Consider the following 57,671-nt stretch of genomic DNA (forward strand, 5'->3'; position numbering starts at 1 on the left):
CTTGGCGCTCGCCGCGGAGACGAACCCCTGGTTCGATCCGGCGATGGTCACGATCCTGCCGGGGGACGCTTTGGAATTGCCGGTCGCCGATAGCGAGTTCGACTACGTCGCCCAGAACTGCCTATTCAATATCTTCCGAGCCGACCATCTCGAACGAGCCCTGTCGGAGGCCCGCCGCGTGCTCAAGCTGCGCGGCCGGCTGGCGATGTCCGATCCAATCACCCCGACGCCGCTGCCCGAACACCTGACCGACGACCCGCGGCTACGGGCCGCCTGCTTGTCGGGCTGCCAGACGTTCGACGCCTATGTCCGGGCGATTACGGAGGTCGGCTTCGGCCAAGTCGAGGTCCGTTCGCGGCGGCCCTACCGGGCGCTCGACGCGGCCGGCTATGGGTTGCCAAGCGATGTGCTGCTCGAGTCGATCGATGTGGTGGCCGTCAACCAGCCGACACCCCAAGACGGCCCGTGCGTCTATACCGGCCGAACCGCCACCTACACCGGCGCCGACGAAGCTTTCGAAGACGGCAACGGCCGCACGTTCCCCAAAGGGACTCCGCAGGCGGTCTGCGACAAAACAGCGGCGGCGCTGGCGGCGTTGGGACGCGCCGACCTGCTGATCACCCCCCCGACGTGGCACTACTCGGGTGGCGGATGCTGCTAGGGATCGACAGAGAGCGGCCATGAGTGGATTCGTCGAACGTCTCGGGGTGCCGCTCCGCGCGCGGGCTGAAATCACGACGCTGCAGGTGAATGTGGGATTGGCGTGCAACCTGGCTTGCCGACACTGCCACGTCGATTCATCCCCCAAGCGGACCGCGGCCGACGAGAACCTCTCAGAAGAGACCGCCGAGCGGATCCTCGGCTGGTTGGCCAACGCCCCGTCGATCACCACGGTCGATCTGACGGGGGGCTCGCCCGAGATGAACCCTCACTTCCGGCGGCTAGTGACCGAGTCCCGGCGGCTCGGCAAACGGGTGATGGACCGCTGCAACCCGACGATTCTCGTCCACCGCGACACGACCGGCGCCGAGCCTTACGCCTGGGCGCCGGCGTTCCTGGCCGACCACGGGGTTCACGTCGTGGCGTCGCTGCCGTGCTATCTGGAGGAGAACGTCCGCAAGCAACGCGGCCTGACGGCCTTTCCCGACTCGGTGGCGGGGCTCCGCCGGCTCAACGACATTGGCTACGGCCGGCGCCCCGAGTTGCGGCTGACACTGGTCTACAACCCGGTCGGCCCGTCGCTGCCGCCACCCCAGCAACAGCTCGAGGCCGACTACCGCCGGGTGCTCCGCGACGAGTACGGCTTGGAGTTCACCGAGCTGTGGGCGATCACGAACATGCCAATCGCCCGCTGGCGTGACGACCTCGAGCGGCGTGGCGAACTGGCGGCGTACGAGCAGCGCCTGCTCGACGCCTTCAACCCCGCGACGTTCGAAGGCCTGATGTGCCGCGGCCAGATTCACGTCGACAGCCAAGGACGCGTCCACGACTGCGACTTCAACTACGCCCTCCGCCTACCGACGCCGTCCACGGCGGGGCGTTTTCTCTGGGAGATCGATCCGGCCGAACTCGGCGGGCGCGAGATCGCGACGGGTCCGCACTGTTTCGGCTGCACCGCGGGGGCGGGAAGCAGCTGCGGCGGTTCGCTCGCTAGTTAGCGACCCGCTTATACGCATCGCCACATAAACCTGCGCGCTTCCTATTGCGCTGCCTCATCTTGTCGATCATATTGCGTGCATGCATGTCGAGCCGCACGGGACGCAGGAGGAGCTCAAGGGGCTTGAGCGTGGTGAGAAGAACGCCACGCGTTCCAGACGCCTGCGGGTGCTGATCCTCGCCCTGGAGGGCTGGACGGCCCCGGCGGTCGCCACGGCGGTGGGCCTATCTCGCCGGGCGTGCCAAGACGTGGTGCGGCGTTACAACGAACGGGGCCTCGCGGGGCTGGACGAACGTCGGGGCCGGTCTCGCAGGCCGGTGCTCTCAAGCGAAGAAGAGGCGGCGTTGCGGGAACGGATCGAGGCGGGCCCCACCGACCCCGACCCCGACCGCGTCTGCACGCTGCGTGGCAAGGACTTCCAGCGGGTCCTCGCCTCGGAGTTCAATCTGCTGCGGAGCCTCACGGGCGTCTACCGGCTCCTGCACAAGCTGGGCTACAGCTGCCTGCGGCCGCGTCCGAAGCACCGCAAGGCGGACCCCGAGAAGATTGAGGCATTCATGCGTGAGTGGCCCGAGCGAATCGAGCAGATCGCCGCGGGGCGCCCCGGCAAGCGGCTGCGGGTCTACTTCCAGGACGAATCGCGATTTGGCCAGCAGGGGACCAACACCAACGTCTGGGCGAAGAGGGGCTCACGCCCGACGGCCGTGCGGCAGACCGAGTACGAGTACCTGTGGGTGCTGGGCGCGGTCTGCGCCGAGACGGGCCACGCTGAGGGCCTCTTGAGCCCGCAGCTGAACACGAAGATCGTCAACACGTTCCTGGAGCTGTTCTCGGCGACGGTCCCCGAAGGGGAGCACGCGGTGATGGTGTGGGACGGGGCCGGCTTCCACACCGCCAAGGCTCTCGCCGTGCCCGAGAACATCACCCTGGTGCGTCTGCCGCCCTACAGCCCGGAGCTCAACCCGATCGAGAACCTCTGGCACTACCTCAAGAGCCACTTCTGGAGCAACCGCGTCTACGACGACTACGAAGCGCTCGAACAAGCCGCTATGGACGCCTGAAAAGTCGCCGTCCTCGACGAGGAACTCATCAAAACCGTCTGCCACGCTCCCTACGCAACTACACCAAACGCGCAGCTATAAGCGGTGATGCGTATTATGCGACCCAGCTAAGCAACTTGGCGCGGCGGTTGAACTTGCAAAGGAGGCGCCGAGCGGCCCAGTTTGAGCCGCAGCGCCGTTTCTACTTCTGGGTGCAGAGCGGCCAGCTCCGCTCTCTTGTTGGCGGCGCGCCGGGCCTTGCCGAGCGAATGCATCCAATCGAACAGCCCCGGAGCGGCCGCCATCGTCCCCCGGATCCAGCGGCCGACCGGGTCGACGATCACTTGTCGACGGTTGCGTTCAATCCCCCTGACGGCCGCGTGGGCGACTCGATCGAGCGAGACACAGCATACTCCAGGCGGGCGCCGCATCGAGCGTCCGCTCGACGTGGCGTCTTCGATCAATGCGGTCCGGACAAAGCCGGGGCAGAGCGTCGTGACGCCGAGCCCCTGCCGGCCGTACTCGACACGGAGCGCCTTGCTATAGCCGATCAGGGCGTGCTTCGAAGCGCAGTAGACCGCCACCCGTGGCATGACCGCCAGGCCAAGCACGCTACAGACGTTGAGCACGTGCGACTCGGGCCGCGCGAGCAGCGCCGGCAACAAGGCGTGGGTCAGTTTGACCGGGGCGTGCAGGTTGGTCGCCAGTACTTCGTCGGCGTCTTCCGGCGCCATGGCATGGGTCGGCCCGTAATAGGCGATCCCGGCGTTGTTGACCAGAACGTCGACCCCCGCCCAGCAGTCGAGTAGCCCCTCGGCGAGTGCTTCGAGGTCATGGTTGTCGGTCAGGTCGCACGGTATCGACAACGCGGCGACGCCGAACTGCTCAGCGTCGCGCTGGGTCTGGGCGAGTCCTGGCGCGTCGCGATCGACGAGCGCCAGCCGCACCCCTTTGGCGGCGAGGCGCAGCGCAATCGCCCGGCCGATGCCGCGGGCGGCGCCGGTGACGAGAGCGGTTTTGCCGGCGAGCCGTCGCATCCGGTCAAGTTGTTAGGAGAAGGTGAGCGATCGGGGACGCCAAGGACCAAGCCGCGGTCGCCGGCCGATCAGGCGGCCCGCCGGATCGTGTCGGCGCCCCGTTCGAGCATCTCGGCGGGGATCGTGCGGCTGAGCTGGTGACGGTCCTCACCCCGCAGCACGGCGACGCCCCACTTGTCGAGGTGGTACTTGCCGCCGTTGTAAACGCTGCGGTAGTACTTCTTGCCCGGGTAGACGGCGACGTTCGTCGGGACGGTCCGCAGGTTGAAGGCGATCCGGTGCTTGTCGGTCTTGTTCGCCGCCGAGCCGTGGATGCAGCGCTCGGTGAAGAGAATCATCTGGCCGGCGCGGCAGGGGATCTCGACGATCTCTTGGTCCTCTTCGCGGAAATCGAGCTCGAAGGCCGCGTTGTAGAACCCTTCCTTGCCGCCGAAGTGGATCGTGCGGATGCGGTTGTGGGTCCCGGCGGCGAACTTCAGCGCGCCGTTCTCGTGCGTCGAGTCATCGACCGCGATCCAAGCGGTGATCTGGAACAGGTCGTTCCGGTCGGCGGGGAACAACGCCGGGTCTTGGTAATCCTCGACCATGAAGGTGCTCGCTTGGTGCCACTGGATGGCGGGCGAGCCGGGGCCCTTGTAGAAAATCTGCGAACGCCAGCAGAGCAGGTCGGGGCCGAGCAACTGGGCGATCCGGTCGGTCACCGCGGGCGACTTCATGTAGTACCACAGCCGCGGCATCTCGAAGTGGCGGTCGCGCGGCGTCTCGAAGCCGTAGGTCTGCGACTTGGTCTTCTCGATCGCGAGCAGGTCTTGCTTGAAGTCCCGCATCTGCTCGGGCGAGAAGACGTCCAGCGGCCCAACGAAGCCGCGCTCGTAGAACGAGGTGAGCTGTTCTTGGGTGAGCCGGTGCTCCGGCGCGACATCGGCCTTCGACTCGACGACGGCCGGCTGGCGGAACTCGCACGGCTGGTCGATGTACGCGCTGGTGAGGCCCGAGCGGATCAGCTGGTTGAACATCCGCGGGTCCCAATTGCGGACGATCGACTTGAGGTCACGCGGCAAGACGCGCCTCGGCAGACGCAGCGCCTGATAGCCGCGGAGCCCGGCGAGGGCGGCGCAGATCGGCATCCGTTGCCAGAGAGGGCGGACCTTGGGGGCCATATTCATAGCGGAACGAGCCTTCGGCGAGACCAGCGAGGACGGGGCGAACACCACGCGACGTGCCCCTTACGTATCGGCGCTGCCCGCTGCCGGGATTAAGCCGCCTGGCATCCCTCAAGGGTTGCTAGCGGCGGCGACGGCATCGGGGCGCGCGGTGGCGTATACTGGGAGGGCTCGGCGACCCGCCCCGAAAAGTCCGCATCCTCGTCCTTTGTCTAGCTAGCAAGGCGACTCTCGTCGCTCTCCGCCATGGTCCGTGTGCTTCCTTGGATTGTCCGCACGCTAGCCGCCGCTGCGCTCGGGCTGTCGGCCTTTCTCTGGTGGTCGAGCGCCACGACCGCGTCGGCTGTTGGCTGCGACGCCTTCGCCGGTTTCGACTGCGACGCGGCCCTCGGGAGCCCCTGGGCGAAGCTCGGAGGGGTGCCCGTCGCGGCCGGCGGAACCCTGTGCTACGCCGCCGCGCTGGTTGGTTCGGTGCTAGCATGGCGCCGCGGCGGGGCGGCCTCGCTCGGTTGGCGGCTCCTCGAACTGACGGCTCCGCTGGCCGTTGGCGCCGGCGTCTGGTTCACCGCGGTTCAGGCGGCGGCGCTCGACTCGTTCTGTTTCTATTGCTTGGCGACCCACGCCTGCGGCCTCGCGATGGCGGTCGCCGTGCTGCTATGGCGCCGCGCCGCGTCCGCGGGCGGAGGCGAGGCACCGGTCGTGGTCTCGCCGTTTGCGGCGATGGCGTCCGGTCCGGCCACGGAGACCGACGCACCCCCGTCACTCGGCGTGCCGACCCTCGTTGGCCTGCTCGGGGTGATCGCCTTGGCGGGGGGGCAAACGTTGCTAGCCGCCCCGGCGGTCTCGGAGTACGACGCAAACCTGACCGACCAATTCGTCTTCACCGCAGCCTCCGCCGACGCGTCGGCCGAAGCATCGCCTCGTTCGCCAGAGCCAACGACCGAGGACCCCTCGGAGCCAGCCGCGCAGCCGGAACCCGAGTCGACCCCCTCGTCGACCCCCTCGTCGACCAAAGCGAAGCGGCGTAGCGGGGGCTCCCGTCTGGCGGCCTTTCTTAACGGCAAGCTCCGCGTGGACGCCTACGAGCAAGCGGTGCTCGGCTCGCCCGACGCGCCCCACTTAGTCGTCGAAATGATGGACTACGCGTGCCCCCACTGCCGCGAGTTCCACGACAAGCTGACCAAGGCGCTGGAGCGTTTCGACGGTCAGATCGCGGTGCTGGTGATGCCGGTCCCCGGTGAGATCGCCTGCAACAAGCACGTCCGCAAGGCGCGGAAGCAATCGCTCGGCGCGTGCTTCGCCGCCAAGCTCTCGATGGCCGTGTCGGATCTCGACCCGGAGGAGTTCGAGGCGTTCCACGCCTGGATGCTCCATGACGACACGATCCCCAACCGCACGAGGTCGCTGATCGAGGCGCGTCGGCACGTTGATGGCGACGAGTTGAGCGCCGCCTTACGTGACACCGAAGGCGCCCTAGGGGCCCGGATCAAGAACTACGTCGAACTCGCCGCCGCGATCGGCAAGCAGGGCCGCTTCGGACTGCCGGCCCAGATCCTCGGCGACCGGGTGGTGGCGGGCCCCTCCGAGTCGGTCGACGCCCTTTGTAAGTTGTGGGCGGAAGCGTTCGGCCTCGAGACCCCCACCGCAACGATCCCGTTCTAGAGCGCATGAAGCCCCCCAGCGCGGCGCGCAGCCGGACGATGGCCGCGGTCAAGAGCCGCGACACGGGACCCGAGCTGCAGGTCGCCGCGCTGCTCGACGCGGCCCGGGTTGCCTATCGGCGCGACGTGAAGGAGCTGCCAGGCCGCCCCGACTTTGTCGTCAAGAAGCGCGGCCGCCAGCCGCTGGCGATCTTCGTCCACGGCTGCTGGTGGCACGGCCACGATTGCAAGCGAGGCGACAGGACGCCGAAAACGAATCGCGCCTACTGGCAAGCAAAGATCGACCGCAACCGCCGCCGCGACCGCCGGGTGACGCGACAGCTGCGCGCGAGTGGCTACTCGGTCTGGGTCGTCTGGGAGTGCCGGCTAAAAGAAGGCGCGCTGCCGCCGCGACTAGCGGCACGGCTCCACAACCAGTGAAGCCAACTCCCAAGCGACCAGCGAGCCGGGAAGTGATCAACCGAATCGCGTCCGCTCGTCTTTCACCACCACCTTGTCGACGCTCACCGCCTTGTCGGCGATGTCCTTGCGGCACCACGCGCCGCGCCAGCGGATCGCCTTTACCGCCGTGTAGGCCGAGAGTTTGGCGGCGGGGACCGTGTCGCCGATGGCCGTGACGCCCAGGACGCGGCCGCCGACGTTGACCACGTCGCCATCGATCGACGCGGTGCCGGCGTGGAAGACTTTGACGTTCGGGACGTTCGCGGCTTGGTCGAGACCGCTGATGACGTGGCCTTTCTCGTAGCTGCCCGGGTAGCCCTCGCTCGCCATGACGACGCAGACCGCGGGGCGGGGGTCCCATTCGAGCCGTGGCGCCTCGTCGAGCCGGCCGTCGGCCGTCGCTTCGAGCACGTCGAGCAGGTCGCTCTTGAGCCGCATCAGCACCGGTTGGCACTCGGGGTCGCCGAAGCGGACGTTGTACTCCAGCACCTTCGGGCCTTGCTTGGTGAGCATCAGCCCCGCGTAGAGCACGCCGCGGAACGGGCGCCGTTTGCGCTTCATGTGGTGGACCGTGGGGACGAGGATCTCTTCCTCGACGCGGCGCAGGAGGGCGTCGTCAACGATCGGCGCCGGGCAGTAGGCGCCCATGCCGCCCGTGTTGGGGCCTTGGTCGCCGTCGTAGGCCGGCTTGTGGTCCTGGGCGGCGGGCAGGGCGATGATCGACTTGCCGTCGGTGATGGCGAGGATCGAGACCTCCTGGCCGTGCAGCCGCTCTTCGATCAGCAGCCGATTGCCTGCCGCGCCGAACTCTTTGTCGCCCGCGATCCGCTGGACGGCGTCGAGCGCCTCGTCGCGGCTGCCGCAGACGATGACTCCCTTACCGGCGGCGAGGCCGTCGGCCTTGAGGACGAGCGGTTGGCTTTCGCGCTCGTTGAGGAAGGTGGTCGCTTCCTCACCGGTGCGGAAGGTGTGGAAATCGCCGGTGGGGATGTCGCCGTGACGGAGCAGTTCTTTGCAAAATACTTTGGAGCCTTCGAGCTCGGCGGCCGCCCGAGAGGGGCCGAAGGCCCGGAGGCCGGCGGCTTCGAGGGCGTCGACCAGGCCCGCCACGAGCGGCGCTTCGGGGCCGACGACGGTGAGGCCGATTTCGTTGTCCTTCGCAAACGCGACGAGCCGCGCCGTATCGGTGGCCGGGATATCGACGTTCTGGATCGGCAGGCCGGTCTCGGTCGCCGTGCCGGCGTTGCCGGGAGCGCAGAAGACGATATCGGCCCGCGGGCTCTGCGCGAGTTTCCAGCAGAGGGCGTGCTCGCGCCCGCCGTTGCCTACCACCAAGACCTTCATCGCAATTGCTCCACGCCGTCCGGACTGTCAAAGAACCGCGGCATTCTAACGCAGGCGGTTGCCGAGCGGTACGCGCCGGTAGAGTGTAGCGGTGTGCGGGGCGGGGATTGCCACGAGATTCTTCGAGAGAACCGATGTTCAAGCGTGCCGGAATCGTAATTTCGCTGCTCCTAGCGGCCGGAATCGTCGACGGGGCAGGGGGCCTATCCGGGCGGATTGTCGTCGTGGGCGCGGTCCCTCCCGCGGAGGCCCTGCCGCCGGGCCGCGACGCCTGCTGCCAAGCGGCCGGGCCGGTGGACCAGAGCGTCGTTGTCGGGCCCGAGGGGGGGCTGGCGAACGTGGTGGTCTCGGTCGAGCCCCGACGTGGTGAGCCGGCGCCCCCGGCGGACGACGCAGTCCCCGAAGAGCCAGCAACCCTCACGAACCGAGGCTGCGCGTTCATCCCCCGGGTGCTTGTGGTCCGAGTTGGCCAGCCGCTGGTGCTGGCGAACAACGATCCCACGATGCACAACGTCGACATCGAATTCGTCCGCAACCGCCCCGCCAACGTGGTCGTGCCGCCCGACGGGCGTCGGGAGTTTGACCTCGTGAAGCCCGAGCGGCGGCCGATCGGCGTGCGGTGCAACGTCCACCCGTTCATGCAGGCTTGGGTCGTCGTCCGGGACGACCCGTTCGCCGCGGTGACCGACGAGTCGGGCGAATTTGAGCTTGCCGAGCTTCCGTCCGGCGAGTGGCGGCTGCGGTTCTGGCGCGAAGGCAAGCCCTTCGTTGGCCTACAAATCGGCAGCAGCGCGACCGACGAGCGGGGCGAAGTGGTCCTCGCCATCCCCGCGGGGGGGCTGCAACTCGGCGATTTGCGGGTTGCAGCGACCGATCTCCGGTGACGCGACGAATCGACGCACACGTCAGACGGCCGTGACGGCGCCGCTCGGGGCCGCGGTTGGGTAGGCTGAGCGTTTCGCGCCGACCGACCTGCCCGTCCCGTATGCCCCCACCCCGTCCCCGCCGCCGCCACCGTCTGGCCGCGTTGCTCTGCGCCGCCGCCGGCGCGACGGGATGTGGCGAGCGAGCGGACTCGTTCCAGCCCAATGGCCTGTTGCGGGCCACCGGCGGGTTGACCGACGAGCAATCGTCCTCGATCGACGCGGCCTTGGCGGAGTTGTTTGGGTCGCCCGACGAACCGCGGCTGCCGCCCGAGCTGCCACGGATGGCGGAGCTTTGCGATCTCGCCGCTCTGCAGCAGGCCGCGGGGCCAGTCGCGAGCCATGAAGTGGGCGTCACCCAGGGGCTCTACCGGCGCCACTGCGCCCGGTGCCACGGCGTGACCGGCGACGGCCGCGGCCCGACGGCTCGTTACCAATCGCCCTACCCACGCGACTTCCGCCGCGGCGTCTTCAAATGGAAGAGCACCTACCGCGACGCTCCGCCGACCGTGGCCGACCTCGACCGCGTGCTTGAGCACGGCGTCCCCGGCACGGCGATGCCTTCGTTCCGGTTACTGAGTGAAGAGGAACGCGAAATCCTGCAGCAGTATGTGATTTATCTAGCGATCCGCGGACAGACGGAACGGGCGCTGGTGTCGCTCGTGGCCGACGAACTGCCGGCCGGTGAGCCGCTGCGGCTTGAAGGCGACCTGCGCGATGAAGTGATGTCCGAATCGCTCGCGCCAATCGTCGCTGCATGGGTCGACGCCGAGTCGGACGTCGTCTCGCCGCCGGATTCCAGCGAGGTTGACGACCGTCTCATCGCCCGCGGGCGTGACCTCTACCACAGCGAGAAGGCGGGCTGCTTCAAGTGCCACGGAGCCGCGGGGCAGGGGGGCGCCGTGGCGGGCAAAGATTATGAAATCGACTACGACCGCTGGACGCGCGAGCGCGTCGTCGCTCGGCCGTCCGACGCCGTCGCCCACCTGGTGAGGCAGGATCTGCCGATCCGCCCGTCGAGACCGCGGCAACTTATCGGCGCAACGCCACATGGCGGCGACGCGACGGCCGACCTCTACCGCCGTGTCCATCAAGGGATCGCCGGCACAACGATGCCTGCCGTCGGCGGCGCCTACCCCGGCCAGCCCGGTTCTCTGACCGACGAAGAGGTGCAATCGGTGGTCGTCTACTTACAGTCAATCAACCCCAAGGAGTCCCCCCTGTAGGAGGCGTCTCTGACGCCGATAACGCGCACCCTGACGAGACGGATCGCAGACCGTCACCGGGGTCGGAGACCCCTCCTACAGAAACGAATTCATTGTCAGAACCTTACGCCAACGCTGGAACCGTCTCTCCCTGGCCGCACCGCTGGGCGTGGGTGCTGTGCTGCGCGACGTATCCGTTGATTTGGATCGGCGGACTCATCACGACGACCGACGCCGGTATGGCCGTGCCCGATTGGCCCGGCACCTACGGCTACAACCTGTGGCTCTACCCGTGGAGCACTTGGTTTTTCGGGCCTTGGGACCTGTTCGTCGAACACGGGCACCGGTTGTTCGCGTCCGGGGTTGGTTTGTTGACGATCGGTCTGGTGGTCGTCGTCTTCCGCTGTGACCGGCGGGCGTGGCTGCGTTGGCTTGCGTTGGCGGCCCTTGCGCTGGTGATTTGGCAAGGCGTGCTCGGTGGCTTACGAGTCGTTCTCAACGAACGGCTCCTCGGTTTCGCCCACGGCTCGACCGGGCCGCTGTTCTTTGCGCTAACCGCCGTAATCGTCGCCCTGACCGCGCGTAACGACGAGCCACGACCGTCAGGGAGTGACCAAGCCGCTCCGCTCTGGCCGTGGCTGCTCGCCGGCTTGATCTATCTGCAAATCATCGCCGGCGCGGCGCTCCGACACGTCCCGGAAGCGAGCTCGTTCAACACGTTCGCGCTGCACGTGCAGGCCCACCTGTGGGGGGCGCTGCTCGTGACGCTCTCGGTCGTCGCCGCGGCGATCGTGGCGTGGCGTTGGCCGGTCGGCCGCTCCCCCCGCGTCCTGGCGTCGCTCATGGCGGCGGTCCTTGCCGTGCAGGTCTCGCTGGGCGTCGCCACCTGGGTCGCCAAGTACCGCCTCCCGGCCTTCGCCCAGACGGGCGTCGCCGCCGACGCCTGGGACGCAATCGCCGGGGCGGGTACGATGGCCCCTTCGACGGCGGGCGGCTGGACCGAGACCTACGTCGTGACCGGCCACAGCGCCACCGGCTCGCTGTTGCTGGCGCTCGCCGCCGCCCACGCCGTTGTCGCCCGGCGACGGACCTCGACCGCTTCGAATACCGAACTTTCCTCCCACCGCGACGAGCCCAGCGCCGCCTCCGCAGGTCCCGCATGAACCCCACCGCCAACGCCTTGCCGGCCGCCGCCGAACGCACGAACCTCCTGGCGAAGGTCGGCCCCATGTCCAAGCTCAAGATTTTTGTCGAGCTCACCAAGCCGCGCATCGTGATGCTTGAGCTCGTGGCGGTGCTGATCACGCTCCACATCGCGACCGGCTACGGCGCGCCGGGGTCGCGGTGGTCGGCGTCGCTGCTGCTTGCCGTGTCGGTCGGCACGGGTCTGGTCGCGGGCAGTGCGAACGCCCTCAATCAGTGGATCGAGCGCGAACGAGACGCCCGGATGCCCCGCACGAAGGGGCGGCCGTTGCCGTCCGGTCGGCTGTCGCCCGACGAGGCGTTGTGGTTCGGGGCGTTTTCGCTCGCCTTCGGCGCGTCGCTGTTGATGTTCTTCGCCGGGACGACCGCCGCGATGGTCGCCGTCGCCACCTGGGTCGTCTACGTCGCGCTCTACACGCCGCTCAAGACCAAGACGTGGCTCAACACGGCCGTCGGCGCGGTCAGCGGGGCGATGCCGCTGTGGATCGGCTGGGCCGCCGGCGGCGGCGACTTGCTCGACCCGTTGGCGTTGTCAATCGTCGCGACGATGTTCGTCTGGCAGTTCCCCCACTTCATGGCGATCGCCTGGCTCTGCCGCGACGACTACACGATCGCCGGCTACCAGATGTCGACCAAGCTCGACCCCAGCGGCCGCTGGGCGGGTCTGCAAGCGGTGATCGGCTCGGCCGTGCTGCTGCCGGTGAGCCTCGCGCCGATGGTGTTCGGCGCCGCGTCGCCGGTCGCTTACGCCGTCGTGGTCGGTCTCGCCGGGCTGGTGATGCTGGCGACGTCCGCCGCCTTCTTGGCCGAACGGACGAACCCGATCGCCCGCCGGCTGATGCGCGCCAGCCTGCTCTATGTGCCGGTCTGGCTGGCGGCGCTCTGGTTCTGCGTCGGCTAACGACTTCCTAATTTCACCACAGAGAGGACGGAACTCATCGAGAGTTCTCCGAGCGGTGGGATCGCTTTGGCGGAAGGCCATCATTCCCACAGACATCGGCTCGCTGTGTTTCAAGACTCTCTGTGTTCTCGGCGCCCTCCGTGGTGAATCCCTTGCCTAATCACGCTATCCAGATCCGCGATGTCCGCCACCGTTACGGCGACCGCGAGGCGCTGCGTGGCGTGTCGTTCGACGTGACGGCGGGCGAGGTCTTCGCCCTGCTCGGCCCTAACGGCAGCGGGAAGACGACGCTCTTCAAGTTGCTCTCGACGCTCGCCCCGGTGCAGTCGGGCTCGCTGGCGTTCTTCGGCCACGACGTGGCCCGCGAGCCGGCCGTCGTGCGGTCGCTGCTGGGGGTCGTGTTCCAGTCGCCAGCGCTCGATAAGAAGCTGCGCGTCGAGGAGAACCTCTGGTGCCATGGCCGGCTGTACGGCCTCAAGGGGAGCGACCTCCGCCAACGGATCAACGAGGGGTTGGAGCGCTTCGGCGTCGCCGACCGTCGCCGCGACGTGGTCGAGACGCTCTCGGGCGGGCTGCAACGCCGCGTCGAGCTCGCGATGTGCCTGATGCACCAGCCGCGGGTGCTGCTGCTCGACGAGCCGTCGACCGGCCTCGACCCGGGCGCCCGGGCCGATCTGTGGCGCGCCCTGAGCGAGGCGCGCGAGCAAGGGGTCACCGTCGTCGCGACGACCCACCTGCTGGAAGAAGCCGAGCGGGCCGACCGCATCGCCATCCTCCACCAGGGCCAGCTCGCCGCTCTCGATACGCCCGAAGCGCTGCAGGCCTCGGTCGGCGGCGACACGATAACGGTCCGCACCACCGACCCGCAGCAACTGGCCAACGCCATCACCGCGGCGCTCGACGTCGCGACGCTCACCCTCGACGGCGCGGTCCGGGTCGAGGCGAACGGCGCCACCGGCCCCGAGCTCGCCACCCAGCTCTACGGCCGCTTCCGCGACCAGATCGACGAGCTGTCGATCGGCAAGCCAACGCTCGAAGACGTCTTCATCGCCCGCACCGGGCAGCGTTTTGATAATTAACCACGGAAAGCAGCGAGAACACCGAGCGTCGTCGTCGACGCCAATCTTTCTTTCTCCGTGCTCTCGGCGCCCTCCGTGGTGAATAAAGCAGCAACGATGGATTCCACCCCCACCTATTCCTCCCCGCTCGGCGTCATCGCCGCGCTCGCCTGGCGTGAGCTGGTGCGGTTCTTCCGCCAGCGCAACCGGGTGATCGGCGGGCTCGTGCAGCCGGTCCTGTTCTGGCTGCTCTTTAGCGAGGGCCTCAAGGCGAACGCGCTGGGGTACGAGCACTTCTTCCCCGGCACGCTGGTGATGATCCTGCTCTTCACCGCGATCTTCGCGACGATCTCCGTGATCGAAGACCGCAACGAGGGATTCCTGCAGGGCGTTCTCGTCGCGCCGACGCAGCGGCTGGCGATTGCGCTGGGCAAGGTGCTCGGCGGGGCGGCGATCGCGCTGGCGCAGGCGACGCTGTTCCTGCTGCTCGGCTGGGCGACCGGCTCGGTGGCGATCGCAGGCCCGATCGACGCGCTGCTCGTCTTCGCCGCGATGACGCTCATTGCGATCGCCCTCACGGGCCTTGGTTTCACCATCGCTTGGCGGATGGACAGCACGCAGGGTTTCCACGCCATCATGAGCGTTTTCTTGCTGCCGATGTGGCTCCTGTCGGGCGCCTTCTTCCGGCACGGGGCGGAGGGGTGGCTCGGCGGCGTGGTCACAATAAATCCGCTCACCTACGGTGTCGCGGCGCTGCGGTGGCGGCTCGGCGCCGGCGAGACCGCTGGCCTGCCGGCCGAACCGCTCTGCTGGGCCGTCACGATCGGCTTCGCCGTGGCGATGGTGGCGTCGAGCTGGTGGGTGGCGCAGCGGCGCTAGCCGCCCCGGCTGGCCACTCCCTCACGGTCGCGGCTCGTTCTCAATCCGCATTCCGCAATCCGACTTCCGCAATCGAATGCCCCACCCGCTCGTCCACGTCAACGCCGGGCTGAACACGCTCGCGACGCTCCTGTTGATCCTGGCGTACGTCTTCATCAAGCAACGCAAAGAGCGGCTGCACCGCAACACGATGTGGGCCGCGCTCGCCGTCTCGGCCGCCTTCCTGGGGTGTTACCTCTATTATCACTTCATGATCAAGATGACCGTACCGTTCACGCACCCCGGCGCCGTTCGGTATGTCTACTACACGATCCTGCTGAGCCACGTTCTGCTGGCGATGACGGTGCCGTTCTTGGCGCTCTGGTCGGCTTGGCTGGGGACCAAGGCGCTGTCGGCGTCGCCCGAAGAGTCGGGACCCCTCCGTCAGCGGCATCGCCGGGTGGTCCGCTGGGCGTTTCCCATTTGGCTCTATGTGTCGGTCACGGGCGTGCTCGTTTATCTGATGCTCTACCACCTCTACCCGCCGGTTGAATGACCGGGCTGGCGCGTTGGGAGGGGGAGACGGGTCGTTTCCCCCCGTTGCGGCCCTCGGGTAGACTCCAGAGGACGCCTCAGCGGCGTCGGAGCCCCCGGTAGAGCCCCTCAGGTTGAGACACGGATGCCGCCTCGCCCCTGCGTAACCCGCCGCCGTACGACCACCGTGTCGCTGGCGGTTGCGTCGGTGGCGGTCTGGCTGACCGGCGGGCCGTCGCGTTGCCAGGCGGAAAAACTGGGGCCACCACGGCTGCTCCGCGAGCCGGTCGCCCAGCCAGCGGACTCCCTCTTCATGGCGGCGGGCCTCACGCCCTTTCAGCCGGCCGACGTCTCGAGCCGCATCCGCCGGACGCTGCTGCAGTACGAGGCCCTCACCGCCGATGGCGCCTGGGACGACGCGATCGCGCTGATTGAGCGGCTCCAGACCGAGTCGGGCGGCGACCTCGTCGAAGTCGCCCCGATCGGCGCGCCGATTGAATCGCAAGACTCTGTTGATGGGCAACCTCCGACCAAGGAACTGCCCCTCGAAAAGCCGATCGGCCGCGAGCGTTTTGCTCCGCTCGCCCAGCGCTGCCAGCAACTGCTGGCGTCCCTGCCCGCCGAAGGACTCGCCGCGTACCGCGCCCGGATCGACCGCACGGCCCGCGAACGGATCGACGGGGCGACGGCGCGTCTCGACGAGTCGGCGCTGGTGCGTCTTGTTCAAGAGTTCTACGCCAGCGAACCCGCGGCCGACGCGCTGCTGGCGCTGGGCGAATTGGCGCTCGAACGGGGCGACGCCGCCGCCGCCCGGCGTTGGCTTAGCCGTGTGCATCCGTTGTTGTACGACCCGTGGGGCCGACCGGCGGGGGCGTCGCTCGTTCTGCTCGACCCGTCGGTCGATCCGGCCGAACTCGCCGCGGCTTGGCGGCAGTCACCGCGGCCCGAGGGTCTGCCCGTCGTCAACGCCAACGACGACTTGCTGCCCCTCGCCCTCTCAAGGCTCGCGCTCGCCTCGATCCGCGCGGGGGACCTCCGTCGCGCCGCCGCCGAGACGCGATTGCTCCGGGGCTTGGCGCCCGACGTCGAGGGACGCTTGGCAGGACGCACCCAACCCCTGGCCGAAGCGCTCGAGGCGATCATCGACGAGCAAGCCAGCAGCGCCGATCGGCTGACCCATCGGCAGGGGCCTTTCGCCTGGGCCTGGTCCGAGGCGGTCCCCTACGAGGCCGAGCCGACAGCAGCGCCGGCGCCGAATCTCAATCGCAACGTGATCCAACTGAACGCGTTCGGACAGCCGGTCGTCATCAATAGCGGGCCCGACCCGACGCCGACGGAGACCTCGCCGACCCTCAGCGCGGTTGTCGAGGGGCTCAGCGCGTTCTACGTCGAGCGCGGCGCCGTTCAACGACTCAACCTGGCGACCGGCGAGACCGAGCCGCAACCGCTGCCCGGCGTCGCGACGCCTCGCCAGCGCGGCGCGGGGCCGGCGCTCGGCGACGTGGCCCGCCGAGCCAACCTCGGGGTCAACGCCGTCAATCAACTGTTCGTCTTCCGCGGCGCAGCGGGGCAAGCGCCGAACGCTGCGGCGGCGGCGACCCAGCCGGTCCGGATCGACCCGAGTCTCACCGTCGCGGAGGGGGTCCTCTACGCACGGTTGGTGGAAGGGCAACGGATCGTCCGCGGGCCGAACGGCCGGGCGATGGCGAGCACCAACGAGTCGCTGATCGGTGTGCGGATCGACGCGACCGACGCCACGCCGGTCCGTTTCCGGCCGCCCGAGGACGACCCACCGGCCGCCGTCCGCGGCGTCGCCGATTACCAATTTGCCGGGCAGCCAACGGTGCGGGGCGACCGCCTCTACATCGCCATCGTCAGGCCGGGCGTCCGCAACGAGATGTCGTTGGCTTGCTACGCCGTCACGTCGGGCCGGCTACTCTGGCGGTGCGACCTCGGGTCGGGCGATGTCGAGTCACGCATCACCGGGACAAATCCCGCCCCGCCGGTTGTCGTCGGCGACTCGGTCTATGTTGCGACGAACCTCGGCGCGGTGGCGGCGATCGACGCGTCGCGCGGCCGAATTCGCTGGATCGCCCGCTATCCACGCACCACTCAGCCCAACATCCGGTTCGACCAAGTCGGCGAGCCGGCGTCGCCGTGCGTGGTGATCGGCGATCAACTCATCGCGGCGCCTTCCGACTCCGAACAACTCACCGCCTGGGACACCGGCACGGGCGCCCCGCTCTGGTCGGTCCCGCGCCGCAGTGACGCAACGATCGCGGGAGTCGTCCGGCAACCCAGCGGCGCCGTTGTCGTGCTCGCCGGACGACGCTTGACGAGTTACGACACGCTGACCGGCCAGCAACAGCTCTGCTGGCCCGAAAGCCCCCGCGCCGGGCTCCGCGGACTCGGCGCCGCGGCGGTCGTTGGGAACGAGGTCTTCTTGCCGACAAGCGAAGCGATCTTCGCGATCGATCCGACGTCCGGCTCGCTCACCCGCTCGCCGATTGACCTCTCACCGGTCGGCGGCGTGGGGGCAAACCTTGTCCCGACTGACGACGGGCTCTTGGTTTGCGGCCCCGACCGCCTGCGGATGTTGGCGGAATTGCCGTCACAAGACGATCCGGAACCGGACGGTCCGCTGTCGCGTCGAACGGAGGCAGCCCCCCGCGGGCTCGCCAGTTACAACGATTGAACAGAGGAACCGCCGATGGACGCCGATTAACGCCGATGAAGAAAGGTTGCCCGCGAATGACACCAATCAGTGCGAAGTAAGAAACACATTCGCGCGAATTCGCGTCATTCGCGGGCAAACCCATCACGTCGGCGTTAATCTGCGTCCATCGGCGGTTCTCAACGAAACAAGTAGGCAACTCAGCATGACGTTACCCGATTCGGATATCGAAGCGATCCAGCGCCTCGGCGACGCCTACGGCCGGCTCACGACCGAGCTCGGCAAAGTCATTGTCGGGCAGCAGGACGTGGTCGAGCAGCTGCTGATCGCGCTGTTCGCCCGGGGGCACTGCGTGCTCGAGGGCGTGCCGGGGCTGGCGAAGACGCTGCTCATCCACACGCTGGCCGACGCGCTGTCGCTGCAGTTCAACCGCGTGCAGTTCACGCCCGACCTGATGCCGGCCGACATCACCGGCACCGAGGTCATTCAAGAGGACAAGGCGACCGGCCACCGCGAGTTCCGCTTCTTGCCGGGGCCGGTGTTCGCCAACATCGTGCTCGCCGACGAAATCAACCGCACGCCGCCCAAGACGCAGGCCGCCTTGCTCGAAGCGATGCAAGAGAAGCAGGTCACCGTCGGCGGCGAGCGTCACAAGCTGCCCAACCCGTTCTTCGTCCTCGCGACGCAGAACCCGATCGAGCAGGAAGGGACCTACCCGCTCCCCGAGGCGCAGCTCGACCGCTTTATGTTCATGGTCCGTGTCGACTACCCGACCGAGGCCGAGGAGCTGGCGATCGTCAAGCAGACGACGACTGACCAGAAGAACTCGGTGACGCCCCAGCTGTCGGCCGACGACCTGCAAGCGATGGCCGACTTGGTTCGCCGCGTGCCGATCGCCGACCACCTGGCGCAGTACGCGATCCGCCTGGTGCGGCAGACCCGCGTCGGCCGTGACACCGCGAGCGACACGGTGAACCGCTACCTGAGCTGGGGCGCCGGCCCCCGCGCCAGCCAGTTCCTGGTGCTCGCCGCCAAGGCCCGCGCCGCGCTGCACGGCCGGCACTGCGTCGAGATGGAAGACCTGAGGGCGGCGGCCCACCCCGTGCTGCGGCACCGTATCGTGACGAACTTTAATGCGGAAGCAGACGGCGTGACGCCCGACGTGGTGATCGATCGCTTGATCGAGAGCACGCCGGCCGAGGCGGCGGCTTAGGGGATTCACCGCGGAGACGCGGAGGACGCAGAGAATTCTCAAAATGCAATTGTGCGTGAAGCTTTTGAAAAGCGAGATCGAAAGACTCGTTGAAGAGATACCAGGATTGCCCGATGACTACTTGAGGCACCTCAGCGAGATTGGATGGGGCGAGCAGTTGAATGGCCGTATTGTCTACGGGCGACCTACTTGTCCGACGGAAATCTTCGGCGTGAGAGTAAACAATTCGCCTAATTGGCTCTTGGGCGACGATGGGATGGGGTACTGCTTGGGTTACGACACAACTCGTCAAGTCTACGGGGAATACTCGGAGTCCGGCGGTTGGGAGCCCTGGCCATCAAGTGAAGGATTTGAGGCGTTTCTCAAATAAACAATCTCTCCGCGTCTCCGCGGTTAATCCCTTTATGCCCCAATCACCAGAACGCCTGCTCGACCCCGCCGTCCTCGCACGGCTCAAGGGCTTGCGGCTGCGCGCTGAGCGGATCGTCGAGGGGTTTGTCAGCGGGCTGCACCGCTCGCCGTACCAGGGGTTCAGCAACGAGTTCGCCGAGCACCGTGAGTACGTCCCCGGTGACGACCTGCGGTACGTCGATTGGCGCGCCTTCGGCAAGAGCGACCGGATCTATCTGAAGCGGTTCGAGGAAGAGACCAACCTGATCGGCTACCTCGTGCTCGACGTGTCGGAGAGCATGACTTACCAGAGCGGACCAACGGCGAGCCCCCGACGTGAGTCGGGTGAGGGCGCCCCGATGTCCAAGCTCGAATACGCCCAAACCGCCGCCGCCGCCCTGGCGTACCTGATCCTCAAGCAGCAAGACGCCGTCGGCCTCGCCACGTTCGACGACCGCGTCCGCACCCTGATCAAGCCGAGCGGCAGCCCGTCGCAGCTGACGCCGGTCATCACGGCGATCTCCGAGGGCGCCGGCCGCGAGAAGACGTCCGCGGGGCCGATCTTCCACGAGCTGGCCGAACGGCTCGGCCGGCGTGGCGTGGTGATGATCCTCAGCGACCTGTTCGACGACCCCGAGGCGCTGCTGGCCGGCCTCAAGCACTTCCGCCATCGCCGGCACGACGTCATCGTGATGCACGTCCTTGACCCGGCCGAGCTGGAGTTCCCGTTCCAACAGCCGACGCTGTTCAAGGGGCTCGAGTCGCTCGGCGAATTGCTCGTCGATCCGGTGCGGCTCCGCAAAGCTTACAAAGAAGAGTTCGACCGCTTCCGCAACGAGGTCGCCGCTGGCTGCCGCGCGCAGGGCGCCGACTACGTGCTGCTACGGACCGACCGCCCGCTCGACGCCGCGCTGACCGCCTACCTCCACCAACGCCAAGCCCGCCTGCGCTAGAGAGCCTATGAAGGGGGATATTGGGGATGAATGGAGATAGGGGGATCGCAAGCGGAGGGATTGAGATGATTTTTAGTTCAAACCGATTACACGCGGTGAGCAGAGTGCGCGAGCAAAAGGAGGAGATATTTAAACAGCCGCGGAGCGGCTGCCCGCTATCTCAAAATGATTAGTCGTTATGCAATCTGCGTCGATAGATTCCGAGGCGCGATACAGCAATACCGACCGCTTGCGATCCCCCTATCCCCAATCATCCCCGCCATCTCCCTTCCTAACGTCCCCTAAGTGACGCCCCCTCCCCTCATCGCCTTCGCCTTCGCGAACCTCGCCATCCTCGGCTGGTTGGCGGCGGCGGCTGCGCCGATCTTGATTCACCTCTGGATGCGGCAGACGCATCGTGAGACGGCGTGGGCGGCGCTGCGGTTCCTGCGGGCCGCTTTGGAGCGACAGGCGCGGCGGCTGCGGCTACAGCACTGGCTGCTGCTGGCTGCGCGGACGCTGCTGTTGCTCCTCGTGGTGCTCGCCGCCGCCAAGCCGCTGCTTAAGAGTGGCGTGCTAGGGGGCGGGGCGCCGACGCACCGGGTGCTGGTGATCGACGCGTCGCTCTCGATGAGTGCGATCGACGCCGAAGGGCAATCGGCCCTGGAGCAGGCGAAAGGGCTCGCCCTGCAGCTCGTCGACAACGCCCGTGCGGGCGACACGCACTCGCTGGTGGTGATGGGCGCCGACGCCGGGGCGCCGCTCGGCCGGCCGACCTCCGACGGCGGCGCGGTCCGCCGGGCAATTGAATCGATCGCACCGTCGCAGGGCGTGGCCGACTTGGGGCAGGCGCTCGCGACGGCTCAGCGGCTGATCGACACGGCCGGCGAGATCGGCGCCACGCAGCGGCAAGAGGTTGTCTTCCTCAGCGACTTAGCGGCCAACACGTGGACGCCGCTCGCCGAGACGGAGAAAAACGCCACCGTCGAGGCCTACGCGACGCTTGCCGAGGGGGCGACCCTCTCGGCGCTCGATGTCGGCGACTCGTCGCTGCCAAGCGTCGCGATCACGGCCGCGAGCCTCGCCAACGGTCTGCCGACACTCGCGGCGCCGCTCGAGATCCGCGCCGAGGCGCGGATCTTTGATGGCGAATCCGTCGAACGAATCGCCGAGCTGCTCGTTGATGGCGCGGTCGTCTCGGAGCAACGCGTCACGCTGTCGAACGACCAGCCGACGCCCATCGACTTTGTCTACAAGGTCGACCTGCCCGGCGTGCGGGCGATCGCCGTCCGCCTCGCCGACGAAGCGGGCGCCGAGGACCGGCTGTCGGACGACAACACCCGCTACGTCGCCTTGACGCTGCGGCCGAGGGTGCGGGTGCTGTGCGTCGCCGGCGCGCCGGGGGCCGCCGACTACCTAGCCGACGCCCTCGACCCGACGGGGGAGGGCGCCTTCGAGCCGGTGATTGTCTCGGACGCCGACCTGCCGACCATCGACCTCACGGACTTCGTCTGCGTCTTTCTATCGAACGTGCGCGAGCTTTCGTCCGGAGAAGCCGAGCGGCTCCACGACTATGTCGTGCGGGGGGGCGGCGTCGCTTGGTTCTTGGGGGACCGGGTGAGCCCGCAGCGCTACAACGACACGCTGGGACCGTTGCGCGAGAACCTCGGCGCGGGGCCGCGATCGACGAGCGATCTGCGGCTCGTATCGGCCGACGCCCAACCAACGGACCCCGCGGAGCCGGCCGAACCAGGAGACAACAGCGCGCTGGTGCCGGGTTGGTTGTCGCCCTCGATCGCCGCGCCGTCGTACCGCGTCGATCCGCTCGACTACAAGCACCCGATCGTCCGTCCCTTCCAGGGGCAAGAGCGGTCGGGGCTGCTCAACATCCCGGTGATGCGTCACTTGCCGATCGAACTGCCCGAATCCGCCGCGGTTTCGGTGGCGCTCGCGCTGGAGAACGGCGACCCGCTCTTGGTGACCGGCGAAGTCGGCCGGGGCCGCGTCGCGGTGCTGACGACGGCGGCGTCGCTCGACTCGGTCGATCCCGCGACCGGCCAAGCGTGGACGGCGCTGCCGGCTTGGCCGAGCTTCTTACCGATCGTCCGCGGCATGGTCACCTACTTAGCGAACGATGGCGGCGTCCGGTCGCTGCTGATTGGCGAGCCGATCGAGGGCCGCGTCGCCCGTGGCGCGGTGGGACAAGTCGCAATCGAGGACCCGACGGGCGGCGAGGCGGGCCGCGTCGCGCCCGACGAGTCGGGGGCGTGGTCGTTCCGGGGCGCCAAGCGCGTCGGCGTCTATCGGTTCGGACCGCAAGGAGAGCCGGCCAATGGCTCGGTCGCGGTGAATCCCGACCCGGGTGAGAGCGACCCCGCCACCGTCGCCACCGAGCAACTCCCCGAATCGCTAACGGTCCGCCGCGTTCTGGGCGACGTGGCGAGCGAGACAGTGGCGGCGCCGACCCCCCTCCACCGCTGGCTGCTCTACGGCGCGCTAGCGCTGGCGTTGATCGAGCCGGCGATGGCGTGTTTTTTCGGGAGGGGGAACGGATGACGCTTCTACAACTCCCCAAAATCGTCGCCCTAGCGACCGACGAGGTCTGGCGTCTGCAGACGCACTGGACCTGGGCGCCGTGGGTGACGGTGCTGTTCGTCGCCGCGGCCGTGGCGGCGATTATCCTCTGCTACCGCTACGAGACCTCACCGGCCGGCTTCGCCTATCGCCTCGCGCTGACGTTGCTGCGGCTCACGACGATCGCGCTCTTGCTCGCCATGCTCAGCGAGGCGGTTTTCTCTGGCAGCCGGAGCGGCAAGCCGCGGCTCGCGATCGTGCTCGATCGTTCGGCCAGTATGGACCGCAAGGACGTTGGCGACGCGTCGCAGACCCGGCGGCAAGCGGCCGAGGCGTTGCTGATGGCGGACGACAGCGAGTTGCTCCGCCAACTGCAACGGGGCTACGAGCTTGAGCTCTCCGTGGTTGATGGTTCGGTCGCCAATGCGGCGAATGGCATCGAGGCGATCACCACGGCGATCGGCGACGAGGGTCAACTGCCCGAAGCGGACGACACCTCGACCCGGCTCGGCGACGCGGTCGCCGGGCTGCTCGACGGCGCCCCCGCGGCGCCGCTGCAGGGGGTCCTCGTCCTCTCGGACGGTCAGGTGACTGCCGGTCGATCGCTCTCCGACGCCGCCGAGGCGGCGCGGCGCTCGGGCGTGCCGCTCTACGTCGTTGGTCTCGGCAGCGACGAAGCGCCGCCCGAGGCGCGGCTTTCGGACTTGGTGGCGGACGACACGGCGTTCGTCGATGACCTCGTCGCGTTCAAGGCGACGCTCTCGACGCGGGGTCTTGAGGGAAAGCCGATCCGCGTCGAACTCTTCCGCGAAGGGACCGCCAAGCCGGTCGCTGTCGAAACCGTCACGCCCAAGGGGGGCGACGCCGAGGTGCGGCTCATCGATCGGCCGACCACGCCGGGCGAGTTCCGCTACACGCTCCGCGCGACGCCGCCGGCCGACAACGGCGAAGCCGCGGCCGCAGGCGAACTGACGCACATGCTGCGGGTGCGGGACGACCAGATCCGCGTGCTGCTGGCCGCCGGCTACCCGAACTACGAGTACCGCTATCTCAAGCAGCTGCTGGAGCGCGACGAAACGATCCGTGTCGCCACGCATCTGCAAGAGGCCGACCCCGAGTACGCCGAACAGGACCTGACGGCGTTGCCGCGGATGCCGCTGCGGTTGGAGGCGTTGGCCGAGTATGACGTGATGGTGCTGATCGACCTCGATCCGACGCTCCTGCCCCGTTCGCTGTGGGATGAGGTCGGCAAGTTCGTCGGCGAGCGTGGCGGCGGCGTCGTGCTGGTGGCAGGGCCGCGGAGTCTGCCGGGCGCCTACCGTAGCCGCGAGGCCTTCGCCGCCCTGGCGCCAACGGTCGTCGGTGAGGCTTCGCTCGGCGGCTGGAACGACCCCGCCGGCTTCGCGGTGCTGCCGACGCCGCTCGGCGAACAGACCGCCGCGATGGAGCTCGGCGACACGCCCACCGACAGCGCGCGGGTCTGGCGGTCGCTCGCGCCGCTCTACTGGCGGGCCGACGTCGGCGCCCCGAAGCCGGCCGCGCAGGTGCTCGCCATCCACCCCACCGCAAGGCTCGATCGGGGCGAGCCCGCGCCGTTGATCGTTTCGCACTTCTACGGCGCGGGAAGGGTGCTGCTGCACGCGGTCGACGCCACTTACCGTTGGCGGTTCCGGGTCGGCGACGTCTACTTCGCCCGCTACTGGGTGCAGACGCTGCGTTCGCTGGCGCGGACCAAACGCGACGAGTCGGCCGCGAGTCTCGAACTCGCCGCCGACAAGCCACGCTACGAACCGGGCGAAGCGGTCCGCCTGCGGCTGCGCGACGAACGGCCCGGCGCCGCCCGCGGTGACAAAGCGACCATCGTGCTGCAATCGCCCGGCAAGGCGGAACGCCGCATCGAACTAGCCGCGGGTGGCGACGGCGGGCGCTTCGAGACAATCGTCCGCGATTTGCCCCCCGGCCGTTATCGCGCGTTACTAGCGGAAGCGGGCGAGACGCCGACCGTCGCCGAGTTCGAGGTCGCGGCGCCGCTCGGCGAAGACGCCCGCCCCGAGATGAACCGCGCCGGGCTGACGGCCGCAGCCGAGCGATCGCGCGGCGCCTTCGTCACACTCGACGAGGCGGACCGGTTGGCGGAGATCATCCCCCCGGGGCGGCCGACGGCGCTCGAGTCGCTGCCGCCGGTGGAGGTCTGGAACCGCTGGCCCTTCTTGGCGGGAATCACGGCCTGCCTCACCACCGAATGGATCCTGCGTAAACGTCGCGCGATGCTTTGAACCCCGCTCCCCCTCAGGACGACGTGGCCCAACCCTTCCTAGAACGACTCGACGCCACCGCCGCGAGGCTGCGGGGGGTGGCGCGCCAAGCGACCGCCTGCTGGACCGCCGCGACGGCGATCGGCGTCGCGGCGCTGCTGGTGCTGATCGACTGGCTCGGGCGATTCAACGACCCCGGGTTGCGGTGGGTCTTTTCGTTGACTTTGATCGGCGCGACGGTCGGCGTCGCGATTTGGGCATGGCGTCGTTTGGGCCCGACCGACGCCACCCGGCTGGGGGTCGCCCAGCGTCTTCAGCGGTCCCGGCCCGACTTGGGGAGCCGCTTGGCGAGCGCCGTCGAGTTCGCCGCCAGCGACGCCGCGGACCGTTCGGCCGGCTCCGAACAGTTGCGTCGGGCGGTGGTGCTTGACGCGTCGAAATCCGCCGACTCGTTGCCGTTCGACGCCGTGGTCGATCGCACGCCTCTGCGCCAGTCAATCCGTTGGCTGCTTGCGGCCATCGCCAGCGTCGCGGTGCTTGCTTTGGCGGCGGGTCCGGCGCTCGGCACGGGGCTCTACCGCCTTGCGGCGCCCTGGGCCGACGCCCCGTGGCCGCGGTTGGTGACGCTGCGCGCGGTTGATCCGCCGACCACCCTGGCGCGGGGCGCCACCTTCGAAGCGACCGCCGTCAACGAGACCGGCCCGCTCCCCGACGAGGTCCGGGTGGAGTACCGCTTCGCCGCCGAGGCGGGCACGTCGTCACGACGCGAAACGGCGCCGGCGCAGCTGGTCGGCGATCAGGCGGTTGCGACCCGTGACCGGGTTCAGCGTTCGTTCTCGTTCCGGTTTGTCGGCGGCGACGACGACACTATGGCGTGGAACGACGTGGCGGTGCTCGACCCGCCGGTGGCCGAGGCGTTTGCCGTGACCGTTGCGCCGCCGGCCTATAGCGGGCTGCCGCCCAGCGAATCGACCGGACCGTTACGCATCTTGGCGGGGACAACCTTGTCGGTCTCCGGCTCGGCGGACAAGCCGCTTTCCGGAGTGACGATCGAGCTGCCCGGCGAAGCCGATCCGCCTGACGAAGCCGCCATCAAATGCGATCTGGCGGAAGACAACAAGCAATGGACGGCTGCGCCGTGGGAGGCTCAGCCGACGCCGGACGCCAGCTCGTCGCTGACTTACGAAGTCCGGCTCGAGGGCGAGTCGGGCGTGGTGGGAGTCATTGGGCCGCACCGTTACGAAGTCGTCGCCGACCAAACGCCCCAGCTGAAGTGGCGCTCGACCGACGAAGAGGACGTGGTGACCGCCCGGGCCGTTCTCTCGATCGCCGGCGAAGCGAGCGACGACCTGGCTCTGCAGCGGATTGAGATTGAATGGTCCCCACCCGCCGCCGAGGGCGAGCAGCCGGCGCCGCAACGCGTCGTCGTCGCCGAGCGGGGCGCCGAACCGCCGGCCCGGAAATCGCTCGACGAGGGGGACCAGCAGCCGATCGCCTACGATTGGGACCTCGAGCCGCTCGGGATCGATCCCGGGACCGAACTGTCGCTCTGGCTGACGGCGACCGACTACCTTCCGCAGGAAGGCCGCACCGCGACGCCACGTCGGCTGACAGTCGTCACCGACGAGGAGTATCAGTCGCGGCTCGCCGAGCGGCAGTCGCGGCTGCTTGGGCAGGTGCAACAGGCCTTGGCGACGCAGCGTGACGCCGCCGGAGCAACGCGGGACCTCGACGCCGACGCCCGCGACGCCGACGCCATCGACCGCGCGCAGCTCGATCGGTTGACGTCGGTCGAGTTCCAGCAGCGCGAGGCGGCCGCCGCGGTCGATGACCCGACGCTCGGGGCGACCGCCGCCGCGGAGCGGCTGCTCGAGGACCTGCGTCGTAGCCGGCTCGACGCCCCCGACCTCGACGAACAGCTCGCGGCGGCGGGCGAAGCGCTCCGTCAGCTGGGCGACGGCGCCATGCCGGCGGCGCGGGGCGAGCTCGCGTCGGCCCGCCGGGCCGCGCAGCGGGCCACGGAGGAGGGCGCCGACCCGAAGGAGGCGTCCGCCGAGTTCCAAGCACGTCTTGCCGACGCCGAAGGGCAGCAAGCCGAGGCGATCGACCGGCTCGAGCAGGTCGCCGACCTGTTGACCAGCTGGGCCGACTTCCAACGCTTCGCCGGCGAGGCGGCGGCGATCGAGAAGCTCGAACGTGATCTCGCCAATGAGTCGCAGCGTCAAGCAGCGGCTGCCGCTTCCAAGCTCTTCCCCGACCCGACCCAGGCCGAGCGAGACAAGCTTCTGACCGGCCAGGCCGAAGCGGCGCGCCGCTTCGACAAGCTCCGCAGCGCGATGCAGCGGCTGCTGGCGAGCCAGCCCGCCGGCGCGCCGCCGACGGCCGCCTCGGAAGCGGTCGCCGACGCCCTCGCCGAGGCGGACGACGCCGACGTGCCGGGCAAACTCCGCGACGCGTCGCGCGACCTGGCCCGCGGCCGGCTGGGGACTGCTTCGCAGGCGCAGCGTGACGCGGCCGACGGCCTCAAGGCGATGCTCGAGGCGCTACGGCAACGCACGACGACCGACCCGAAGGAACTGGCCAAGCGGCTGACGGAAGAGAAGCAGAAGCTCGCCGAAATTCAGAAGGAAGTCGAGCAACTCAAGCAACGGCCCGACACGCGCCAGACCGAGGCGGCCCGCCAGCAAGCCGCCTCGCGCGCCGCCCGCCTCGGGCGGCGGCTGCAGCGACTCACCGCGCCGCAGGCGTCGGCGAGCGCGTCGCAAGGCGCGCAGCAGACGAGCGGCGATCAGCAGCCGGGTGAAAAGGACCAACAGCTCGCCGAGGCGCAGCAGTCGTTCGACCAGGCGCAGCGCGAGATCGATCAGCGGATCCGCGAGCTCGAGAATCAGCAGACGCAGCGGCTGCTCGACCAACTGGCGGCCCGCATCGGCGGCTACATCGAACGGCAAGACACGCTGCTCGACGGCACGCTCGACCTCGAACGGGCGGCGGACCAGCGGCGTGTCGAAGCCGAGGCGCCCGACTTGGCGGTCGACGAGCGCGACCTAGCGGACGAGTTGTCCCGTTTCGCCGAAGAGCTTGGCAAGCGGGCCGTGTTCGAACTGGCGCTCGGCGGCGCCGCCGAGCAGACCGAAGAGGCGGCCACGCGGCTCGAGGCGGCGCGGGTCGATTCGGCGACCCAGCGACTGGAAAAGGCCGCGCTGGCGCGGCTTCGGCATATCGAAGAGGTGCTGCGGCAAACGCCCCCGCCACCACAAGAAAATCAGCCGCCCGGTGGCGGCGGAGAGGGGGGAGGGGGCCAACCGCCGCCCCCGTCGCCGATCGACGTGGCCGAGCTGAAGATGCTGCGACTAATGCAACTGGAGGTGCTCACCGAGACCGACGCCTACGAGGCGGACACCGCGACGGCCCGACGATCGGGAAAACCGCTCCCCCCCGAATGGTCGGAAGAGGGTCAGGACCTCGCAAAACGCCAGCAGCGGCTCGCCGAGCTAGCCTTAGAGCTCTCGGAGCGTGATAATGATCCTGAGGCGGAAGCAGACGAACCCGAATGACCACGGGCCCGTAACCGTGGTGGCCCTCTACCGAGTCGGAAAACCAGCATGCCGCGATATCTCTGCTTGCTTTTGACGCCGGTCCTGTTCTGTCTGCCCGTGGTGGCGTTTGCAGCGCCGACGCCGGGATTTGGAAATCTGGGCGATAGCCTGCTCGACGACGATCTGGCGAAGGCGCTGTCGCCGCAGGCCGACAAGCCCGCCGGCCCCGCGGACTGGGCGCCCGACGACGATGTCTTGCGACGGCTCCTGAAGGGCGACGAGCCCGGCGCCGCTGGCGAGGATGTCGGCGCGTCGCCGCTGGCGAGCGTCGTCACCGGCATGCAGCGCGCCGAGGGGCTCATCCGCGACGACGCCGACGGGCAGGCCGCGGTCCCCGTCCAGAAGGAAGTCGTCGCGAAGCTCGAGCAGCTGATCGCCCAGATGGAGAAGCAGTGCCAGGGCGGATCGTGCAACAAGCCGAGTTCGCCGAAGGACAAGCAAGCCTCCAAGCGGAGCCAGCCGAAGCCGGGCGAGTGCGACAAGCCGGGCGAGTGCGACAAACCCGGGCAACAGGCCGGGAAGCCGGGTCAGAAAGCGAACCAATCGGGCACGACCAAGCTCGCCGGCGCGCCGACCGCCGACACGCCCGAAGCGCAGCAAGAACTGCTCAAGGCGGCCTGGGGCCACCTCCCCGAACGGATGCGCGAGCGGATGCTGCAGGGCTCCGACAGCGAGTTCCTCCCCGAGTATCGCGACGAACTGCAGCAGTACTACCGCCGCCTCGCCGAGCGCACGCCTCGGGAGGCGCCGTGAAGCGTCTGTTGCGGTCTTGTGTTTGCCTGGTGTTGCTCGCTGCGCCGACGCTCGGTCGGGCGGCCGAAGCGGCGACGCCCGACGAGACGGCCCGTGAGATGGTCGCGCCGGCGGATCGCGCGATCGATCGCGGGCTGCGGTACCTCGCCTCGATCCAACTCCCCGACGGCAGCTTTGGCGACCGCGGCCAACGGATGGGGAGCAACCCGGCCATCGTCGCCCTGGGGGGGATGGCGTTCCTCGCCAGCGGCAGTTCGCCCGGGCGCGGCCCGTTCGGCGAGAACGCCCAACGCTGTGTCGATTTTCTCTGCGAGAACACCCAGCCGAGCGGCTTCATCGCCGTGGATGGCGCCACGAGCCACGGGCCGATGTACGGCCACGGCTTCGCCGCGTTGTTCTTGGCCGAGGCGTACGGCATGTCGCCACGCGACGATCTGCGCGAGAAGGTCGCCGCCTCGGTGCGGCTGATCGTCTCGGCGCAGAACCCCGAAGGGGGTTGGCGTTACCAGCCGACGCCGACCGACGCCGACATCAGTGTCACGATCTGCCAGATCATGGCGCTCCGCGCCGCCCGGAACGCTGGGATCCATGTCCCGACCGACACGGTTGACCGCTGCATCGCCTACGTGAAGCGCTGTCAGGTCGACGACGGGGGATTCGGCTACACGCCGCGCGACCGATCGAGCCAATTCCCGCGCTCGGCGGCGGGGGTGGTCGCCCTCTACAGCGCCGGCGTCTATGACGACGAAGCAGTCACGCGCGGCCTCGACTACCTCGACCGACAGCTCCCGGTGGGCGGGCGGGCTTCGCGCGGCGGGCACTTTTATTACGGCCACTACTACGCGGTGCAGGCGATGTGGCAGGCGGGGGGGGACCGCTGGACCCGTTGGTACCCGACCATCCGCGACCTGTTGATCACGGCTCAGGGCGGCGACGGCTCGTGGCAAGACGGCAACGGCCAGGCCTACGCGACGGCGATGGCGTGCGTCATTCTCCAGGCGCCGAACAACCAGTTGCCGATCTTCCAGCGATGAGCCGTATGGCGTTGCCTCGTTACGAATTGCAAACGCCCGCTTGCTGGAGCCGGGTCTCCGCCAGAACCATGGCCCGCGGTTGCCGCGTGGCGTCGATCGCCCTCCTCTTGGCCGGCCCGCTACTTCTGGCCAGCCCACTCTGCGCCGCCGAAGGCGTCGCCGTCCTCCTGGAAGGCGAGCCGATCGCGTCGGCGACGATCGAATCTTGCGAAATTGATGCAGCCCGGCGCGAAGTGGTCCTCGGTGTGGACGGAGAATCCCAAGCAATTTCTGGTCTGGTCCGGTGGGGCGCCCCGACTCCCCCGGCGGCGAGGACGACGGTGGTGCTCGAAGACGGCTCGCGGCTGGTGACCGACCGCCCTTGGTCGCCGGCGGGCTTGGCTCGCGTCGAGGCGGACAAGGTTCGACTACGCCGCGGCAAGGCCTGGATCGACCTGCCACGCAACCGCGTGCGTTGGGTGCTTCTCTCTCCCGAGGCGGCCGGGCTCGACGCCGAGCGGCTGCCCACCGACGATACCGACGACGACACCGTCTTCCTGACGAGTGGCGACCAACTCTCGGGGCGTGTCGAGACGTTATCGGCCGACCTGCTCCGGCTCGACGTCGCCGGTGAAGTGATCGAGACCCCGCTTGAGGCGATCGCCGCTGTCCGATTTGGCGAGGCGGAAATCGCGGCGAACGATGCGGTTTGCCTGGTCGGGCTGGACGATGGCACGCTCATTGAAGCTCAGAGTCTGAGCGTTTCGGAAGACACGTTTACGCTGGTCATCGCCGGTTCGGCGGTGTCCGGCGACGCCGCCGCGCTCGTTTTGGTGCAGCCCTTGGGCGGGTCGGTGCGGTATCTCTCGGACATCGAGGCGGTCGATTACCGCCATACGCCCTATCTCGACCTGCCGTGGCCTTGCTCCCGCGACACGGGCCTCCACGGGGGGCCATTGGTCGGGGGCGGTCGGCGGGCGGCGAAGGGGATCGGGCTCCACTCGGCGGCGCGGCTTGTCTACCGACTCGACGCCGGTTCCCAGCGTTTCCAGGCAGAATTGGCCGTCGCCAATCCCGCGCCAGACTCCGCCCGCACGGGGAGCGTCGTCTTCCGGGTCTACTTGGTGCAGGAGGGAAAGTTCGAACCGGCGTACCAGAGCGGCGTCATCCGCGTGGGCGATCCGGCTACGCCGATCGATCTGCAGGTGTCGGGGGCCGACGCCTTGGCCCTGATCGTCGATTACGCCGACAACGGCGACGCCGGGGACGACGCCCTGTGGCTCGACGCGCGGCTTGTTGCGACGCCGTAGTCGGGCCGGCGCCGGGGTGGGCGTTCGGGGGCGGTCGCGATTAAGCTGACAGGTCTTTCCCGTCCTCCACGCCCCGCTGCCTGTGTTTGTCGGACCCGTATTCACCCGCGAGGCGATCACCGCCCCGCGGCGCCCGCAATTCTTCGTCGCCCGAGTGCTGCTCGTCGCGACGCTGTTGGGGCTGGCGCTGACGGCCTGGCAGGTCTTTGTCGGGGCGGGGGGGGGCGTCGCCCAATTGGCGGGTCCCGGTGACTTGGCCCGCTTCGGCCGGGCCGTCTTCGAGTTGCTGACGCCCTTGGTGCTAACGGTCGCCGTGCTGTTTTCGGCGCTCTTCTCGGCGGCGGCGGTGTCGCAAGAAAAGAGCCGCGGCACGCTGGTGCTGCTGCTGCTCACCGACCTCAGCAACAGCGAGTTGGTGCTCGGCCGCTTGCTGGCGAGTCTGTTAACGGTCCTCGTCGCGACGCTTGCCGTTGTGCCGTTCCTGCTAACCCTTGCGCTGCTCGGCGGGATCGACCACCAGCAGGTCGCCTGGGCGATCGCCGTGACGGCCGCGGCGGCGCTCGCCGCCGGCAGCCTTGGCTCGACGCTTGCGCTCTGGCGAGAGAAGACGTTCCAGGCGCTCGCGCTCACCGCCATCGGCCTCGTCCTGTGGCTGGCTTTGGGTGAGGTCGTTGCTTCGGGCGTGCTCGGTGAGCAACTCTTGGGTCTAACCGCCGGCGACGTGGCGGCGCGGATCAGCCCCTGGCAGGCGCTCACGGCGGCGATGGAGCCCCGCTACGGCCGGCCGCCGGCGTTATTCGGGATCGAGCAGCCCGCCGCCACCGGCGCCGACTCGGCCGCTTGGTTTGTCGGCGTCGGGTTCGCGCTGGCCGGGCTGTTGAACTTGGCGGCCGTGGCGCTGGTGCGGGTCTGGAACCCGTCGCGCGAATTGCGGTCGAACGCCACGGCGACCGAGGCCGCCCTGGCGCCGCGCGAGGAGGTCGTCGCCGCGGTGATCTCGCCCCCCGACCCCGCCGACGTGGTCGTCGGCAAGGCGCGCGGCCAGAGCGCGGCGGTCCACCATGCGGGCGGCAAGTCGCGCGCGGTGTGGGACAACCCCGTCTTGTGGCGTGAGGTCCGCACCTGGGCCTACGGCAAGAAAGTGCTGGTGGTAAAGGCGGCCTACGTGGCGATCTTCGTTGTCTGCGCCGTGGCGACGGTCCAAGCGCTCGGCCGGCCCGCTAACGGGCGATCGGCGATCCCTCCGGCGGCGATCCCGATGGCGCCGCTGCTGGTGGTGAGCCTGGTGCTCGTCAACGCCTTGTCAGTGACGTCGCTGACGGGCGAACGCGACGGCAAGTCGCTCGACCTGTTGCTGACGACCGACCTGTCGCCCAAGGAGTTGATCCTCGGCAAGCTCGGCGGGGCCTTTTGGAACGCCCGCGAGATGATCCTGCTGCCGGTGGGGCTCTGCTGCTACCTGGGCTGGGTCGGCGCCCTCACCGGTTGGGAACTGGCTGTTTTGCTGGCGTGCTTGATCGTGATGACGGTCTTCTCGGCGGTGCTCGGCTTGCACGCGGCGATGATCTACAACAGCAGCCGCAAGGCGATCGGCGTGAGCGTCGGCACGCTGTTGTTCTTGTTCCTGGGGGTCTCGACCTGCATGCGGATGATGCTGGCGCTCTCGAACACCTTCGACGGCCAGCTGGCGTCGTTCTTGGGCTTTATCGTCGGCGGGGGGCTGGCGTTGTTCGTCGCCTTGGCGTGGCGGAACCCCTCGACAGCGATGGCGCTGGCGAGCTTCTCGGCCCCGTTTGCGACTTTCTATGCGATCGTCAGTTTCCTGCTCGGGAGCTACAGCCTTGTGGGGCTGGCGACGGTCGGCACGTTCGGGTTCGCGACCGCGTCGATGCTGGTGCCGGCGCTGTCGGAGTTCGACATCGCCACCGGTTCGCAGCCCTCCCGAGAAGACTGAATCAGCGGCGTTAGCGGCGAGCCGGCCACGTGAGTGGTCGGTGGAACCCGCTCGCTGACGCCCCACCGAACCACTCACGTGGCCGGCTCGCCTAAAGATGGCCGGTGCGTCGCGATCTGCGGGCGGCTCGCCCCGTCGGGACGGGCCCTCGACGCGGACGGCTCTGGTTGTGCTACGATGGGGGCAGTCTCCCGCCGCCCCTTCACCGCATGCCGATGCCCCTGCTGGACTACTGGTTCGAGCTCGCCACGATGGCCGCGCTCGCCGGTGCATCGGCGTTCTTCTCGGGGAGCGAGGCCGCGCTCTTTTCGATCTCGCGCCCCGACCGCAGCGAAATGGCCAGCGGAACGGCCGGCGAACGCCGCGCCGCGACCCTGCTTGCCCGGCCCGAGCGGCTGCTCACGGCGATCTTGTTCGGCAACCTAATCGTCAATATGACGTATTACGTGCTGGCCGAGGTTGTCTCGATGCGTCTGAAGCGGGCCGACGACGTCGCCTCGTGGGCGCCGCTGGCGTTCACCATTGGCTCCCTGTTGTTGGTGATCCTGCTCAGCGAGGTGGTCCCAAAAAGCCTGGCGGTGCTCAAGCCGCGTTGGGTGAGCGGCATGGTGAGCACGCCGCTCACGCTGGTGACGCGCGCCGTCGATCCGATCTTCCCCCTGTTGCAAACCATTAGCGACTCGGTCGCCCGGCTGTTGGTCCCGAACCTCGAGCCGGAGCCCTATCTCGAGCTTGCCGACCTCGAGCGCGCCGTCGCGATGCAGTCGGGAGAGACCATCCAGAACGAGTCCCTGCTGATTCAAGAGCGACAAGTGCTCCATCGTCTGGTTGAGCTCGCCGATACGACGGCGGCCGAGCTGATGCGTCCGCGGCGCCGCTGTTTGGTGGTCCGCCCGCCAGTTGCGCTCGACCAGTTGGTGGGCGAGCTCGAGGGCGTCGGCGAGTACGTCCTGGTGACCGAGAAGGGGAGCGACGAGATCGCCAGCGCCTTGCCGATCAACCGGTTGGCGATGCTCCCGCCCGACCGGCTAGAGTTGCGGGCCGAGCCGCTTTCGGTGGTCCCTTGGTGCGCGCCGGCGTCGGTGATGCTCAACCAACTCCGCGAGCAAGGGCGTCGCGTGGCGGTGGTCGTCAACGAGTTGGGCGAGACGATCGGCATTGTCCCGCTCGAGCGCCTCCTCGACGTGGTCTTGCGAGACGCCTCGCGTATCGACCCCCACGACGCCCACGGCGCCCGCCTCGTGAAGCTGGCGGACGGCGCCTGGGAAGCCTCGGGCGAGACGCCGCTCAAGCGGATCGCCAAACGCCTCGGTCCCTGGGCCGACGAACACGCGCAGATCCCCACCTCGTCCGGGAAACTGACCGACGTGCTGATGGCGGCACGTAGCGTCACCGTGGCGGGGCTGCTGCAAGAAGAGCTGCAGCGTTCCTTGCAGCCTGGCGACCAGATCGAGCTCTCGGGGCTGGTCTGGTCGGTCATCGATGGCGCCGACGACGACGACGCCCCGCTCTTGATCCGGATCGAAGCCCCGGTGAGCGGCGGCGAAGCCCCCCTCCCGGCGGGCGACGCCGAGCCGGGAGGCGAGCCGTCATGACCTACGCCGTCATCATATTCCTGGTCGGATTAGCGCTGAGCGCTTTCTTCAGCGGCACCGAGACCGGCTACTACCGGGTTCCTCGGATGCGGCTGGTGATCGACGCGGTGGGTGGCGACCGCACCGCACGCGGTTTGCTCTGGGCGTCGAACCATCCCGAGGCGTTCGTCGCGACGGCGCTCGTCGGCAACAACATCGCCAATTACTTAGCGTCGTCGGCCATCGTTGGCGCCGCGGGGGTGCTCCTCCCCGCCGCGGGGCTCGCGGGAGAGGTGGCGCTGACGCTGCTCTTCGCGCCCGTTGTGTTCATCTTTGGCGAACTGCTGCCGAAACGGACTTTCTTGAAGGCGCCGTACCGCTTCCTACGCCGGTGCTCCGGGGCGTTGGCGGTCGCGGGAATCATCTTAGCGGCGCCGACGTTCTTGCTCTGGGTCGTGAGCCGCGCGCTGAGCGTCGTCACCGGGTCGTCGATCCAGCCGTTGCGGATGGCGGTGCGGCGGCGTGAGTTGACCGACGCCTTCGCCGAGGGGCAAGCCGTCGGGCTGCTCTCGCCGGCGCAACGCGAGCTCGCGCAGGCGACGTTCTCGCTAGGGGGCAAACCGCTCCGCGAGTTCATGACGCCCGTCGCCCGACAGCCTCGCTTAACAGCGCGGGCCGAGGCGGAGGACGTCTTGCGGCTGGCCCGGCGGCACCAAGTCGACGCCTGGCCGATCGAGCCGTCGACAATCGACGAGGGGGAAAGCCGCTACGCCTACGTCCGCGCGTCGCGACTGGTCACGACCAAGGACCTGCCGCCCGACTTGCCGACCGAGCCCCTTATGGTCTTCAGTGAGAGCACGCCGTATCTCCACGCCTTGACCCAGCTCGAGTCGAGCGGCACGCCGATGGCGGCGGTGCTCGGCGCCAACCGCCGCGTCACCGGGTACGTCTACGTCGAACGCCTGCAACAAGCGCTGTGGGAAACAACCTGAGCAGGCCCCTTTCGGCAGCGGCCAGCGTGATCAGCGGGCGTACCCGAGGGACTTCACGACCGAGAGCATCTCTTCGTAGTTGATAAAGCGGCGCCGGTGGCGGGCTTTGTAGCTGTCGATCGCGCGGGCCAGGTCGGCCGCCTCGTCGCTGAGCCCGTCGTGGCTGTTGGTGAACTGGCGGCGTTCGCGACCGACGGCGCCGTCGGTCTTCTCACGCCGCCGATCCACGAACGGCGCGGCCTCGTTGGTCGGAGCGGTGAGATTCGAATCGGCTTCGAGCAGCGTGTTAGCCATGTCGCTACTTCTGCAGGGGACGGAGTGGTCGGCGGAAGGTCATCGCCTGCAAACCTAGCTCACAATCCGCCCAGGGGTCGCCGAGAGTCGGCTTGTAACGGCTGGTCCGAATTAACGGCCCGATCAAAGGCTCGACTAGCGAATGGCCGCGTCGGCCGGCTGCAGCCGAGCGATCAATTGCCGGCTGCCCAGGTGCGTCGCATCGAGACTCAGCGCCCGACGGGCGTCGGCGACCGCCAATTCGTTCTGGCCGCAGGCGGCCTGCGCCTCGGCGAGGCGACAGAACAGGTCGGCGTTGCCCGGACCGCGCTGGGCGGCCAGCCGGAGCGTGTCGGTGGCGTCGCGCGATCTACCGAGGGCCAGGTAAGTCTCGCCCGCCTGCGCGAGCGCCTCGGCCGGTTCCTGGCCGGGGGGGTACGCGTCGAGCAGTTGGTGGAGCGTCGTCAGACAGCGGCGGTGGTCGCCCCGGTCGCGGTAGAGCTGGGCGACATCGCTCAGCAGCTCCGGGTCGGTCGGTGCGTAGCGGAGCGCCTGCTGGTAGTCGGCGAGCGCCAGGTCGGCTTTACCGAGTCGCTGCTGAGCCCGGCCGCGCAGAGCCCAGGCGGCGGCGCTGCCGGCGTCGATCTCGATCGCTTGCTCGCCCCACGCGGCCGCCTGGCCGGCGTCGCCCCGGGCGAGCCGCATCTGCCCGGCACGGATGGCGGCGTCGAGGTTCGTCGGGGCGCAGCGGCACGCTTCTTCGGCGCAGCGGAGCGCTTCTTCGTGCTTGCCGGTTTGCCACAACGCCTCGGCGAGGTGGTGCTGCGTGGCGCCATCCTCGGGCGTCGCCTCGGCCGCTTTGCGGAGCCACGACTCGGCCTCGCCCGCCTTGCCGGCGTCGAGGGCCGCGACGCCACGGCGCCACATCTGCTTCGCTTGGTCGACCGAATCTGCCGCCGTGCGTCGCGTCAGCGCGCAACCCGACGTGCTGATGGCCAAGGCCAGCAGCGTCGTCTGTCGGAGGGCGCTAGCGACAGTCAAACGGCGTCCTGCGTTGTCTCATGAGGGGGGTGACCCATCCGCACTCAGGGTGCTTATCGGTCACGGGGGCCGTTGCGCTGCGGGAGAGTATCTGCCTGGGCGCGACGTCACAACGCCAGCTAGCTCGTCACGGCGCCCCGGTCAACAGCGGGCGGCCGGTCCGATAGCATGGGGGGCCATCAAAACGGGCCGCGTCACGCGGCTGCTAGCAGATTCGAGGAGCCACGATGTTCGCCACTTACAACCAAGCCGGTGTCTCGCTCGCCTATCCCGAGAATTGGACGCTGGAGGAGGACCACGACGAAGAAGCACGGCTGAACCTAACGATCACCAGCCCGAACACCGCCTTCTGGACGCTGATCGTCTACGCCGAACCGCTCGACCTGGCGCTCCTGCTTGATCAGACGCTAGCGGCGCTGAAGGAAGAGTACCCCGAGCTCGAGTCGGCCGACACGCTTGAAGAGGTCGCCGGGGTCCCCCTCCTCGGCAAAGACGCCACGTTCTTCTACCTGGAATTGACGAGCACGGTCCATATTCGGGCGTGCCACCGGGGGGCGTCGACGTACCTCATCCTCTCTCAGTCGGAAGACCGCGAGCTGTCACGGACCGCGGAGGTGCTCGACGCGATCACGCAGAGCCTCCTGGCGGGACCGCCGCTAACGGACGAAACTGACGTCAACTGAGACGCGACTTCCCACCCCTTCGACGACTGCCGCCCGGCGCTATGGCTAAGAAAAAAGTGAAATCCGCCGCCCCCGACGCCGAGCCTTTAGAGGCTTCGCTCGGCGAGTTGGAGGCGATCGTCGCGGACCTCGAGGGGGGGGAACTCGGCCTCTCCGATGCGTTGGCCCGCTACGAAGAGGGGGTCCGACGGCTCAAGCAGTGTCACGCTCAGCTACAGGCCGCCGAGCGGCGGATTGAGCTGCTAAGCGGGGTCGACGCCGACGGCAACCCGGTCACAACCCCTTTCGATGACCGCGCCACGGCGGACGAGGAGGGCTCGGCGGCCCGGTCGCGGAAGCGCACGGCCGGAAAAGGCCCTGCCGGGGAGGGGTTTGCGACCGACTCGTCCGGAGACGTGGACGATCGACCCCGGCTCTTCTAGACTGAAGGGCACGCCAGCACGCCCCATCTTGTTGTGGCTGAACGCGTTACGGCCCGCGCCTCGCGACTGCGAAGCGTCCCGGCCGGCGTGGTCGCCCGATCGGAAGGGACGCTTCCTTGCGTGCCTGCCGCCCCCGCCGCGGGGGGCAGCCGTGCCGGTCTCAACGCCCCGCCAATTGCATGCTTACCGAAGCCGCCACCAAGGACCCGTCCGAAGCCGCGGCCGATGTTCAAGCGATCGAGGGGGCGCTGAGCCAAGCCCTGAGCGACGCCCCGGGCCGGCCCCCGCGACTTCTCGAGGCGATGCGCTACGCCGTGCTCGGACCCGGCAAGCGGCTCCGTCCGCGGCTGGTGCTGACCGCTTGTCGGGCTTGCGGCGGCGATCCGGCCGACGCCCTGCCGGCCGCCTGCGCCGTGGAGATGATCCACGCCTACTCGCTGGTGCACGACGACCTTCCGGCGATGGACGATGACGACCTGCGGCGGGGCCGCCCGACCGTTCACCGTCAATTCGACGAGGCGACCGCCATCCTGGTCGGGGACGCCCTCCTCGCGCTCGCCTTCGAAACGCTGGTTTGGCCGCCGACACCGGTGCAGGTCGCCGCCCCGGCGTGCCGCGAACTCGCTCATGCGGCGGGCCCCGCGATGCTCGTGGGAGGCCAGGCCGATGACCTTAGCGGCGCCGAGGCGGCCCCGGACGACCGCGACGCGGCCTTGGCGCACCTCGAAGCGATCCACCGCCGCAAGACCGGGGCGATGATCAACGTGTCGCTCCGCCTCGGGGCGCTCTGCGCCAGCGCCAAACCGCAGCAATTGTCCGACCTGACCGCCTACGGCGACGCCCTCGGCCTGTTGTTTCAGGTGACGGACGACCTGCTCGACGTGGCGGGCGACGAATCGGCCGTCGGCAAGCGGGTCGGCAAGGACCAGCAGGCCGGGAAGCTTACCTACCCGGTGCTCCTGGGGGTCGAGGCGAGCCGCGCCTATGCCGCTGAAATGGCGGACCGGGCGGTGGCGGCGCTTGCGTCCTTCGGCCCCCCGGCGGAACCCCTCCGACGCCTGACGCGACAAATACTCGAACGGGACCGCTAGCCCTCGGATGGGTCGACAGCGGGCGTTATTCCTAAGCGGCGAAACACGGTTACGACGGCAGATCATTAGCGACAGAGAGAGTCACTTTCATCGGCTGGGTTGTGAGCAACACGCTCGCACCTCCTCAAAAAAGTACTTCTCCTTGCCGCGACCCACCGAGCGACTCGTAGAGCACGATGCCCAACGCCCCCCTCCTATCGAAGATCACCTCGCCGCGCGACCTCGACGGGATGTCGAACACGCAGCTCGAGCAGGTCGCCGCCGAGATGCGCGACACGCTCTGCAACCTCGTCGAGGCCCGCAGCGCGCACTTCGCGTCGAACCTGGGCGTGGTCGAGCTCTGCCTGGCGTTGCACACGACGTTCGACTTCCTCCGCGACCGGCTCATCTGGGACACGGGGCACCAGATTTACCCGCACAAGCTGATCACCGGCCGCTACGACGAGTTCCCGTCGATCCGCACGAAGGGGGGCCTCATGGGCTACCCCAACCCCGACGAGAGCGACTACGACCTCTTCGTCACCGGCCACGCCGGCTCAAGCGTCTCGACGGCCCACGGTCTGGCGAGCGGCGACCTCGCCCTGCGGCCGAACGAGAACCGCTGGAGCGTTGCGGTCATCGGCGACGGGGCGTTCCCCTCGGGCGTCGTCTACGAAGCGCTCAACAACATTAAGCGTGACGGCAAGCGGCTGCTGATCGTGCTGAACGACAACAAGATGTCGATCTGCCCGCGGGTCGGCGGCGTCGCCGACTACCTCGACCGCCTGCGGATGAACCCGATGTACTCGGGGCTCAAGGAAGAAGTGGCCCGCGTGCTGTCGAAGGTGCCGCTGCTCGGCGACCCGACCGAGCGGCTGCTCGCGCAGATCAAAGAAGCCGCCAAGGCGGGGCTGCACGGCGGGATGTTCTTCGAGGACCTGGGAGTCCGCTACATCGGCCCGATCGACGGCCACAACATCAAACTGCTCCGCAAGTACCTGCGGATGGTGAAGGCGAGCGACGGCCCCGTGCTGCTGCACGTCGTCACCGAGAAGGGGCACGGCTTCCGCCCCGCGGCCGAGGACCCGGTCACGTTCCACGCCCCGCCGGTCATCGAGCGCGATTGCGACCGCATCGTCTCGATGAAGAAGAGCGATGGCCGCGGTTACACGCACGTCGCGAGCGACGCGATCCACGCCGCGATGGCGGGCAACGACCGCGTCACCGTGCTCACCGCCGCGATGTGTCAAGGGAATAAGCTCGAGCGAGTCCGCAAAGACTTCCCCGCGCGGTTCTTTGACACCGGCATCTGCGAGGCCCACACGGTCGCCTTCGCGGCGGGCCAGGCGAAGGTCGGCATGCGGCCGATCGTCGATATCTACAGCACGTTCCTGCAGCGATCGTTCGACCACATCTTCCAAGAAGTCGCGTTGCAGGACTTGCCGGTCACGTTCATGCTCGACCGCGGCGGGCTCTCAGGCCCCGACGGGCCGACGCACCACGGCGTGTTCGACCTCGCCTACCTGCGCGTCTTCCCGAACATGGTCGTCATGGCCCCCGGCGACGCGGCCGACTTGTCGCCGATGCTCGACTTCGCGCTGCAACATAGCAGCCCGTGCGCGATCCGCTACCCGAAGGCGGCGGCGATCGAGGTCGCCGGCGAGCGGGCGCCGATCGAACTCGGCAAGGCGGAGGTGTTGCGCGAAGGCCCCGACGGCGCGATCCTCTGCGGCGGCGCCTTGCTGATCGATTGCCTGGCGGCGGCCGACCGGCTCAAGAGCGAGCAAGGCCTCGACGTCACCGTCGTCAACGCTCGCTTTATCAAGCCGCTCGACACACAAACCATTCTGCCGATTGTCGAGCGGAGTCCGTTCGTCGTGACCGTCGAAGAAGCCCAGCTCGCCGGCGGTTTCGGTAGCGCCGTTCTGGAAGCGTGCTGCGACGCGGGAGTTTCGACCGCCAACCTGCGGCGCCTTGGGATCGGCGATCACTACGTCGAGCATGGCGACCGTGAGGAACTTCTGGCGGACCTCGGGCTTGATGCGGCGGGGATCGCTCGGGCGTGTGAAGAACTGGCAGGCAGCCCCGCGGCCAACTTGGCGGGGTAGGGTCCGCTCTGCGGACCGCTTTTTTGGAGGACGGAACCGGTTCCACGGTCCGCACAGCGGACCCTACACTGGCGAGCATGCACGACGCCCCGAAGACGATCTTGATGTACGACGGCTCGCGGCCGGAACTCGCCACGCGGGCCGAGGCTCTGCGTCGTGTGATCGAGCCGCTGCTGCCAGTCGTCGCGGTTGAGAACGACCTCGAAGCCCCATTCGACTCCCAGGGCGCCGAGATCGCGATCGCCATGGGGGGCGACGGCACGATGCTCCGCACGGCCCGGCGGATGGGGCCCGATCAGATCCCGGTGCTGGGCGTTAATCTGGGCAAGCTCGGTTTCCTCGCCGGCACCCACCCGGATGCCTTGGAGCAGACCCTCGCCGAGGTTACGGCTCGACGCTTTCGCCTCGTCGATCACCTGATGATTGACTGCTCGCTGGTCCGCCAGGGCGCCGTGGTCGAGACGCGACTCGGCCTCAACGAAGCGGCGATCCTCGCCGGCGAACCGTTCGGTATGATTGAGGTCGACTTGCGGATCGATGGCGACCTGGCCGCGACCTACGGTAGCGACGGCATGCTGATCTCGACGCCGGTCGGTTCCACCGCCCACAACCTGGCGACCGGCGGGCCGATCCTTCGCAAGGACCTTGCGGCACTCGTGGTGTCGGCCATCAACCCCCACACGCTCACGGTGCGGCCGATCGTCGACTCGGCTGACCGCGTCTACGAGTTGACCACCCAGAGGCCCAACCCGGGCACGACGCTGCTGGTAGACGGCCAAGTCGTGGCGAAGCTCGAGCCGGGCGACACGGTGCGGGTCGAACGCTCGCCTGCCGTGTTCCAACTCGTGGAGGTCACCGGCCAGACCTACTACCGCACGCTGCGCGAGAAGCTCGGTTGGGGCCGCCGGCCCCGTGATCCGAAGTAATCGGATTGTAGGTAACGGCGCCGCTTCGCTGTTGACGTGGGACGCCGTCTCCGGTCTGCTCTTGGCCCGTCTCGCCCAATCCACCGATCCGTCGCGCAAGGAAGCCGACCGATGCGATTCGCTCTCGCCGCCGTTCTGCTGCTAGCAGTCCCTCAACTCGCCCTCTCTGACGGGGCCGAGAAGCACCTGCTCCGCTACAAGTTGAAGACGGGGGACACCCTCCGCTGGGAAGTGGACCAGCGTTCGAGCGTCACCAACTCGATGGAGGGGACCACCCAAGAGGCCCAGACCAAGACCGTTTCGGTCAAGGTTTGGAAGGTGATCGACGTCACGCCCGATGGCGAGATCGAGTTCCTGAACCTCGTTGAACGGGTCCGGATGGAGAACAAGCTCCCCGACCGGGCCGCGATGGTCTTCGATAGCACCAAGGGGGAAGAACCCCCGCCGGGATTCGAGGACGCCGCCCGCGCCGTCGGCGTGCCCCTCAGTTCGATCCGCATGTCGCCCCGCGGCGAGGTGATCGACCGCGATATCAAGCACCACCAGCCCGCCGCCGACCCGCACGAGCAGGTCGTCTTCCTGCTGCCAGAGAAGGCCCTTGAGGTCGGCGAGTCGTGGGTCCAGCCAATCGACGTTCTCGTGAAGGTCCCCGATGGCGGCCAGAAGACGATCGTCGCCCAACGCAAGCACACGCTCAAGAGCGTTAGCGCCGGTGTCGCGACGATCGCGACCGAGTTTCTGGTCCTGTCGCCGACGACGCCGGAGATCGACGGCCAGATGGCCCACCGCATGGTGAAGGGGGAGATCCGCTTCGACATGGACCGCGGCCGCGTGCTGACGCAACGGCTCAACGTCGACCGCCGGGTGCTCGGTTTCGCTGGCGCCTCGAGCAGCATGCACTTGGTGACGCGGCTCGAAGAGGCCCTGCAGCCGGCGCCGACCGAGGTTGCTAGCAAGCCGTAGCCGGCTGCTGATTTATCAGCGGCCCGCTAGCACCCAATCGCCAAACGCGATTCAAGGTGAGCCGTCGTCGCTAGCCGCGGGTGAATCACCAGAGGGGCCACCCGCGGCTAGCGCCGACGGCTCACCGATTTGTCGGGCGCAAGCGTCCGATGGATCACCCCTCCCCAGCGTTATCACCTCAACAGAACTTCCCGCGGCGAGTCGCCTGAAACGAAGAATTCGTTGCACAAGATTCAGCGGCATTTTCGACGGAAAGAGCGCCAACGGCGGTGCGGCGAATTCCTGACCCAGGACACGGGGCGGTGGGACCGGTTAAATCGGTCTACCTCTGGGCCGTCCGAAACCGATATACGAAGAGGGTGCGTTCCGTCCGTGAGCGCGCCGACCCGCGAGTCTTTCGATCCGAGCCGGAAAATGCCCGCCCTTGGTTCCCGCGTCTGTCTACTGGCCGCCGCTGTTTCGCTCGCTGCGAGCGACGCCGCCGCCCAGTACAGCTACGCGCCGCCCCGCGATTACTACCGCAACGACACGGCCGAAGGAACCGTCACGGGTGGCGCCTTTGGCGCCATCGCTGGCGCCCTGATCGGCGGCGGTAAAGGCAAGACGGGCGAGGGCGCTCTGATCGGCGCCGGTGTCGGCGCCCTGACCGGCAACCTGCTCGGCCGCTCCAAAGACTCCGCTGACCAGCGCCAAGCCCAGTACGGCTACGCCGCCGCCCAGAGCGCAAACGTGCAGGCGGCCGCCCAGGCGGTCACCAACTACGACCTGGCGCAGATGACGCAGGCGGGCCTCAACGAGGCCGTGATCGTTGGCGCGATCCAGCAGCGGGGCGCCCGGCTCGACCTAAGCCCGCAGGGGCTGATCCAACTCAAGCAGGCGGGCGTCAGCGACAGCATTTTGGTGGCGGCACAGCGGGCCTCCGGCTCGCCGGCGAGCTACCTCGCCCCCGCCCAGCAGCCCCCGCAGCGGACGGTGATCGTCGAACGGCCGCTGTACTACTACCCGCCCCCGCGTCCGGGCGTGGTGTTCCACATCGGCGGCGGTCGTCCCTACCACCACCACGGCCACTGCTGGTAAGGCGACTCGTTACGCTCCCTCGACCTCGTGCACGATCACGATGTCGTGGACGCCGCCGGTCATTTCTTTCGAGCCCTCGGGGCCGGCGGCGAGGTGCGAACCGCCGACAATCACGACGCGGTCGCCCTTCGTGGCGAAGCCTTGCTCGATCGCCCAGGCGTCCATGAAGCGGATCAGCGCCTGCGTGTCGAAGGCGGGCGCGCCGCGGAGCGGGGTGACGCCCCAGTAGAGGCACATCTTGCGGAGCGTCTGCTCGTTGGTGCTGACGCCGATCGTCGGCACGAAGCTGCGGTGCTGCGACAGGGCCATCGCGGTGCGGCCTGAGAAGCTCGCCGCGACGACCAACTTCGCCCGCAGCGTGTGGGCCATGGCGCCGGCGCCCCGCACCACGGCGCGGGTCACGTCGTGCAGCCGCTTGCCGACCGGCACGGCGTCGGCGTCGCGTGGCGGACGGTCGGCCATGCTCCGCTCGGTCGCCAGCGCGATGCGGTTCATCATCTTCACGGTTTCGAGCGGGTAGTTGCCGATCGCGGTCTCGCCCGAGAGCATGCAGGCGTCGCCACCATCGAGGATCGCGTTGGCGACGTCGGTCACCTCGGACCGCTTCGGTCGCAAGGCGTCATGCATGCTGTCGAGCATCTGCGTGGCGATAATCACCGGCTTCTCGTGCCGATGGCACGTCGTGATGATCCGCTTCTGCTCGACCGGCATTTCGGCGACGTCAATTTCGACGCCCAGGTCGCCACGCGCGACCATCACGCCGTCGGCGGCGGCCACAATCTGGTCGAGCCGATCGAGCGCCTCACGCTTCTCGATCTTGGCGATGACGAGCGCCTCGGAGCCGTTCGACTGGAGGATGTCGCGGAGGGCGTGGACCTCGTCCGGCTTGCGGACGAAGCTCAGGCTGACGAAATCGACGCCCGCCTTGGCGGCCCATTCGGCGTGCTGGTGGTCGGTCATGCTGATCGCCGGGGCGCTCAGCTTCACGTCCGGCAGGTTGATGCCTTGCCGGCTGCGGATGGTGCCTTGCTGGACGACCCGCATCCGGGCGCGGCCGGGGGTCTTTTCGACGACTTCCATGCTGACGGTGCCGTCGGCCAGCATGACGTGGTTGCCGACCTGGAGCTCCTTCACCAGCGGCTTGTAGCTGCAGGTAAACTCGTTCGGCGCGCCGGGCTGGTCGCCCGCGACGAAGAAGAACTCGGCGCCGTGCTCACAGAACAGCGGGTCGCCGGCGACCTCACCGAGCCGGAACTTGGGGCCCGCCAAGTCGACCAGGATGGCGATCGGCTGGTCGAGCTCTTCGCTGATCTTGCGGATCGTATCGACGTTTTGTTGCTGACGCTCGGTGTCACCGTGGGCCATGTTGAGGCGGAAGACGTCGACGCCGGCGAGCGCCAACTTCTTCAGCATCTCGGGCTCGGAACAGGCGGGGCCGACCGTGGCGACGATCTTGGTACGGGCGCGGCCGCGGATATCGGAAGAAGTTGGCATCGGCAAGGCGCTGGTAAGCGGTGTTCGGACCGCCTCGGCCAGGCTCGCGGCGGCAGCCGCGGGGTCCGAGGTGAGTGAGTCCGCCTGTTTGGACATCATCGTTTGGCGCCGAGCGTTGGCAGGGAAGGGGAGGGGGGCGTGGCCAGGCGGCCGTCGCCGGAGGGGGGTCCCTAAGCCTTGCACGAAACGGGCGGTCCGTGAAGCACGATTTCCCGAGACTTTTATGACGATTGCGACAGCAGAACCGACAAATCCCCCCGATTTCTCGCCGCGTGGCGGTTGTAGGGGCCCGCGGTTATGCTCGTCGCCATGCCGAGCGGAGTAAAAAAACAGACGGATACCCGCGAAGCGGGTAAGCAGGGACTCATCACCGGTGGTTCGGCGGGCCTCGGCCTCGCGATTGCCCGCGCAGCCGCCGCCCAAGGGATGCGGCTCACCCTCGTCGGCCGCGACGCCCAGCGGCTCGAAGCGGCGTGCGAGGAGATTTCTCACCGATTTCCGCAGTCCGAATGCCACGGAATCACAGCTGATCTTGCTGTCAGCGGCGAGGCGTCGCGCGTGGTGGCGGAGGCGTCGACGGACCAGCCGCTCGATTTTGTTTGCCACGCCGCGGGTCTTTCGGCGCGGGGACGCGTCGTCGATACGCCGCGGGCCGAATTCGAGCGCTTGATGGCGATCAACTTTTTTGCGGCCGCTGAACTCGCCGCCGCGGTGGGCGAACGGCTCGCCGAGCGGGGGGGCCGGCTGGTGCTGATCGGTTCGCTAGCGACGCGGGTGGCCCCCGGCTACCTGGGCGCCTACCCGGCCAGCAAGCACTCGTTGGCGGCGCTCGCCCAGCAGTTGCGGATGGAGCTTGGTCCGCAGGGGCTCAAGACCCTGCTGGTCTGCCCCGGACCGATCGCCCGCGACGACGCGGGGACGCGCTATGACGACCAAGCCAACGGCTTGCCCGAGTCGGCCCGCCGCCCCGGCGGCGGCGCCAAGGTCAAAGCGATCGACCCCACTTGGCTCGCCGAGCGGATCCTCCGCGACTCGCGACGCGGCCGCAGCGAGCTCGTCACGCCGACGAAGGCGCGGCTGCTGTTTGTGCTGTCGCAGATCTCGCCGTCACTGGGCGACTGGCTGTTGCGACGGCAGATGAAGCCGTAGACCCAACGCAATTTGAAGTAGCGCTCGGATCGAATTTAACCGGGGCTAGCGCCCTGCGGCTGATTGACTCCGCGTATCAGCCGCAGGGCGCTAGCCCCGGTTCTTTCCCTTTAGATTGCAATACGTATTAGGCGGTGTCAGTGACATCATCGACGATGCTGACGACTTCGCCCCGGGCGAGTCGCGTCGTCAATCGATCCCCGACCGAAACCTCGCTCGCCGAACGGACGAGTTTCCCTTGCTGGTCGGTCGTCAGCGAGTAGCCGCGGTGCAAGACGCCGAGCGGGCTGAGCGAATCGAGCTTGCCCGCGATCGCCCCGAGCCGTGCCCGGCCGCGCTCGACCTGCCGGCCGACGGCGCGGTTTGCTGCGCGGTCGAGGTCGTCTAGCCGCCGGGCCGTGTCTTGGAGCATCGCATGCGGACGGGCGAACGGCCGGCTGCGGGCGGCGCGGGCGACGCGTTCGTGTCCGAGGGCGACGCGGCGGCGGGCGGCGCCGTGCAATCGTCCGCTGAGGGTTTGCAGCCGCTGGGTGATCTCGTCACCCGACGGGGCGACGCGCTCGGCCGCCTCGCTGGGGGTCAGCGCCCGCACGTCGGCGACGAGGTCCGAGAGCGTCACATCGATCTCGTGGCCGACGGCCGAGATCACCGGGATCTCCGAGGCGGCGATCGCGCGGACGACGGCCTCTTCGTTGAAGCACCACAAGTCCTCGAGGCTGCCGCCGCCGCGGCCGACCACCAGGGCGTCGAGCGCCGGGCGCAGCCGGTTGGCGGCCCGGATGCCGGCGGCGATCTCGACGGCCGCGCCCTCACCCTGGACGCGCGCCGGAATCACCAGCACGTCGACGCCCCGCCAGCGGCGGCTGAGCACTTGCAAAAAATCGCGGATCGCGGCGCCGGTGGGGCTGGTGACGAAGGCGATCCGCCGCGGGAAGGCCGGCAGCGGGCGTTTGCGGGCCCGATCGAACAGCCCTTCGGCGGCGAGCTTTTCACGCAGCTTCTGTAGCTGGAGCTCGAGCGCCCCCACGCCGCGAGGCTGCGCCTCGTTCACCACCAGCTGGTAGCTGCCGCGCGGGGCGTAAACGTCGACCGAGCCGTGGCAGACCAGCTCGAGGCCGTCGTGCAGGTCGAACCGTAGCCGCGCCGCGGAGCCACGCCACATGACGGCACGGATCTGGGCGGCGTCGTCTTTGAGCGTGAAGTAGCAGTGCCCCGACGAGGGCCGCGAAAAGTTCGACACCTCGCCGGCGACCCAGACGTCGGGAAAGCCCGACTCGAGGGTTTCCTTGATCCCCACGGTGAGCGCGGCGACCGAGAGGGGTTCGTGGCTAGCGTTGGGTCGCGTCACAGTCGGGGGCCTCCATGCGGTGAGGCGCTGATTGTGACGCGGTTGGCGGCGGAGCGACAGCGGCGCTAGGCGGCGAGCCGCTTGGGGGGCTGGGATCCGGTTGGCTTGGGCGCCGGTCGTTCACGGCGGGCCGGGACGGCGTCGTCGCGCGTCTCGCCGGTCGCGGCCCACGCCTCGGCTTCGATGGTCAGTCGATTGAACTCGGCTTCGATCTCGAGACGGCGCGCTTCGAGCGCGGCGCGTTCGAGGTCGGGCGCGACACGCACCTCGGCGCCCAACAGGGCCCGGCCTGTGGTGAAGGGACGCGGGACGGCGAACCGGTCCCAGCTCCGCATCCGCCAGCAGTGGTCGTAGGCGACGGCGATCGGCACGATCGGCAGGCCCAGTCGCGAGGCGAGGAACACCGGCCCCGGCGCCACCTTGCGGCGCGGTCCGCGGGGGCCGTCGGGTGTGATCACGAGGTGCTGCTGTTTGCCGCGAGCGGCGAGCTCGCGCAGGGCGGCGACGCCCCCCCGGTTGGACGATCCCCGCACACAGGCGAAGCCCGAAGCGTGCGCGATCGCCTCGAGGACGTCGGCGTCGCGGTGTCGGCTCACGAGGATCGCCACGTCGGCGTCGGGCCGCAGGTAGACCGGCGCGAGGAGGTACTCGTGCCAAATCAGGTAGATCCGCGGCCCGCCGATCTGGCGGACCGGGTCGAGCGTTGGGTCGGCGTAAACGACCTCGTAGCGGAGCGTGCTCATCCACGCCCGCAAGAAATGAGTGAAGGCGTACCCTGCCGCCCCGTTCATGCCGCGCAGCTTGAGTTTCATCGTGAGACGTCCGTTTTCCGACCGGTGAGCGGCGGGAAAACTAGCAAACGCCCGGGCGGCGACGGAAGAGCGAACGGGGCCGCTCTTAGCGGGGCCAATCGCCGGCAAAGACCTCGACGGCGGGGCCGGTCATTACCACATGGCCGTCCGCCTCGCGCCAGCAGAGATCGAGTTCGCCGCCGAGCAGTTCGATCGTCACGCTACGCTCCGTCCGGCCGGTGAGGGCCGCGGCGACCGCGACAGCGCAGGCGCCGCTGCCACAGGCGAGCGTCTCGCCGGCGCCCCGTTCCCACGTCCGTTGGCGCAGCCGCGTCGGTGATAGCACCTGGACGAACTCAACGTTCGTGCGTTCCGGAAACGCCGCGTGGGTTTCGATCGGGGGACCCACCGAAGCGACCAGCCCGTCTGAAGGCGGCTCGTCGACGAAGAGCACGCAGTGTGGGTTGCCCATTGAGAGGATGGTCGCCGTGCGGGCGCCGCCCTCGTCTTCGATGGACGCGGCCCGCAGGTCGCCCTCGGGTCCCGCCGGCAGTCGGCAGGGGATCGCCTCGGGCGCGAACTCGGGGGCCCCGAGATCGGCTTCCACAACGGTCGCCTTGCCGTCCGCATCGCGGCTGACAATCCGCATCGGCACGAGCGTGTCGGCCGTCCGGACCACGACCACCTCGCCAGCCAAGTCCCCGCTGTCGGCGAGCCGTTTGGCGACGCAGCGCAGGGCGTTGCCGCACATGGCGGAGTACGACCCGTCGGGGTTGTACATCCGCATCTCGACGCCCGCGTCCGAGTCGGGGCGGGTTTCTGGCAGGATCAGCACGAACCCATCGGCGCCAACGCCAAACCGCCGGTCGCAGGTCGCCTTCGCCAAGTCGCCTGCCGACTCGATGGGCGCACGGGCGAAGCGCTCGGCCAGCTCGCCGGTTAGCGCTTCGACAACGACGTAGTCGTTGCCACAGCCGTGCATTTTGGTGAAGCGCATCGCGGGGAGGTTGGAGAAAGGGGGGCGGGGCGGGGTTGCGTCTCTCATTGTGGCTCGCCCCTCCGGTCGTCGCCAGCCGCGCCGGGCGGACAAGACCGCGAAGGCGGGGGCAAGGGTGTCAGAAAAAAAATCGTCGACGGCGTGTCGGGCGAACCATGCCGAATCGGATTGGCAGAGTACGAGGCCAGTTCGACCTCACCGCCACCCCACGAAACTCGAGCAGGATAAGCTCCCATGTCAACGTTCAACCAATCACTCCTGTTCAAAGCAGTCGTCAGCGTCTGCAGCTGCTACGCCGGTTCCGCCGCCGCCGCTTTGGTGTCGCCGGGTGATTTCGCCGCGCTTTCAGGAACGACGAGCGCCGCGACGCCGGTTCTCGCCGGCACGGTGCAAGACGATCCCTTGCGGGCTTTTGAGATCCGCGACGGCAGCGACAACCTCCTCGTTTCTGGCAATCTCCAAGACCGCGTTTCGCTGTCGGATGACCTGGGGACGCTCGTCTTCTCCCCCCGGATCCGGGACACGGCGGGCGTTCCGGGGTTCGCCCCGATGGAGATCTTCGCGCTGCAGATCACGGGCTACGGCGGCTACACGACCGAGATCGAATTCCGTACCGATGGATCAGGCGACCAGGGTCCCGACTCCGTGAGTCGCAGCGCCGACGGCGAGGGGTTGAGGTTCCACTACAACACGTCGCCCCTGTTGCCGCCGGACGAGTCGTACTTCAACTCGATCCTGACGGATGCGACGGCCTTCGCGCCGATCGGCACGGCGACGATCTTCGCCCGGGTCGGTTCGACCGGCCCCATCTACACGACGACGCTCGAGGGGATCAACGTCCCGGTCCCCGAGCCGACCGCCAGCGTGCTGGTGTTGGGCGCCCTCGGCCTGGCGGCCACGGTGCGGCGGCGGGGATGAACTGAAGCTGAATTTGAATCACCGAGCAGCCACGACTCATCGGTCGTGGCTGCTTCTTTTGGTGGTGACGTTAGGAGAAGGAGATGGGGGGGATGTTGGTGATAGGGGGGATCGCAGGCGATGCGGTTAGCGGCCTAGCGGGACGAAGGGGCCGCCGAGAAGGGACTTCCAATTAAGGTTGAGGTGCCTTTCGGCTGAACCATCAGAAGTCTGGCGCGAATTGCACATAGAGCTGCGGCTTATCGGAGAAGCCAGCCGCTCGCAGTTTTACCACAGCATCTTCCGCCAGGACTCGCAATTCATTGAGCGCAAGCACGAGTTCGAACTCGTGTTCGTAGCCAATGCGAACAATCTTCTTGCCGACGAATAAGAACTCTTGCTCGTTGATGGGATCCTGCGAATAACTTCCCCACCAGTGATCGAGTTGATGATTGATCGCTGCCAACATCCGCGGGTCCGTTTCGTTGCTCAGCGCATCGGACTCTTCTTCGGTAGTAGCAAATCGCACTCCGAAAAACACCATGGTCGCATCAGCTCCCATAGCGATTCCTTTTTTGGCGAGGAAAGCGACTGGTTAAAGAATTCTCGAACAGCAGAGCGCCACTGCCGAAGGGACGCTGTCCCACGCGCGGCTACGCCGGCCGCTTGCGATCCCCCCGTATCTCCACTCATCCCCCTATCTCCTTCTCGTTAGTTCAACACCGACCACTTACGTGGCCGGCTCGCCTTACGCGCCGAATTTGGCGAGGCGGTTGGCGTTGGCTAGGGCGAGAGTCATCAGGTGCTTGGCCTCGAATTGGCCGAGGCCGCCGGTGCGGCACTCCGCTTCGCCGAAGGACTCGGCGCCGTCGCAGCGGCAGTTCTTCGCCCACAACAGCGTTGGCACGGGGTGCCAGCTGTGGCTGGCGAGCATCGCCGGCGTGCTGTGGTCGCCGGTGGCGATGAAGACGTCCGGCTTGAGGGCCATGATCTTCGGGACGGCCGCGTCGTACTCCTCGGTGCGTTTGACCTTGGCGTCGAAGGCGCCATCTTCGCCGGTGCTGTCGGTGTACTTGAAATGGATGAAGAAGAAGTCGTACTTGTCCCAGTTCGCCTTGAGGACTTCCATCTGCTCATCGATCGTCTGGGCGTCGCCAACAACGTCCATGCCAACCAGCGAGGCGAGCCCCTTGTACATCGGGTAAACGGCGATCGCGGCCGCCTTGAGGCCGTAGACGGTTTCGAAGTTCTCGATCGACGGCTTGCCGGTGATGCCGCGGAGGGTGCAGCAGTTGGCCTTCGGCTCGTCGGCGAGCAGCTTCTTCACCTGGGCGATGAACTCGTCACAGATCTTGGCGGTCTTCGCGCTGCCGGCGTCCTTGGCGACGGCCGATAGGGGGGGCACGCCGGTCGCTTGCGGGTCGGTGTCGGCGACGTTGCCTTCGAGGCCGGGGCCACGGAGCACGACCACAAAGCGGTGCTCCTTGACCGGCTTCACGATCACTTCGACGCCGTCGATCTTGATCTCTTTGGCGAGCCGCTCGACGATCGGCGTCGACTCTTCGGTCGGGATGCGGCCGGCGCGGCGGTCGCTGATGTTGCCGGCGGCGTCGAGCGTGCAGAAGTTGGCCCGGATGGCGACGTCGCCCTCCTCGAGCTTGAAGCCGATGCCGGTCGCCTCGAGGGCGCCGCGGCCGATGAGGAACTCGACCGGGTCGTAGCCGAAGAGCCCCAAATGGCCCGGCCCGGACCCGGGCGAGATGCCGGGCGCCACGGGGATCGACCCGCCGCAGACGCCTTCCTTCGCCAGCTTATCGAGGTGGGGGGTTTTGGCGGTCTCGAGCTCGGTCTTCCCCCCCGGCTGCTGCGGCAGGCCGCCCAGGCCGTCGCCGACGTACATGACGATCTTCGAGTCGTTCTTCTGCAGCAGCGGCTTGATCAGCTCGTGGATATTCATCGCGGCGGGGCAGGGGCTTGGAGACAGGAGGGGGCCAGAGAGCCGTGGCGTCCTCGCCCACGGCCGAACCCGTAATCGTCGGCATCCGGGCCCTGGCGACAAGTCCCGAAAGCCAACTCTTGTGGGAGGGGTCTCCCGACCCCGATTCCGCGCTGCGATAGGTGGGCGGTTGGCGTACCGTAATCGGGGTCTGGAGACCCCTCCCACAAAAGTCAGGCCCATGTCGGCTGCCCAACCAAAAACCAACGTCGTCCTCATCGGCATGCCCGGCTCGGGCAAGAGCACCGTCGGGGTGCTGCTCGCCAAACACCTGTCGCGGGGCTTTGTCGATACGGACCTGATCATCCAGACGAACCACGGCAAGACGCTGCAGCAGATAGTCGACGGGGCGGGGCACGCGGCCCTGCTCGACGCGGAGGAAGCGGCCGTCCGGAGCCTCGATGTGGAGAACCACGTCGTCGCCACCGGCGGCAGCGTCGTTTATAGCGCCGCTGGGATGGCCCACCTGAAGGCGATCGGCGTTTTGGTCTACTTGGCGACCGATCTGGCGACGCTCGAGGCCCGTGTCGGCGACTACACGATGCGGGGGCTCGCCAAACGCCCCGAGCAGACCCTGGCCGACCTCTTCGCCGAGCGACAGGCCCTCTACGAACAGTACGCCGACGTGACCGTTGAAACGGCCGGCTTGAGCCACGACGCGGTTTGCGCCCGGGTCGAAGCCGCCCTGGACCGCTGACTGCCCGGGCCGCCCCCGTTAGAATCCAGGCCGAAGCAATACCACCACCGAGAGCACCGAGGGCACGGAGAAGAACGCTTTGACTGGATTTACAGGATCGACAGGATCTTATTTTTATCCCGTCAATCCTGTTGATCCGGTCTCGTTCTTGCTCCGTGGTCTTTGTGGTCAACCCGAACCAAATAGAACGCCATGACCCTGCTCAAGTACAACCCTTCCGGCGCTCTGTTTGACGAGGGCGGCATCTCGCCGACCGATCTCAACGCGCTCGCTCCGCAGCTGGAATCGGCGCGGGCCGAGGTCCTCGCCGACGCCGATCTCTGGCAGGCTGGCGCCGAGGTCCCGGCCGACAAGGAGCCGCTCGACGCGGGCTTCCACTTGTTGCCGGACCGCCTGCTCGCCGAACTGGCCGAGAAGGGCGCCGCCAGCGAGCTGGCCCGCCTCAAGTCGACCGCCGACCGCCTTGCGGGCGACTGCAAGAGCGTCGTCGTGCTCGGCATCGGCGGCTCGTACATGGGCGCCCGGGCGCTGCTCGAGTCGTGCTGCCACCCCTACTACAACGAGGTCCCCGCCAAGCTGCGTGGCGATCGCCCGCGCATCTACTTCGAGGGGAACAACGTCGACAACGACGCCGTCACCGGCTTGATCGAGCTGCTCAAGAGCCGCGACGAGCCGTGGGGCGTCGTCGTCATCAGCAAGAGCGGCGGCACGCTCGAGACCGCCGCCGCGACACGGATCTTCCTGCGCGAGCTCGAAGCGTCCGCGGGCGACAAGCTCACCGAGCGCTTCGTCCCCGTCACCGGCACGAGCGGCAAGCTGTTCGACCTGTCGACGGCGCTCGGCGCGCCGGACATCTACGAGGTGCCCGACGGCGTCGGCGGGCGGTTCAGCGTGCTGTCGGCCGTCGGCTTGCTGCCGGCCGCGGTGATGGGCCTCGACATCGAGAAGCTGCTCGCCGGCGCCAAGGCGATGAACGACCACTTCGCGACCGCCCCGGTCGGCGAGAACGTCGTGCTGCAGTACGTCGGCGTCTGCAACCTGCTCGAAGAGACCGAGGGCTGCGTCACCCGCATCCTCAGCACCTGGGGCAAGCGGCTCGAGGCGGCCGGCCTGTGGTACGACCAACTGCTCGCCGAGAGCCTCGGCAAGAACGAGCAAGGCGCTTTGCCGCTCACGATCGTCAACACCCGCGACCTCCACAGCCGCGGCCAGCAGCACCAAGAGGGCCCGCGCGACAAGGTGATCACCAACGTGATCGTCGAGTCGCAGGACTCCACGCCGCTCGCGATCGGCGAGAGTGAGAATAACCAGGACAAGCTCAACGAGCTGGCCAACAAGACGCTGCCGGACATCCTCCGCGCCGCGATCGCCGGCACCAACCAGGCCTACGAAGAGGACAACCGCCCAACGGCCGACCTCATCCTGCCAAAGCTCGACGAGCACACGATCGGCCAGCTGCTGCAGATGCTGATGCTCGCGACGGTGGTCGAAGGCCGCCTGATCGGCATCAACCCCTACGGCCAGCCGGGCGTCGAGGCTTACAAGAACAACATGAACGCGATCTTGCGGAAGTAAGGATTCACCGCGGAGGTCGCGGAGGACGCGGAGAAACCGATTGGGTAGTACTTATGGCTTTCGACCTGGCAAGAATGGACGGAATCGGTATGTAGGTTCCTGGACGGAAACACCATACGTACCGATTTCGCTGCCTTTATCTCCTGAATCAGCGAAGAGCTTGCTTGCATCAGAGGCAGGATCGGAGAGCGTCTACTCCCATCAGCAGATTGCGAACTGGTTCGATGCCTACGCTATGCACATGCGGTGTTCAAATGAGTCTTTCCCACCACAGCTTAGAGATGTCGTTGAAGATGTGACTGCACAATGGGACTTGTTCTTGTCAAACACCTACACCTTGCTCGAGTTACAGACGCTCGACTTTAAGACTGTTCGCCTTCCAAGCAGGTGGTTTTCTGATTGGCTAGAACAGGTCAACTCGGAGTAACTCCGCGTCCTCCGCGAACTCCGCGGTTAATCCAAACAAGAAAGCATGCCCACGACGCTCACCTGGTACGGCCACAACGCCTGGCTCCTCGACTGTGAATCGGAAGACGGCGAGGGGACCAAGGTCCTCATCGACCCGTTCCTGAACGATTCGCCCACGGCGCCGGTCAAGGCCGACGACGTCGAGTGCGACTTCATCCTGCTCTCGCACGGTCACGGCGACCACCTCGGCGACACGGTCGCGATCGCCCAGCGGACCGCGGCGACAGTCGTCACCAGCTTCGAGATCTCGCAGTGGCTCGCGGGGCAGGGGGTCGCCGCAGACAAGACGATCGGCATGAACCCCGGCGGCGGGGTCGACCTCCGCTCAGCTTCTGGGGAACACTGGGGGCGCGTGAAGATGACGATCGCCCACCACTCCAGCAGCCTGCCGGACGGCACGTACGCCGGTGTGGCGATGGGGATCGACATCGCCACGGGCGGCAAGCGGCTCTACTTCGCCTGCGACACGTCGCTGTTCTTCGATATGAAGCTGATCGGCGACCCGTCGCTCGCCGGCTCGCATCTCGACGTGGCGGTGTTGCCAATTGGCGACCTCTTCACGATGGGCCCCGCCGACTCCGTGCAAGCGGCCAAGCTGCTGATGCCGGCCAAGGTGCTGCCGTGCCACTACAATACGTTCCCCCCGATCGAGCAGGACGCCGCCGAGTGGGCCAAGGACATCCGCAACCACACCGTCTCCGAGCCGATCGTCCTGCAACCGGGCGAAGCGATTACGCTGTAAGGTCTCACGCAAAGGCGCGAAGGCGCGAAGGATCCGCAGTCGCGTTCTTCGCGCCTTCGCGCCTTTGCGTGAGATCTTTATTGATCCGCTACCTCAAGAGAACGCTATGAACTCCCACTGCTCTGCGTCTCTGCGTCTCTGCGCGATACTTATAGCAGTTACCCCCGCAATCGGCGCCGAACCGCTCGTTTGGAAGTGGGCGCCCGGTGACAGCGACCGCTACCAAGTCGTGCAGACGATGCGGATGACGGTCGATGCCGGCCCGGCGGGCGAGGTCACCTCGTCGATGCGGCAGGACATGGTGATGCGCTGGACCGTCGAGGACGTCGACGCCGACGGCGTCGCCCGGATCTCGCAAGGCGCCGAGCGGATCGTCATGAAGAACCGCGGGCCGATGGGGCAGGACTTCACCTACGACTCCGACAGCGACGAGCCCCCGGCCGGCATGGCCGCGCTCGTCGCGCCGATGTACGACGCGATGGTCGAGCACCCCTTTGTGGTCACGATGCGCCCCAGCGGAGAGATCACCGAGGTTGTGCTCTCGGATGACCTCTCGAAGGCGTTCGATCGTCTCCCCGGCAACGTCGTCTCCGGCGACTTTGTCGCTCAGATGACCAAGGAGGCGGTGGTCAGCTTCCCCACCGAGCCGCTCGCCGTCGGCGACCAGTGGACCGCGACGACGCCACTCGAATTGCC

General features: G+C 68.0%; 48 protein-coding genes (2 of these 48 cut by a window edge). 37 read left to right on the forward strand and 11 right to left on the reverse strand.

Going from position 1 to position 57,671, the window contains the following annotated elements; all coding sequences use genetic code 11:
- From arsM to Pla108_RS03305, 3 genes are all read left to right on the forward strand, one after another.
- Positions 1-661, forward strand: partial view of an arsenosugar biosynthesis arsenite methyltransferase ArsM gene (gene arsM / locus Pla108_RS03295; RefSeq protein WP_146442956.1) — the 3' portion only. 308 nt of this gene lie to the left of the window's left edge; 661 of the gene's 969 nt are visible here — the last part of the coding sequence; the start codon falls outside the window, past its left edge; it ends in the stop codon at positions 659-661.
- 19 nt (positions 662-680) lie between these two features.
- A complete protein-coding gene (gene arsS / locus Pla108_RS03300; protein ID WP_146442959.1) occupies positions 681-1,658 on the forward strand; it encodes an arsenosugar biosynthesis radical SAM (seleno)protein ArsS in 978 nt (325 codons plus the stop codon).
- 79 nt (positions 1,659-1,737) lie between these two features.
- On the forward strand, positions 1,738-2,718 hold the full coding sequence (locus Pla108_RS03305; RefSeq protein WP_146442962.1) for an IS630 family transposase: 981 nt from the start codon (positions 1,738-1,740) through the stop codon (positions 2,716-2,718).
- Between the two features lie 107 nt (positions 2,719-2,825).
- Here the strand turns inward: Pla108_RS03305 and Pla108_RS03310 are convergent, their stop codons facing one another.
- Both Pla108_RS03310 and Pla108_RS03315 read right to left on the reverse strand, forming a co-directional pair.
- Entirely contained in the window at positions 2,826-3,734 is a 909-nt protein-coding gene (locus Pla108_RS03310; RefSeq protein WP_146442965.1) for an SDR family NAD(P)-dependent oxidoreductase, read from the reverse strand.
- Positions 3,735-3,802: 68 nt separating this feature from the next.
- Positions 3,803-4,900 carry a phytanoyl-CoA dioxygenase family protein gene (locus tag Pla108_RS03315; RefSeq protein ID WP_146442968.1) on the reverse strand — a complete coding sequence of 366 codons (1,098 nt, stop codon included), beginning with the start codon at positions 4,898-4,900 and terminating at the stop codon, positions 3,803-3,805.
- Between the two features lie 243 nt (positions 4,901-5,143).
- Here Pla108_RS03315 and Pla108_RS03320 point away from each other — a divergent pair, with 243 nt between their 5' ends.
- Both Pla108_RS03320 and Pla108_RS03325 read left to right on the forward strand, forming a co-directional pair.
- Positions 5,144-6,559 carry a vitamin K epoxide reductase family protein gene (locus Pla108_RS03320; RefSeq protein WP_146442970.1) on the forward strand — a complete coding sequence of 472 codons (1,416 nt, stop codon included), beginning with the start codon at positions 5,144-5,146 and terminating at the stop codon, positions 6,557-6,559.
- 5 nt (positions 6,560-6,564) lie between these two features.
- Positions 6,565-6,978, forward strand: coding sequence for a very short patch repair endonuclease (locus Pla108_RS03325; RefSeq protein WP_146442972.1), 414 nt, complete (start codon positions 6,565-6,567; stop codon positions 6,976-6,978).
- Between the two features lie 36 nt (positions 6,979-7,014).
- Here Pla108_RS03325 and purD read toward each other — a convergent pair whose 3' ends face one another.
- Positions 7,015-8,343, reverse strand: coding sequence for a phosphoribosylamine--glycine ligase (gene purD, locus Pla108_RS03330; RefSeq protein WP_146442975.1), 1,329 nt, complete (start codon positions 8,341-8,343; stop codon positions 7,015-7,017).
- A gap of 134 nt (positions 8,344-8,477) precedes the next feature.
- Between purD and Pla108_RS03335 the strand changes: the two genes are divergently transcribed.
- The 19 genes from Pla108_RS03335 (at position 8,478) to Pla108_RS03425 (ending at position 36,258) form a co-directional block, all read left to right on the forward strand.
- A complete protein-coding gene (locus Pla108_RS03335; protein WP_146442977.1) occupies positions 8,478-9,227 on the forward strand; it encodes a hypothetical protein in 750 nt (249 codons plus the stop codon).
- Between the two features lie 101 nt (positions 9,228-9,328).
- A complete protein-coding gene (locus tag Pla108_RS03340; protein WP_146442979.1) occupies positions 9,329-10,492 on the forward strand; it encodes a c-type cytochrome in 1,164 nt (387 codons plus the stop codon).
- Positions 10,493-10,584: 92 nt separating this feature from the next.
- On the forward strand, positions 10,585-11,634 hold the full coding sequence (locus Pla108_RS03345; RefSeq protein ID WP_146442982.1) for a COX15/CtaA family protein: 1,050 nt from the start codon (positions 10,585-10,587) through the stop codon (positions 11,632-11,634).
- Positions 11,631-12,575, forward strand: coding sequence for a heme o synthase (cyoE, locus tag Pla108_RS03350; RefSeq protein ID WP_146442984.1), 945 nt, complete (start codon positions 11,631-11,633; stop codon positions 12,573-12,575). Before Pla108_RS03345 ends, cyoE begins: the two co-directional genes overlap by 4 nt.
- Positions 12,576-12,718: 143 nt before the next feature.
- Positions 12,719-13,654 carry an ABC transporter ATP-binding protein gene (locus Pla108_RS03355; protein ID WP_390615079.1) on the forward strand — a complete coding sequence of 312 codons (936 nt, stop codon included), beginning with the start codon at positions 12,719-12,721 and terminating at the stop codon, positions 13,652-13,654.
- 96 nt (positions 13,655-13,750) lie between these two features.
- Entirely contained in the window at positions 13,751-14,512 is a 762-nt protein-coding gene (locus Pla108_RS03360; RefSeq protein WP_146442988.1) for an ABC transporter permease, read from the forward strand.
- Positions 14,513-14,588: 76 nt separating this feature from the next.
- Positions 14,589-15,047, forward strand: a complete 459-nt coding sequence (locus tag Pla108_RS03365) for a DUF420 domain-containing protein (RefSeq protein WP_146442990.1) — start codon at positions 14,589-14,591, stop codon at positions 15,045-15,047.
- A 123-nt stretch (positions 15,048-15,170) separates the two neighbouring features.
- A complete protein-coding gene (locus Pla108_RS03370; protein WP_146442992.1) occupies positions 15,171-17,720 on the forward strand; it encodes an outer membrane protein assembly factor BamB family protein in 2,550 nt (849 codons plus the stop codon).
- A 184-nt stretch (positions 17,721-17,904) separates the two neighbouring features.
- Positions 17,905-18,912, forward strand: a complete 1,008-nt coding sequence (locus Pla108_RS03375; protein WP_146442994.1) for an AAA family ATPase — start codon at positions 17,905-17,907, stop codon at positions 18,910-18,912.
- Between the two features lie 404 nt (positions 18,913-19,316).
- Complete coding sequence (locus tag Pla108_RS03380) at positions 19,317-20,255, forward strand: DUF58 domain-containing protein (protein WP_146442996.1); 939 nt, start codon at positions 19,317-19,319, stop codon at positions 20,253-20,255.
- Between the two features lie 285 nt (positions 20,256-20,540).
- Positions 20,541-22,790 (forward strand): VWA domain-containing protein, encoded by a 2,250-nt coding sequence (locus Pla108_RS03385; RefSeq protein ID WP_146442998.1) that lies wholly within the window; start codon positions 20,541-20,543, stop codon positions 22,788-22,790.
- On the forward strand, positions 22,787-25,084 hold the full coding sequence (locus Pla108_RS03390) for a VWA domain-containing protein (protein WP_146443000.1): 2,298 nt from the start codon (positions 22,787-22,789) through the stop codon (positions 25,082-25,084). Before Pla108_RS03385 ends, Pla108_RS03390 begins: the two co-directional genes overlap by 4 nt.
- A 23-nt stretch (positions 25,085-25,107) precedes the next feature.
- A complete protein-coding gene (locus tag Pla108_RS03395; protein WP_146443002.1) occupies positions 25,108-28,620 on the forward strand; it encodes a hypothetical protein in 3,513 nt (1,170 codons plus the stop codon).
- Positions 28,621-28,668: 48 nt separating this feature from the next.
- A complete protein-coding gene (locus tag Pla108_RS03400; protein ID WP_146443004.1) occupies positions 28,669-29,415 on the forward strand; it encodes a hypothetical protein in 747 nt (248 codons plus the stop codon).
- Entirely contained in the window at positions 29,412-30,449 is a 1,038-nt protein-coding gene (locus tag Pla108_RS03405) for a prenyltransferase/squalene oxidase repeat-containing protein (protein ID WP_231934270.1), read from the forward strand. The genes Pla108_RS03400 and Pla108_RS03405 overlap by 4 nt, the downstream gene beginning before the upstream one ends.
- 5 nt (positions 30,450-30,454) lie before the next feature.
- Positions 30,455-31,738 (forward strand): NPCBM/NEW2 domain-containing protein, encoded by a 1,284-nt coding sequence (locus Pla108_RS03410; RefSeq protein ID WP_197526206.1) that lies wholly within the window; start codon positions 30,455-30,457, stop codon positions 31,736-31,738.
- 82 nt (positions 31,739-31,820) lie between these two features.
- Positions 31,821-33,692 carry an ABC transporter permease subunit gene (locus Pla108_RS03415; RefSeq protein ID WP_197526207.1) on the forward strand — a complete coding sequence of 624 codons (1,872 nt, stop codon included), beginning with the start codon at positions 31,821-31,823 and terminating at the stop codon, positions 33,690-33,692.
- Between the two features lie 215 nt (positions 33,693-33,907).
- Entirely contained in the window at positions 33,908-35,287 is a 1,380-nt protein-coding gene (locus tag Pla108_RS03420) for a CNNM domain-containing protein (protein ID WP_197526208.1), read from the forward strand.
- Positions 35,284-36,258 (forward strand): CNNM domain-containing protein, encoded by a 975-nt coding sequence (locus Pla108_RS03425; protein ID WP_146443013.1) that lies wholly within the window; start codon positions 35,284-35,286, stop codon positions 36,256-36,258. Before Pla108_RS03420 ends, Pla108_RS03425 begins: the two co-directional genes overlap by 4 nt.
- 30 nt (positions 36,259-36,288) lie before the next feature.
- On the opposite strand, the gene Pla108_RS03430 is transcribed toward Pla108_RS03425, so the two are convergent.
- The gene (locus Pla108_RS03430) at positions 36,289-36,552 is read right to left on the reverse strand and encodes a hypothetical protein (RefSeq protein WP_146443015.1); all 264 of its coding nucleotides are present in this window, start codon (positions 36,550-36,552) and stop codon (positions 36,289-36,291) included.
- Positions 36,553-36,687: 135 nt separating this feature from the next.
- Positions 36,688-37,572 (reverse strand): tetratricopeptide repeat protein, encoded by an 885-nt coding sequence (locus Pla108_RS03435; RefSeq protein WP_146443017.1) that lies wholly within the window; start codon positions 37,570-37,572, stop codon positions 36,688-36,690.
- 227 nt (positions 37,573-37,799) lie between these two features.
- Here Pla108_RS03435 and Pla108_RS03440 point away from each other — a divergent pair, with 227 nt between their 5' ends.
- The 7 genes from Pla108_RS03440 (at position 37,800) to Pla108_RS03470 (ending at position 44,821) form a co-directional block, all read left to right on the forward strand.
- Positions 37,800-38,255 (forward strand): hypothetical protein, encoded by a 456-nt coding sequence (locus Pla108_RS03440; protein WP_146443019.1) that lies wholly within the window; start codon positions 37,800-37,802, stop codon positions 38,253-38,255.
- Positions 38,256-38,296: 41 nt separating this feature from the next.
- Positions 38,297-38,677, forward strand: a complete 381-nt coding sequence (xseB, locus tag Pla108_RS03445; RefSeq protein WP_146443021.1) for an exodeoxyribonuclease VII small subunit — start codon at positions 38,297-38,299, stop codon at positions 38,675-38,677.
- Positions 38,678-38,856: 179 nt separating this feature from the next.
- Positions 38,857-39,768 carry a polyprenyl synthetase family protein gene (locus tag Pla108_RS03450; protein ID WP_146443023.1) on the forward strand — a complete coding sequence of 304 codons (912 nt, stop codon included), beginning with the start codon at positions 38,857-38,859 and terminating at the stop codon, positions 39,766-39,768.
- A 176-nt stretch (positions 39,769-39,944) separates the two neighbouring features.
- On the forward strand, positions 39,945-41,855 hold the full coding sequence (gene dxs, locus Pla108_RS03455) for a 1-deoxy-D-xylulose-5-phosphate synthase (protein ID WP_146443025.1): 1,911 nt from the start codon (positions 39,945-39,947) through the stop codon (positions 41,853-41,855).
- A 77-nt stretch (positions 41,856-41,932) separates the two neighbouring features.
- Complete coding sequence (locus Pla108_RS03460) at positions 41,933-42,781, forward strand: NAD(+)/NADH kinase (RefSeq protein ID WP_146443027.1); 849 nt, start codon at positions 41,933-41,935, stop codon at positions 42,779-42,781.
- Between the two features lie 111 nt (positions 42,782-42,892).
- The gene (locus tag Pla108_RS03465) at positions 42,893-43,744 is read left to right on the forward strand and encodes a hypothetical protein (RefSeq protein WP_146443029.1); all 852 of its coding nucleotides are present in this window, start codon (positions 42,893-42,895) and stop codon (positions 43,742-43,744) included.
- A gap of 414 nt (positions 43,745-44,158) precedes the next feature.
- Positions 44,159-44,821 (forward strand): glycine zipper domain-containing protein, encoded by a 663-nt coding sequence (locus tag Pla108_RS03470; RefSeq protein ID WP_146443032.1) that lies wholly within the window; start codon positions 44,159-44,161, stop codon positions 44,819-44,821.
- A 9-nt stretch (positions 44,822-44,830) separates the two neighbouring features.
- On the opposite strand, the gene pyk is transcribed toward Pla108_RS03470, so the two are convergent.
- Entirely contained in the window at positions 44,831-46,414 is a 1,584-nt protein-coding gene (pyk, locus tag Pla108_RS03475) for a pyruvate kinase (RefSeq protein ID WP_231934272.1), read from the reverse strand.
- Between the two features lie 198 nt (positions 46,415-46,612).
- On the opposite strand from pyk, the gene Pla108_RS03480 reads away from it, so the two are divergent.
- Positions 46,613-47,464, forward strand: coding sequence for an SDR family NAD(P)-dependent oxidoreductase (locus Pla108_RS03480; RefSeq protein WP_146443034.1), 852 nt, complete (start codon positions 46,613-46,615; stop codon positions 47,462-47,464).
- A gap of 127 nt (positions 47,465-47,591) precedes the next feature.
- Here Pla108_RS03480 and xseA read toward each other — a convergent pair whose 3' ends face one another.
- The 3 genes from xseA to dapF form a co-directional block, all read right to left on the reverse strand.
- Positions 47,592-48,812: an exodeoxyribonuclease VII large subunit gene (gene xseA, locus Pla108_RS03485; protein ID WP_146443036.1), complete on the reverse strand. Its 1,221-nt coding sequence runs from the start codon at positions 48,810-48,812 to the stop codon at positions 47,592-47,594.
- 65 nt (positions 48,813-48,877) lie between these two features.
- On the reverse strand, positions 48,878-49,624 hold the full coding sequence (locus Pla108_RS03490) for a lysophospholipid acyltransferase family protein (RefSeq protein ID WP_146443039.1): 747 nt from the start codon (positions 49,622-49,624) through the stop codon (positions 48,878-48,880).
- Between the two features lie 85 nt (positions 49,625-49,709).
- A complete protein-coding gene (dapF, locus tag Pla108_RS03495; protein ID WP_146443041.1) occupies positions 49,710-50,600 on the reverse strand; it encodes a diaminopimelate epimerase in 891 nt (296 codons plus the stop codon).
- Positions 50,601-50,834: 234 nt separating this feature from the next.
- Here dapF and Pla108_RS03500 point away from each other — a divergent pair, with 234 nt between their 5' ends.
- Positions 50,835-51,518, forward strand: coding sequence for a PEP-CTERM sorting domain-containing protein (locus tag Pla108_RS03500; protein WP_146443044.1), 684 nt, complete (start codon positions 50,835-50,837; stop codon positions 51,516-51,518).
- 202 nt (positions 51,519-51,720) lie between these two features.
- Here Pla108_RS03500 and Pla108_RS03505 read toward each other — a convergent pair whose 3' ends face one another.
- Positions 51,721-52,059 (reverse strand): hypothetical protein, encoded by a 339-nt coding sequence (locus Pla108_RS03505; protein WP_146443046.1) that lies wholly within the window; start codon positions 52,057-52,059, stop codon positions 51,721-51,723.
- 186 nt (positions 52,060-52,245) lie between these two features.
- Positions 52,246-53,454 carry a 2,3-bisphosphoglycerate-independent phosphoglycerate mutase gene (locus Pla108_RS03510; protein WP_146443049.1) on the reverse strand — a complete coding sequence of 403 codons (1,209 nt, stop codon included), beginning with the start codon at positions 53,452-53,454 and terminating at the stop codon, positions 52,246-52,248.
- 220 nt (positions 53,455-53,674) lie between these two features.
- Between Pla108_RS03510 and Pla108_RS03515 the strand changes: the two genes are divergently transcribed.
- The 4 genes from Pla108_RS03515 to Pla108_RS03530 form a co-directional block, all read left to right on the forward strand.
- Positions 53,675-54,190: a shikimate kinase gene (locus Pla108_RS03515; RefSeq protein WP_146443051.1), complete on the forward strand. Its 516-nt coding sequence runs from the start codon at positions 53,675-53,677 to the stop codon at positions 54,188-54,190.
- 192 nt (positions 54,191-54,382) lie between these two features.
- On the forward strand, positions 54,383-55,765 hold the full coding sequence (locus Pla108_RS03520; RefSeq protein ID WP_146443053.1) for a glucose-6-phosphate isomerase: 1,383 nt from the start codon (positions 54,383-54,385) through the stop codon (positions 55,763-55,765).
- Between the two features lie 472 nt (positions 55,766-56,237).
- A complete protein-coding gene (locus Pla108_RS03525; RefSeq protein WP_146443055.1) occupies positions 56,238-56,975 on the forward strand; it encodes a metal-dependent hydrolase in 738 nt (245 codons plus the stop codon).
- Between the two features lie 106 nt (positions 56,976-57,081).
- Positions 57,082-57,671, forward strand: partial view of a DUF6263 family protein gene (locus Pla108_RS03530; RefSeq protein WP_146443058.1) — the 5' portion only. It continues 346 nt past the right edge of the window; 590 of the gene's 936 nt are visible here — the first part of the coding sequence; the start codon lies at positions 57,082-57,084; its stop codon lies beyond the right edge, outside the window.

Origin of the sequence: Botrimarina colliarenosi, from assembly GCF_007859955.1 — a bacterium.
Classification (GTDB): Bacteria; Planctomycetota; Planctomycetia; order Pirellulales; family Lacipirellulaceae; genus Botrimarina; species Botrimarina colliarenosi.

Bases quoted from the DNA above. Each gene is read 5' to 3' on its own strand.
- arsS (WP_146442959.1), top strand. From the start codon at position 681: ATGAGTGGATTCGTCGAACGTCTCGGGGTGCCGCTCCGCGCGCGGGCT.
- Pla108_RS03305 (WP_146442962.1), top strand. From the start codon at position 1,738: ATGCATGTCGAGCCGCACGGGACGCAGGAGGAGCTCAAGGGGCTTGAG.
- Pla108_RS03310 (WP_146442965.1), bottom strand. From the start codon at position 3,734: ATGCGACGGCTCGCCGGCAAAACCGCTCTCGTCACCGGCGCCGCCCGC.
- Pla108_RS03315 (WP_146442968.1), bottom strand. From the start codon at position 4,900: ATGAATATGGCCCCCAAGGTCCGCCCTCTCTGGCAACGGATGCCGATC.
- Pla108_RS03320 (WP_146442970.1), top strand. From the start codon at position 5,144: ATGGTCCGTGTGCTTCCTTGGATTGTCCGCACGCTAGCCGCCGCTGCG.
- Pla108_RS03325 (WP_146442972.1), top strand. From the start codon at position 6,565: ATGAAGCCCCCCAGCGCGGCGCGCAGCCGGACGATGGCCGCGGTCAAG.
- purD (WP_146442975.1), bottom strand. From the start codon at position 8,343: ATGAAGGTCTTGGTGGTAGGCAACGGCGGGCGCGAGCACGCCCTCTGC.
- Pla108_RS03335 (WP_146442977.1), top strand. From the start codon at position 8,478: ATGTTCAAGCGTGCCGGAATCGTAATTTCGCTGCTCCTAGCGGCCGGA.
- Pla108_RS03340 (WP_146442979.1), top strand. From the start codon at position 9,329: ATGCCCCCACCCCGTCCCCGCCGCCGCCACCGTCTGGCCGCGTTGCTC.
- cyoE (WP_146442984.1), top strand. From the start codon at position 11,631: ATGAACCCCACCGCCAACGCCTTGCCGGCCGCCGCCGAACGCACGAAC.
- Pla108_RS03360 (WP_146442988.1), top strand. From the start codon at position 13,751: ATGGATTCCACCCCCACCTATTCCTCCCCGCTCGGCGTCATCGCCGCG.
- Pla108_RS03365 (WP_146442990.1), top strand. From the start codon at position 14,589: ATGCCCCACCCGCTCGTCCACGTCAACGCCGGGCTGAACACGCTCGCG.
- Pla108_RS03370 (WP_146442992.1), top strand. From the start codon at position 15,171: ATGCCGCCTCGCCCCTGCGTAACCCGCCGCCGTACGACCACCGTGTCG.
- Pla108_RS03375 (WP_146442994.1), top strand. From the start codon at position 17,905: ATGACGTTACCCGATTCGGATATCGAAGCGATCCAGCGCCTCGGCGAC.
- Pla108_RS03380 (WP_146442996.1), top strand. From the start codon at position 19,317: ATGCCCCAATCACCAGAACGCCTGCTCGACCCCGCCGTCCTCGCACGG.
- Pla108_RS03390 (WP_146443000.1), top strand. From the start codon at position 22,787: ATGACGCTTCTACAACTCCCCAAAATCGTCGCCCTAGCGACCGACGAG.
- Pla108_RS03400 (WP_146443004.1), top strand. From the start codon at position 28,669: ATGCCGCGATATCTCTGCTTGCTTTTGACGCCGGTCCTGTTCTGTCTG.
- Pla108_RS03410 (WP_197526206.1), top strand. From the start codon at position 30,455: ATGGCGTTGCCTCGTTACGAATTGCAAACGCCCGCTTGCTGGAGCCGG.
- Pla108_RS03420 (WP_197526208.1), top strand. From the start codon at position 33,908: ATGCCCCTGCTGGACTACTGGTTCGAGCTCGCCACGATGGCCGCGCTC.
- Pla108_RS03425 (WP_146443013.1), top strand. From the start codon at position 35,284: ATGACCTACGCCGTCATCATATTCCTGGTCGGATTAGCGCTGAGCGCT.
- Pla108_RS03430 (WP_146443015.1), bottom strand. From the start codon at position 36,552: ATGGCTAACACGCTGCTCGAAGCCGATTCGAATCTCACCGCTCCGACC.
- Pla108_RS03440 (WP_146443019.1), top strand. From the start codon at position 37,800: ATGTTCGCCACTTACAACCAAGCCGGTGTCTCGCTCGCCTATCCCGAG.
- xseB (WP_146443021.1), top strand. From the start codon at position 38,297: ATGGCTAAGAAAAAAGTGAAATCCGCCGCCCCCGACGCCGAGCCTTTA.
- Pla108_RS03450 (WP_146443023.1), top strand. From the start codon at position 38,857: ATGCTTACCGAAGCCGCCACCAAGGACCCGTCCGAAGCCGCGGCCGAT.
- dxs (WP_146443025.1), top strand. From the start codon at position 39,945: ATGCCCAACGCCCCCCTCCTATCGAAGATCACCTCGCCGCGCGACCTC.
- Pla108_RS03460 (WP_146443027.1), top strand. From the start codon at position 41,933: ATGCACGACGCCCCGAAGACGATCTTGATGTACGACGGCTCGCGGCCG.
- Pla108_RS03465 (WP_146443029.1), top strand. From the start codon at position 42,893: ATGCGATTCGCTCTCGCCGCCGTTCTGCTGCTAGCAGTCCCTCAACTC.
- Pla108_RS03470 (WP_146443032.1), top strand. From the start codon at position 44,159: ATGCCCGCCCTTGGTTCCCGCGTCTGTCTACTGGCCGCCGCTGTTTCG.
- pyk (WP_231934272.1), bottom strand. From the start codon at position 46,414: ATGATGTCCAAACAGGCGGACTCACTCACCTCGGACCCCGCGGCTGCC.
- Pla108_RS03480 (WP_146443034.1), top strand. From the start codon at position 46,613: ATGCTCGTCGCCATGCCGAGCGGAGTAAAAAAACAGACGGATACCCGC.
- Pla108_RS03490 (WP_146443039.1), bottom strand. From the start codon at position 49,624: ATGAAACTCAAGCTGCGCGGCATGAACGGGGCGGCAGGGTACGCCTTC.
- dapF (WP_146443041.1), bottom strand. From the start codon at position 50,600: ATGCGCTTCACCAAAATGCACGGCTGTGGCAACGACTACGTCGTTGTC.
- Pla108_RS03500 (WP_146443044.1), top strand. From the start codon at position 50,835: ATGTCAACGTTCAACCAATCACTCCTGTTCAAAGCAGTCGTCAGCGTC.
- Pla108_RS03505 (WP_146443046.1), bottom strand. From the start codon at position 52,059: ATGGGAGCTGATGCGACCATGGTGTTTTTCGGAGTGCGATTTGCTACT.
- Pla108_RS03510 (WP_146443049.1), bottom strand. From the start codon at position 53,454: ATGAATATCCACGAGCTGATCAAGCCGCTGCTGCAGAAGAACGACTCG.
- Pla108_RS03515 (WP_146443051.1), top strand. From the start codon at position 53,675: ATGTCGGCTGCCCAACCAAAAACCAACGTCGTCCTCATCGGCATGCCC.
- Pla108_RS03520 (WP_146443053.1), top strand. From the start codon at position 54,383: ATGACCCTGCTCAAGTACAACCCTTCCGGCGCTCTGTTTGACGAGGGC.
- Pla108_RS03525 (WP_146443055.1), top strand. From the start codon at position 56,238: ATGCCCACGACGCTCACCTGGTACGGCCACAACGCCTGGCTCCTCGAC.